Source organism: Tessaracoccus rhinocerotis (genome assembly GCF_007197885.1).
GTDB classification, from domain to species: domain Bacteria; phylum Actinomycetota; class Actinomycetes; order Propionibacteriales; family Propionibacteriaceae; genus Arachnia; species Arachnia rhinocerotis.
Map to the genome: position 1 here is coordinate 345,365 of NZ_VKKG01000004.1, position 57,671 is coordinate 403,035.

Sequence of the window (57,671 nt, forward strand, 5' to 3'; positions counted from 1 at the left end):
GGAGGTGCACGTCGCCGAGTCCGTCGGCCGCTACGCCATCGACGTCGTGCGCGCCACCCGCGAGCACCCCGACACGCTCGTGGGTGCCTCGCCGCGTGGCTCGCTCGCGTTGCTGGTCTGCGCCCGGGCCATGGCGCTGATCGAGGGCCGGGACTTCGTCGTGCCCGAGGACGTCAAGCGCCTCGCCGTCCCCGCGCTGGCGCACCGGATCGTGATCCGACCCGAACTGTGGCTGGGTGACGTCGCACCCAGCGGCGTCGTCGCTTCGGTGCTGGAGTCGGTCCCCGTCCCCGACGCCCCACAGGGGCGGCCCTGATGAAGTTCCACGCCACGGCGGCACTGGTGCGCTCGCAGGTGTGCGCGCTGCTGCTGGGCGTGCTCGCGCTCCTGTTCGGGCGCCTCGACCTGTTGGTGCTGGCGGTGCCGTTCCTGGTGCACGCCTGCTGGGGCCTGCTGTCCCGGCCCCGGCGCGGCGTCGAGGTGACCGCGCGGCCGCGCCACGTCGTCGTGCCCGAGGGGGATGTCGTCAGGGTCACCGTCGCCTCCGCCCCGGGCCACCTGGCAGCGGTGCAGTGGGGCCAGGTGGAGTCCGCGGACTGGGACCCGGCCACCGGCACCCTCCTGGACGCGCCCGACGACGGCACCGTCGCGTTCGGCTTCGAGCCGGAGCGCTGGGGGCGCTACGAGATCGCGCCGGCGCTGTTCCAGGTCACCGACCCCAGCGGCTCCTGGTCCTGCTCCGGCGCCACCGAGGGGATCACGGTGACGGTCCGGCCGGCGGCGGCGACGCTCGACGGCGGCAGCGGCGTCGCCCACCCGATCGGCATGGTGGGCTCACACCGCTCCCGCCACCGCGGGGACGGCAGCGACCTCGCCGAGGTGCGCGAGTTCCGGGTCGGCGACCGGCTGCGCCGCATCAACTGGCGCGTCACGTCCCGCCGCGGCCCGGTGCACGTGAACTCGATGCTGACCGAGCGCGACACCGACGTCCTCATCGTCGTCGACACCCTCTACGACATCACCCCCGCCGACCGGCACGCCACCACCAGCCTGGACGCGACGGTGCGCGCGGTGGCCGCGATCGCCCAGCACTACGTCGGGTTCGGTGACCGGGTGGCGGTGCACGACCTCGGCACCCGGATCGGCCCCATCCGCTCCGGGAGCGGCCCCCGACAAGCCCGGATGGTGCGCGACGTCCTCGCCCGCGCCCGCCGCACCGGCCGCGACTGGACCAGGGTGCAGCAGGTCCCCAGCATCGCCAGCGGCACCTTGGTGTTCCTCTGCTCGCCGCTGCTGGAGCGCGAGGTCCAGGACGAACTGGTGCGGCTGCGGCGACTCGGGGCCGAGGTGATCGGCGTCGACACCCTGCCCGAGGGCGTGGGCGAGTTCGCCGACATCAGGACCTTCGACAAAGGCTCGCACCTTGGTGAGGCCTGGCTGCTGCGCAGGATGCAGCGCGACGACGCCCTCACCCGGCTGCGCGCCCTCGGCATCCCGGTCACGCGGTGGCGCGGCACCAGCAGCCTCGCCAACGTGCTGCTCTCGATGGAGGCGGCCCGCTCGGCCCCGCGCCGGGGGGTGGCGCGGTGAGGGAACTCGTGGAGGGTGCCGTCGCACTGGTGCACGCGGTCCGGATCGCCGACCCCGCGCAGTGGCTGCTGCGGCTGCTCGCCCTCGCCGCGCTGGTGGGGGCCGGCGCGCTTTGCGCGGTGTGGGTCGGGGGACCGCTCGTGTCGGCGCTGCTCGTGGCCATCGTCGCCCTGGGGCTGTGGGCGGTGGCCGCACCCGGATCACCCGCGGCCCTGCTGGCGCTTGGGGTGGTGGCGGTGTGGTGGCTGTTCGGCGGCGAGCCGCCGTGGTGGCAGGGGGTGGTGCTGGCCGGGATGCTGGCGGCGGCCCACCTCGCCTGCGCGTTCGCGGCGGCAGCGCCGTCTTACTCAGCGGTCCGGGGGAGGGCGCTGCGGCGGATGCTGGGCTGGGCACTGGGGTACCTGGCGGCCTGCGCCGTGTGCGTGGCGCTCGTGCTCGGGGTGGCTGCGATCCCGCCCGACGTGCTGCCCCGCGGCCCTGTCTGGGTTGGCCTCGGGGTGGTCGCGCTGGCGGGCCTCGGCGTGCTGGTGCACGGACTCCGTCAGCGGGGTTGAGCGAGCCGACCCCTGGATAATGGCCGAGACGGTCATTGGTGCAAGAATGCGCTGGTCCGAGCCCACTCCCGCCCAGCCGGGAGTTCGCCCAGCAGCAGGAGTCACGATGAACCAAACGCCCACGATCAGCTGGCGAGACGGCCACCTCGTTCGCGACGGCGAGCCCTACCGGATCCTCGCGGGCGGTCTGCACTACTTTCGCGTCCACCCCGACCAGTGGGCCGACCGGCTGCTGAGGCTGCGCGCCATGGGCGCCAACACCGTCGACACCTACGTCGCCTGGAACTTCCACGAGCAGGTCGAGGGCGAGTTCCGCTTCGACGGCTGGCAGGACCTGGAGGCCTTCGTCCGGCTGGCCGGCGACGTCGGACTCGACGTCTACCTGCGGCCCAGCCCCTACATCTGCGCCGAGTGGTCCAATGGCGGCCTGCCCGCCTGGCTGACCGCGCGCACCGCCGCCGTCCGCGCCGCCGACCCGGACTACCTGGCCGCCGTCGACGCCTGGTACGACGCGCTGATCCCGCGGATGGTGCCGCTGCAGGCCGTCAACGGCGGGCCCATCGTCGCGGTGCAGGTGGAGAACGAGTACGGCTCCTTCGGCAGCGACCGCGCCTACATGGAGCACCAGCGCGACGCCCTGCGCTCGCGCGGCATCGTCGAGCTCCTCACCACCGCCGACGGCACCACCTCGGACATGCAGGTCCACGGCAGCGTGCCGGGGGCGCTGCCCACGTTCACCTTCGGCACCGGCGTCGCGCTGGCCGAACAGCTGCGTGACCCCGCCGACGCGCTGATGTGCTCCGAGCTGTGGGGCGGCTGGTTCGACCACTGGGGCGAGAACCACCACGTCCGCTCCGCCGAGAGCATGGTCGGCACCGTCGACGAACTCCTCGCCGCCGGCGGCTCCGTCAGCGTCTACATGGCCCACGGCGGCACCAACTTCGGGTTGTGGGCGGGCGCCAACCACGGCGAGACCATCGAGCCGACCATCACCAGCTACGACTCCGACGCACCCATCGGCGAGGCCGGTGCGCTGGGCGCCAAGTTCGACGCCCTGCGCGCCTCCTTCGCCCCGTTCCACGACGGCGAACTGCCCCAGCCGCCCGCACCCCTGCCGGTGCAGCCGGCGCAGAGCGTGGCGCTGGAGCCCGCCGTCGGCCTGTTCGAGTTCGCCGCGTCCCTGCCCGAGGTGGGCCGCGTGACGCCGCTGCCGCAGACCTTCGAGCAGCTCGGCGCAGGCGAGGGCATCGTCGTCTACCAGGCGCGGATCGACGTCCCCGACGGCGCCACGCTCGACGTCGACGGGCTGCACGACAGGGCCGTGGTGTTCCTCGACGGCGAACGCATCGGCATCCTGCAGCGCGGCGGCGACGTGTCGCTGCAGTTGCCCGGTGGCGCGCGCCGCGGCGAGCTGACGCTCGTCGTCGAGAACCTCGGCCGCATCAACTACGGACCCCTGGTGGGCGAGCACAAGGGCATCATCGGCGGCGTCCGGATCAACAACCGCCGCCTCGTGCACGGTTGGCGCCACCGCGTCCTGCCGCTGGACGCCCCCGCAGCGACCGGTGCGCCCGGCGCCGACGGCGTCGCCCGCGCCACGATCGAGGTCGATACGCCCGCCGACGCCTGGCTCGCGTTCCCCGGCGGTACGAAGGGCATGGTCTGGCTGAACGGCTTCCTGCTCGGCCGCTACTGGGAGATCGGGCCGCAGGAGACCCTCTTCGCCCCGGCGCCACTGTGGCGGGCGGGCGCCAACGACGTCGTCGTGCTGGACACCGACGGCCTCGGCACCACCGTCGAGGTGCGTGACCAGCCCAGCTTCGGGCGCACCGAGGAGTTCATCGGTTCCTGAGCCTGCGGCACATGGTCCCGGGCTGCCGTTCGGACCCGACCCGACCGCCTTTCACCGTAGGGTGAAACCGGTGGAAGGAGCGGACCGTGGACCTGTTGCTGGTCGTACTGGGGCTGCTGGTCGTGGCGGCGGTGCTGGTCGACATGTTCCAGACGCTGCTGTACCCCAGCGGCGACGGCTGGTTGAGTTCCCCGTTGATGGGGCTGCTCTGGAAGCTCTCCCGACGGCTCCGGCACCCGTTGGGGACCGCCACGGGCACCGTCGCGATGGTCACGGTCATCCTGACATGGGTGGCGCTCCAAGTGCTGGGGTGGGCGCTGGTGTACTTCCCCTACGTGCCGGACGGATTCAGCTACAGCCCGGGAATCGTCCCCGCCGGCTACCCCGACTTCGCCGAGGCGCTCTACCTCTCCCTGGTCGCGATCGGGACGCTGGGTCTGGGTGACGTCGTCGGGGTCGGGCCCTGGTTGCGGTTCGCCCTGCCACTGCAGGCCCTCACGGGTTTCGCGCTGCTCACGGCGGCGCTGACCTGGTTCTCACAGATCGAGGGCCCGCTGCTGCGTCGTCGCGGGTTGGCGAGCGAACTGCGGTCCCTCGGTGAGACCAGCGCGCACCTGGTCCGGTGGGACCCGGCCTCGACCACCGGGATCCTGCATGGCCTGGTGCAGCAGGTCGTTGCCGTCCGGATCGACTTCGAGCAGCACTCGGAGCAGTTCTACTTCCCGGAGACCGATCCTGACGTCTCGCTGGGCAGGCAGCTCGGCCATGCGGTGGCCCTGCGCGATGCGGCGCTGGCGTCCGCCGACGTCACGGTCCACGACGCGGGCGCCCGGCTCGGGGTGGCGCTCGGGGAACTGGCCGCGAGCCTCTCTGAGCAGTTCCTCCACACCGACGGTTCGGTGGCCGAGACGCTGGCCGCCTATCGGGCGGAGCATGCGATCTGACGTCGATCCTCAAGACTCTCGCGGTGAGGTGGGTTCCCCACCCCGGCGCGCGTCGCTGCGATAGTCGCGCGGGGTGAGGCCCAGCACCCGGCGGAAGTCCGACGTCAGGTGCGCATGGTCCGCGTAGCCGAGGGTGGCCGCGATCTGGGCCACCGTCGCCCCCGGGTCCTCCCGGAGGTGCTGCGCAGCCTCCTGCAGGCGGTAGCGCCGGATGATGGCGAGGGGTGGCACTCCGATGAACCGGTCCGCGAGCCGCTGGATGCTCCGCACTGACAGGTGGAGTCGTTCGGCGAGTTGTTCGACGCGCACCAGGTCGCGGTCCTCGCGGACGACGTCCTCCAGCCGGTTGGCGGTCAGTGCCGCTTCGGTGGGCTCCGCGGCGGTCGCCAGCAGCCAGTTCGTCCAGGCGGTGACGGCCCGGTCCCGCGCGGCGTCCTCGTCGGGGCCGGCCATCGCATCGGTGACGGACAGCAGGAGGCCAGGCGCCTCCCAGGGAGCCTCGGTGTCGACCAGTTCCGACGGCGTCACACCGAGCGCTGCGACGCCTGCCGGCCGCAGCAGGGCGCCCACCGCCCAGCCCTCGCCGACGAGGTCCCGGTGCGAGATCCGGGTGGTGGGGCCGGAGATGGCCACGCCGTCGGGCTCGACGGTCAGGTTCGAAGCCGGGAACGTGAGGACCCCCTGCCGGGACGTCCGCCCCGGTGCCAGCCGCCAGCGCGGGATCCAGAACCACCGCACCAGGTGCGCCACCGGTTCGGGGGCGGGCAGGCGGTGGAAGCTGGGCAGGCGGGTGGGGTAGAGGATGCCTCCGCCCTGGTCCGTGTCCAATCTGGCCTCCGGTTGTCGCGAATCTCCAAGTCACCAGCAAGGGCGTCGCCGTAGCGTCGCCTGTATGAATGACACCACGAATCCCCGACAGGGAGTCACCGGCGAGCACACGACCAACGGCATCCCGCACGGCTCCACCAGTCTGACGCCGTTCCTGGCCGTCGCCCGGGCGACGGAGGCCATCGAGTTCTACCGCGACGTGTTCGGCGCCCGCGTCGTCGACGTCACAGAGATGGGCGGCAAGGTGGTCCACGCCGTCCTGGACTTCGGCAACGGCCAGCTCCAGCTCGGAGAGCCGAACCCGGACTTCGGGCTGGTCCCTATGCCCGAGGGCGACGACGACTGCTACTCCATGGGCCTCTACCTGGCCGACGTGGACGCAACGCTCGAGCGCGCCGTCGGGGCCGGTGCGACGGTGCGCGAGCCCGTGTCCGACTTCGTCTCCGGCGACCGGTTCGCCTCCATCCGCGACCCGTTCGGCGTGCGCTGGTCGCTGATGTCGCGGGTGGAGGACCTCTCGGAGGCCGAGAGTGCCCGCCGCGTCGCGGAATGGGCCGCGGCGCAGGGCTGAGCTTCGAGCCCTGGTGACCACAGTGAGCGACACGCCGCGTCCAGGTTCTGGAGAGCCCGGGCCCGGCGTGCCGCTCACGCAGGTCACCACGACCCCGGCAGGCCCGGCAGGCGCCCTTGTTGACACGCTCCCGCCCCTACTGGTGCCATGAACGCATGCCCAGCCAGCCCGGACGCCGCGTGCGGGCCGCCGACGTCGCGGCCGCGGCGGGGGTCTCGCCCACTGCCGTCTCGTTCGTGCTCAACGGCCGCGACGGCGGCAACATCGCGCCCGAGACCAGGAACCGGATCCTGAAGGAGGCGGCGCGGCTCGGCTACGAACCGCACCACGTCGCCCGCTCGCTTCGCAGTCGGACCACGCACTCGTTGGGCCTGGTGACCGACGCCGTCGCATCCTCCCCGTTCGGCGGTCGGCTGCTGGCCGCCGCCTCCGAGCGCGCGGAGGCCAACGGCTACATCATGCTCGTCATGGACCTCCACTCCCGCGAGGACAGGGAGGTCTCCGCCATCCACGAACTCGAGCGACGCCAGGTGGACGCGATCATCTACGTCAGCATGGGCTTCCGCGTCCTCGACGTCGCCCCGAAAACGCGTCTCCCGCTGGTGCTCGCCAACTGCACCACCGGCCGCGACGACGAGCTCAGCGTCTACCCCGACGACGCCCTGGGCGCCACCCGTGCCATCGACCACCTCGCCGGCCTGGGCCACCGAAGAATCACCATGCTGTCGGGGATCTGGGAACCGGGCAGCGACCGCGAGGACCCGGGAAACATCTCCGGTCCGATCCGCCGCGACGCGTTCCTCAAGCGGGCGGGGGAGTTGGGGGTCGAGGCCGCGGTGCTGGAGAGCGAGTGGGGCATCGACGACGGCTACCATGCGGCCATGAAGGTGCTGGACGTGCCGGCCGAGGTGCGGCCGACGGCACTGTTCGCCGTCACCGACCGCGCCGCCCTCGGGGCGATGCTGGCCGCCGCCCGCCTCGGCCTCTCCGTCCCGGAGGACCTCTCGCTCGTCGGGTTCGATGACGAGGAGCGGCTCGCGGAACGGGCCGTCCCACCGCTGACCACCATCGCCCTGCCGCACGTCCGGATGGGCGACGAGGCGGTGGCGATGGCACTGGCCGCGCGGGCCGGGGAGCACATCGAGGACCGCCGCCGCTGCCTCCCGTGTGAGCTTCTGGTGCGCGAGTCCACGGCGCCGCCGGCGTCCGTGCCAACCCGAACCAAGTAATTTCCGCAGACCTGTTGACATCCCCTTGGGTCGAGGCGCATGCTGGGATCCTCACCTAAATCGAATTAGGTAACTTCGATCCCGGCCACCAACGGAGGCGGCCGAACTGGAAGGAGCACTGCAATGAAGCAAGGTAGAGCACTCGCGGCCCTGGCGGTCGTGTCCGCCCTCGCCGTGACGGGTTGCGCCCGGGCGGGCGAGGACCCCAACGGCGACGGTGGGGACGGACCCGCCCAGGTCACCCTCTGGACCCACTCCGCCGGCAACCCGGCCGAGCTCGAGGTCTACAACCAGATCATCTCCGACTTCAACGGCTCCCAGGACGACTACGAGGTCGTCTCCGAGTCGTTCCCGCAGGGCGCCTACAACGACGCCATCGTCGCGGCCGCCGCCTCCGGCGACCTGCCGTGCCTGCTGGACATGGACGGCCCGATCGTCCCGAACTGGGCGTGGGCGGGCTACATCCAGCCGCTGGGGATCTCGTCGGAGATCACCGACTCCCTGCTGCCGACCGCCGTCGGCATGTGGGACGACGAGGTCTACTCCGCCGGCTACTGGGACGCCGCGCTGGCGATCTTCGCCCGGCAGTCGGTGCTCGAGGCCAACGACATCCGCATCCCCACCGTCGACGAGCCGTGGACCGGTGAGGAGTTCGACGCCGCTCTGCGCACGCTGCAGGGCGCCGGCTACGAGACCGCGATCGACATCGGCGCCGAGGACGTCGGCGAGTGGTGGCCCTACGCCTACTCGCCGTTCCTGCAGAGCTTCGGTGGCGACCTGATCGACCGCGACACCTACCTCAGCGCCGACGGCGTGCTCAACGGCCCGGAGGCCGTGGCGTTCGGCGAGTGGTTCCAGGGCCTCTTCGCGGACGGGCTGGCCGGCATCGACGGCACCGTCGGCAACGAGGAGTTCAACCGCGACGAGGTGGGCCTCAGCTACACCGGCGTCTGGAACGCGCTGGGATCGATCGAGGCAGTGGGCGACGACCTGCTGATCCTGCCGCCGCCGGACTTCGGCAACGGTCCCAAGATCGGCGGCGGCTCCTGGCAGTGGGGCATCGCGGCCGACTGCTCGGGTCCCGAGCTCGACGGGGCCCGCGCCTACCTCGAGTTCTCCTTCGACGCGGAGTACATCGCGGCGTTCGCGGACAAGCAGATCGTCATCCCCGCCACGGAGGAGGCCACCGAGCTCAGCGAGTATTTCGGCGAGGACGGCCAGCTGCGCCCGTTCACGGAGCTGACCCAGTTCGCGGTGCTCCGCCCCGAGACCCCCGCCTACGCGGTCATCTCCACCACCTTCGAGCGGGCGGCCAAGGACATCATGAACGGCGCTGACGTCCAGGAGAGCCTCGACCAGGCAGTCGCGGACATCGACGCCGACATCGAGAACAACGACGGCTACGGGTTCTGAGCCGCTCCACCCCTTCTGGAGGCATCATGACCACCTCACTCAATGCCGGGCCGCCGTCCGCGGCCAACCCCACGGCGCCGGAACGGGCACCCGCCAAGCGGCGCCATGGCAAGCAACGGGGCCACTCCGTGGCCTACGCCATGGTGGCGCCGGCGGCCCTGCTCCTGGTGATGTTCCTGATCATCCCGGTGCTGCTGGCCTTCGGGCTGTCTTTCACCAACGCCCGCCTGATCTCGCCCAACCCGCCAAGGTTCGTCGGGCTGGACAACTTCATCCGCGCGTTCGTGGGGGACCCGACCTTCATCCGGTCCCTCATCAACACCTTCCTGTTCGCCGTCGTCGTCGTGCCCGTCCAGGCGGGCCTCGGGCTGGTGATGGCCGTCCTCGTGAACCAGAAGCTGCGGGGGACCACGTTCTTCCGGATCGTGTTCTTCATCCCCGTGGTGACGTCCATCGTCGTCGTGTCCATCCTGTGGCGCTTCATGTACCAGCCCGACGGCATCATCAACTCCTTCATCGACACCATCACCTTCGGTTCGTGGGAGGGGATCGCGTGGCTGAGCAACCCGTCGACCGCGCTGCCGGCAATCATCGTCCTTTCCATCTGGCAGGCGGTGGGCTTCCACATGATCATCTGGCTCTCGGGCCTGCAGACCATCCCGGAGGAGCTCTACGAGGCCGCCCGGATGGACGGGGCAGGGCCGTGGCAGCAGTTCAAGAACGTCACGTGGCCGGGCCTGCGTCCGACCATGGTGTTCATCCTCGTGACGATCACCATCGCCGCGCTGGGGCTGTTCGTGCAGATCGACGTCATGACCCAGGGCGGCCCGCGCGACTCGACGACGACGCTGGTCTTCCACGCCGTGCGGCGAGGGTACCGGGAGCAGCAGACCGGCTACGGCGCCGCCATCTCGCTGATCTTCTTCGTGCTGGTGCTGGCGATCGCACTCATCCAGCGCTTCCTGACAAGGGACAAGGACTGACATGACCGACACCACCATCACCATGTCTCGCACCCGCAAGAGCCGCGCCAAGCTGCTCTACATCCCGATGATCGTCCTCGCGCTCGTGTTCATGTTCCCGCTGGTGTTCATGTTCGTCTCGAGCCTCAAGCCTGACGCCCAGATCCTGGCCGACGTCGACTCCTTCCGGGCCTTCCTGCCCGTGGGTGACATCTCGCTGGCCAACTACACCGGCGTCTTCGAACGCGTCCCCTTCGCCCGGTTCCTGCTGAACTCGATCGTGGTGACGGTGCTCATCGTCGCTCTGGGGCTCGTGGTCAACTCGCTCGCCGGCTTCGCCCTCTCGCGGATGGAGTGGCGGGGCCGCAAGATCCTGCTGACCGTCATCATCGCCACCCTGATCGTGCCGTTCGAGACCATCGCGGTGCCGATGGTCTACTGGGTCAGCCTGCTGCCCACGCTCCTCGTCGAGGACGGGATGGTGAAGTACGACATCGGGATGCTCAACACCTACGAGGTGATGATCCTCCCCTTCATCGCGAACGCCTTCTCCATCTTCTTGTTCACGCAGTACTTCTCCACCATCCCCACCTCGCTGGACGAGGCGGCCCGGATCGACGGCGCCGGCTGGTTCTCGATCTACGCGCGCATCATCGCGCCACTGTCCGGACCGGCCTTCGCCACCGTCGCCATCCTCACGTTCCTGCCCGCCTGGAACTCCTACCTGTGGCCGCTGATGGTGGTGCAGCAGGAGTCCCTCCGGCCGGTGATGGTGGGCATGCAGTACTTCTTCCAGCTCAACACCGCCTGGGGTGAGGTCATGGCCTACACCTCACTGATCACACTGCCAGTTCTGCTGATGTTCCTCGTGTTCCAGCGAGCGTTCGTCAGCTCCATCGCCGCCAGCGGCGTGAAGGGATAGACACATGCTGAGACTTCCTGACCACTGGGTGTGGGACAGCTGGCCCGCAAGGGCCGACGACGGGAGCCACCACCTGTTCTTCCTGCGCGCCTCCCGGGCGCTGCTCGACCCCGACAGGCGACACCTGCGCGCCTCCATCGGCCACGCCCGCTCCGCCGACCTGACGCACTGGGAACTCCTGCCCGACGCGCTGGTGGCCGCCGACTCACCGGCCTGGGACGACCGCGCCACCTGGACCGGTTCCGTGGTGCGGGGCGACGACGGCGTGTGGCGCCTGTTCTACACCGGGGTCTCCTGGGCCGACGACGGGCTGGTCCAGCGCGTCGGCGTGGCCCACTCCGAGGACATGGTGTCCTGGCACCGTCGCCCCGAGTCCCAGGTGGTCGAGGCCGATCCCCGCTGGTACGAGAAGCTCGCCAGCGGCGACTGGTTCGACGAGGCGTGGCGCGACCCGTGGGTGTTCCGCGGCGAGGACGGGCAGTGGCACATGCTCCTCACCGCCCGTGCCGCGGTCGGTGATCCGGCCACCCGGTCGGTGATCGGGCACGCCACCAGCCCCGACCTCGAGCACTGGGAGGTGCAGCCGGCGCTGTCCGAGCCCGCGGGCTGGGGGCAGATGGAGGTGCCGCAGACCGTCGTGGTGGACGGCCAACCGTTCCTGCTGTTCTGCTGCTGGGACTCCCACCAGGGCGAGCAGCGGCAGCAGCAGGCCACGGGCGGCATGTGGTTCGCGCCCGGGGACTCGCTGCTGGGGCCGTGGGACTTCTCCGCCGCGGGCACCTTCGACCACCCCAGCCTGTACGCGGCCCGGCTGGTGGAGGCGACGCCTGGCCAGTGGGCGCTGGTCGGGTTCTCCGACAGGGTCGACGGCGAGTTCCGGGGCGAGATCCTGGATCCGCTGCCCGTGGTCCGGGTGGGCCGGCGGCTGCAGTTCGCGCAGGATCCGCCGGGCCGGGCGTGAGACGGAAATGACGCGAGCCCCCGACCTGCGCGCGCAGGTCGGGGGCTCTGTCCTGTCCCTCGCGGGACCGGGTAGGTGGTGGTCAGGCCTTCTCGTCGGCCCCCTCACCGGTGTAGGCCATGGCGGTCTCGAAGTCGTAGGCGGACTCCTGGTGCTCCGCGACGTCGATGCCACCGACCTCGTCGTCCGCCGGGATGCGGAAGCCGATCGTCTTGTGGATGGCGAAGGCGATGACGGCGGTCACGACGACGGTGTAGACCGTGGTGACGAGGACTGCCATCAGTTGCGCGCCCATCAGGGCCGCGCCGCCGCCGAGGAGGAGGCCGCCGCGGCCGTCGTCCTGCGGCAGTGCCAGCAGGCCGATCGCGACGGTGCCCCACAGGCCGGCGACGAAGTGGAGGCCCACGACGTCGAGCGAGTCGTCGATGCCGAGGCGGAACTTCACGGTCACGGCGAAGCAGCAGATCACGCCGGCGACGAGGCCGATTGCGAGCGCGCCGAGCGGGCTGACGAAGGCGCAGGCGGGGGTGATGGCGACCAGGCCCGCGACGATGCCGGAGGCGCCGCCGACGGAGGTCATCCGACCGTCACGGACTTGCTCGGTGATCAGCCAGGCCACCATCGCGGCACCCGGGGCGACGAGGGTGTTGACCCAGATCAGGCCAGCCTCGGCCACGGAACCCGCGGCGCCGCCGTTGAAGCCGAACCAGCCGAACCAGAGGATGGCGGCACCGAGCATCACGAAGGGGATGCTGTGGGGCTTGTGCAGGCTGGGGGAGAAGCCGGAGCGCTTGCCGATGACCAGCGCCAGCACCAGGGCTGCCAGGCCGGCGGCCATGTGGACGACCAGGCCGCCCGCGAAGTCGAGGGCCTCGCCCACGATGGAGCCGATGGCGCCGTCGGCGCCGAGCAGGCCGCCACCCCACACCATGTACGCGAGCGGTGCGTAGACCAGCGTCACCCACAGCGGCACGAAGACCAGCCAGGCCTTGAAGCGTGCGCGGTCGGCGACGGCACCCGAGATCAGCGCCACCGTGATGATCGCGAACGTCGCCGCGAAGCCGACGCCGACGAGGTCCTCACCGTCGAGGCCCACCAGGCCGAACGCGGTGATCGGGTCGGCGAAGATGCCGGCGATGCTGGTGCCCCCACCGCTCATCGAGTAGCCCCACAGCAGCCACACGACGGCGACCACGCCCATGGCGCCGAAGCTCATCATCATCATGTTGATGGCCGATCGTGCTCTTGACAGGCCGCCGTAGAAGAACGCCAGACCCGGCGTCATCAGCAACACCAACGCGGCCGAGACCATCACCCATATCGGTGAGGCCAATTCCCAAACTTCCGTCTCCATGTCGGGACCCTTCTACTTCTGTTTGATCCGCTCTGCGCGGTTGATGGGTCCACTCCATCGGGACGGCGTTACCAGCAGGCTCCCGACCGGTTGCATGGTTGTGACGCGGCGTTACGGTCTTGTTTCCGGGAGCCGGGATGCTGATCCGAGGCGATTGCTCCAGGGGCGGACGAAGGTCCCCGGGAAGTGTTTGACTGGTGTTTTCCAGAGGAGGAGTGACATGTCTTCAGCTGATCGTGTTCGTTCGTCCACCAGCGACGACGTCCAGCACCGTCTCGACGAGGAGCGCCTGCAGCGGGTGACCGAGATGGTGGGCGCCCCCGCCGAGGCCATCACCGCTCGCATCGAGGAACTCGACCGTGCGTGGGACGTCGAGCGCGTCCTCGAGGCCAACGCATCGTCGTTGATGCTGTTCGGCGTACTGATGTCCCGCGTCCATTCCCGCAAGTGGCTGTGGCTGTGCGCGGCCGTGCCGGCGTTCCTGCTGCAGCACGCGATCCAGGGCTGGTGCCCGCCGATCGCGGTGATCAGGCGGCTGGGCGTGCGCACCCGCAACGAGCTCGACGTCGAGCGCACCGCCCTCAAGGCGCTGCGCGGGGACTTCGACGGTCTGGAACTGGACGGGGAGCCGCAGGCCGTCGCCCGGGCAGCGATCGGGGCCGCCGAGCGACGCTCCGGCTGAGGCCCGTCGCGACCGCGCCTCAGTCGCGGATGATCATCGCGAGCCCGCCGTAGGCCGCGAGCTCGACGTTGAAGCCGCCGAGGTCGTCGACCTTGCCCACCTTGCGGCGGGTGCTCAGGTCGAACACGCGCCCGAGCGGCAACAGCTCGGACTGGATCCGGGCGTCGATCTTCTCGGGCCCGAAGTTGAGCGCCGTGATCTGGGTGGCGCCGATCTCGAGCTCGTTCACCAGCACCAGCAGCGACTGGTCGCTGACCTGCGGGACGTCGATCAGCTTGCCGGTGGCCAGGCCGTTGCGCTTGCGGACCTTGAGGATCCCGGCGAGGCGGGACGCGAACGACGTCTCGCGCTTCAGCTGCTCGGGAACGGGGCCGTAGAGGGCGCGGGCGCGCGGCATCCCGGCCGCCGACTTCTTGGCATCGGGGGAGCTGCCCAGCAGGTCGTAGGCGCCGCGGTGGATCCACCGGGTGTCCCCGCTGGCGATCAGGGAGCGCACCTCGGAGCGGTCCAGCGGCAGGGCGCCGACGAGGTCCCAGCCGGACAGCGCGAACACGCCCGGCTGCCACGCGTTGTACATGCACAGCAGCAGGTGGGCGTTGGCGATGCGGCGGGCGTCGGAGTCGGTGATGTCGTCCAGGTCGGTGAAGCCGAGCGTCGCGGCGACGATGGACGCCGTCGTGCTGGCGATGCCGTTCTGGGTGAACACGGAGTTGTACGGTGCGGCGTCGCCGGTGAGCCTGTCGCGCATGGTCTGGCGGATGTGCTCGGCCAGGTCCTGCCCGGTGAACTCCTGGCCCTCGTAGACGTAGATGTCGTCGCGGTGGGCGGCGGCGAAGTGGACGAGTTCGTAGGTGAGCTCGTCGTGGTTCTGGAGGGCGTGGACGAGGGAGGCCTGGTCGACGCCGAGGTCGAGGGCCTCGCGCAGCACCAGGCGCAGGAACTCCGCGTCGCCGGTGGCCATCGCCACCTGGGCGGCGGGGCGGGTGATGAAGTCGTAGGAGAGGTCCGGCCCGACGGCGCTGGTGCGCTGGATGTCGTCGATGGCCAGGTTCAGCTCCTGGAACGTGAAGCCGCCGACCTTGCGCACCAGCGAGCCGATCAGCTGGTTCGCCGCCAGCGAGAGCGGGTGGCCCTCGGACCAGCCGGGGGCGTGGTCGAAGCTGCGCTCGACGCCGAGGAAGCCGTTCGCGTCGAGGCGCAGGCCGCCGGAGCCGAGGTCCAGCAGCGAGTGCAGGGCGTCGCCCATCACCAGGCGCATCCCGGCGCAGGTGGGGTCCAGCCAGTTGATCGTGGGCTGGCCCTCCTTGAAGTAGTGGAGGTAGACCCAGCGGCGCAGCGTCCCCTTGTAGTCGCGCACCGGCGGCGTGACGGACCAGTTGGTCTCCTTCACTCCCGGCTCGTAGAAGATGACGCGCTGCAGCGCACCGATGATGTAGCCCTCCTCGGAGAGCGCCTCCTCCGCCTCGGGGGACAGGTTCACTGAGTCCCTGCCCTCGGGGACGTCGGGGAGCAGGTGCCAGGCTGATTCCGGGATGTCGACCATGTGGTAGATCCCGGGGTAGTCGCGGTAGTTGAGCTCGGCGAGGCGGAAGTCAGCGCCCTTGCCGGTGTGGCCCGGGACGATGTCGTCGATGATGGTGCCGCCCGAGCGCGCCGCCGTCGCGCACATCTCGCGGAACTCCTCCTCGGTCCCGAACATCGGGTCCATGGTCATGGAGATGCGGTCGAAGTGGCCGTCGACGCTGGGTGTGGGGTCCCAGCCGTCCAGCCCGCCCGCGAGCTTCACCGGGCCGGTGTGGACGGCGTCGATGCCGATCTCCTTGAACGCCTCCCACAGCTCCGGGGCGCCCAGCGCGGCCAGGTAGGACTGACCGTTCGCGGTGATGTGCGACAGCGGGTAGGCGGTGTACCAGACCGATGCCTGCGCGAGCGCGGCGCGCGGGTCCGGGTGCGCGTAGGGGTGGGCCCACATCGTGTGCTTGCCCGCCAGCTGCCGCGCCACGGCCGAGGCGTCGTGGAGCATGGACTGCTCCTCGAGCCACTCCACGTAGGCGTGGTTCTGGCCCGACGGCTCGAACGGCGGCATGATCGGGCTGTCGTCCTCGCTGCGACGGCGGGCGCGCGGCCTCAGCTTCGCCGGCCGGGCGGCGAAGCGCTGCTCGTCGAAGCTGATCTCGGGGAGTTCCTCGTCGGGCTCTTGCTCGACGGCGCCCGGCTGGGACTGGGCAGGGACCTTCTCAACTGGCGTGCTCACGAGCCCCACGCTACCGGCTCGGCGTGTCCGGCCGGTCCCAACCGGTGCCCTCCGCCGCGGGACCGGCGCTGTCCTGGTCGGTGTGCCCCGCACCTGGGGCATGCTGGTGGCCCGGCGCTCCGCGGCCGCGGTGGCGACGACGACGGGCGTGCGCGTCCGGGAACCGAGGTTGGCATGTCCGAACAGAGCCTGGTGGCCGAGCTGGTCACCGAGATCATCGAGGACGCGCTGGCCCGGCTGGCGTTGGACCGTCCCTGGGAGTCCTACGGACTCGCGGCGGAGGTCCACGACGACGGCTCCACCGTGCAGGCCGCCTACTACTTCGACGCCGACGGCACCGCCGAGCCGGCGCCGATGCTGAGCCGAACGTTCACCCTGGTCGAACTGCGCGAGGCGGTCCGCGCCAGTGACGGTCCGAGCTGGGACGTGTTCGTGCTGAAGATCCACCGTGCGTCCGGGCAGGCGGCGACGCGGGCGCTCACCGGCGACGAGGCGGCCGAGTGGTCGTTGCTGCCCGAGGACGACGCCCGGCTCGTCGAGCTGCTGCGCAGCCGACCCGACGACTTCCAGGGCCCCATCGGCTAGGGCGGAGGCCTGCAGCTGCGGTGCTGGTCGGGCTGGCTGGAGGCGCGGTGGTGACCAGCTCGGGCGACACCCCCGTCGGAATCGCCCGATACGCACGCGCAAGTGATCAGTTATGATCATTTGGCCTTTCGAGGACCGATCCATTGACGCGTTATCGATCACCTGCGATCATTGCGGGACATGCTCACTCAACGAGGAGGAGAACCCGTGCAACGCGCGCGATCCGCATCCCTGTTAACCGTCGGACTGGCCACGACCGCACTTGTTGCGTCGATGTGGACCGCAACCGGCATCGCATCCGCCGAACTCCCCACCGCCGTCCGGGCCGCCGCCTACCTCGGCGGCGACGAACTGGTGGAGACCTCCCTGCCCGCCACCCTCTCCGACGGTGAGTCGGAGCACCCGGTGACCTGGACCCTCGACGCCGACGCGTTCGACGAGGCCTGGGCCACCGTCGAGGTGCCCGGCACCGTCGACGGCCAGGCCGTCACCGCCCACGTCGAGGTGATCCCGCCCGCTGAGTACCCGCTGGTCTACTTCGTCGACGCGGGCCACGGCGGCGACTCGCAGACCGCGGCCTGGTCCACCCTCGAGACCAACTCGCACGCGTACAACGCCGTGAGCAGCCTCGCCACCGACCTGCACAACACCAAGCCGGACCAGCGGTTCGTCGACGGTTCCACCGACTGGGGTTTCGCCTACGGCACGGGCAGCTACAACTACAAGCTGACGGTCGAGGGCGGCGACCCGAACGCCTCGAACCTGGCCGCACTCGGCGAGTACGACAAGTTCAGCCTCGGCGCACGCACCAACGAGACGTTCATCGGCCACAAGCTCGCGCTCGATCCCGGCACCTACACGCTCAGCTCCGGATTCCGCGAGTTCTACACCGGCAACCAGTCCAGGTCCCGTGGCATCACACCGACGGTCTCCTGGAACCTCGACGGCGTCGAGCAGTCCCAGGCGATGGCCGCGGTCGCGGTGGAGACGCCCGCCAACCAGCCCGGCGCCACGGTCACTGCCCACGACGTCTTCACCATCCCCGAGGGGGCCACCGACGTCGCGCTGACCTACCGCCGCTCCTCGGGCGAGAACCCGATGTTCAGCTGGTTCGCCGTCGCCGCCGGTGATGCCCGCGACGCGCTCGCGGGCGAGCCCGAACCACCGGTGGTGCCAACCACCGAGGTCACGATCGACGCCGCCGACATCGCGGCCGACAACGTCAACGGCCTGACCTTCAAGGGCTTCGGCGTCCTGAGTGCCAACTCCACCAGCTCGGTGCTGATGGATTACAAGGCCCAGCACCCGGAGAAGTACGACGAGCTGCTGCAGACCCTCTTCGGCGGCGAGAACCCGGTCATGAACCACGTCAAGATCGAGATGGGCAACGACCGCAACAACTCCACCGGCTCCGACCCGGCCACCATGCGCCGCGCCGACGAGGAGGCAAACGTCCTGCGCCACCCCGGCTTCCAGCTGGCGGCCGACGCGAGCAAGTACAACCCCGACCTGGTGGTCAGCATCCTGCGCTGGGTCGCACCGGCCTGGGTGACCACCGAGGACGACACCTACCTCTGGTACAAGAACACCATCCTGGCCGCCCACCGCGAGTACGGCTTCATGGTGGACTACCTGAACCCCGGCGTGAACGAGCACAGCGCCGACCTCAACATCACCAAGCAGTGGTACGACCGGATCCAGGGCGACGAGACCGGCTACGTCAGCGACGACCCGAGCCTCGCGGGCTTCCGCGACGGCGAGGCCGAGCTGTTCCGCCAGATCAAGCTCGTCATCTCCGACGAGGTGGGCACCGGCACCTTCGGACCCGCCATGGTCACCGACGCGGACCTCCGCGCCAAGGTCGACGTCGCAGCGTTCCACTACAACACCAACGACGACTCCCAGAACAGCTTCAAGCGGCTCGCCACCGAGTTCGACAAGCAGGTCTGGAACTCCGAGGCGCAGGCCACGTTCAGCAACTCGGCCTTCCGCCCCAACAACAACGTCGCCGACCCGACGGTGCCCGGCACCGGGATCGGCGGCACCGGCAGCTCGCTGGAGATGGCCAACACCATCGTCAAGGGCTTCGTGAACTCCCACCGCACCCACGTCATCTACCAGCCGGCGATCGGCTCGTTCTACGAGGGCGGCCAGTACTCCTTCAAGGAACTGGTCAGCGCCCGTGACCCGTGGTCGGGCTGGCTGCACTACGACGCCGGACTTGCCGTGCTGCAGCACTTCAGCAGCTTCGCGGTCACCGGCTGGGAGAACGCCGACAACACCGCCGGCGTCTGGCGCGCGGTGCCCGAGGCCAGCCGCACCACCGCGACCGGGACCAACCCGATCGTCGGCCGCAACGGCGAGCCCAACTACATGACGCTGGCCGCGCCCGACGCGTCGGACTTCTCCACCGTCATCGTCAACGACTCCGAGAACCCGCGAAGCTACGTCATCACACCCGTCGGATTCGGGTTCGGCGCCGAGCAGCAGCTCTCGGTGTGGGAGACCCGCGCCGCCGACGAGGGCCACGCCTTCGACGCCAACTACAAGCGGTTCGTCGGCGACGTCGCGGCCGAGGCCGGCGCCTACACGGTGCTCGTCCAGCCGTTCTCGATCGTCACCGTCACCTCCCTCGACGCCACGACGGACGACGGCTGGACCACCCCCCTGCCCGTCCCCGGTGAGCGCACAGTCCTCGAGTCCGACGCCGACGCCGGCGTGCTGTGGGCCGACGACTTCAACTACGAGGGCAAGACCGTCCCCGTCCTCGCCGACGGCGGCGGCCTCGGCACCGCGACGGAGTCGTTCATCGACTCCCGTGGCGGCGTCACCGGATTCACCCCGCTGTACAACTGGGACCGGCAGGGCTCGTTCGAGGGCTACGAGGCCTCCGACGGGCAGTTCGTCCTGCGCCAGCAGCTCGACCGGCAGACGACCGGGGTCCCGGGTGCCTGGAACGGCTCGGACCCGATCACCGGCATCGGTGACCGCCGCTGGTCGAACTACGAGGCCAGCATCGACGTGCGGTTCGAGCGCTCCGAGGTGGCCGGCAACTACGGCGCCCTCGGCGTCCGCGGCCGCGGCACCAGCGGGGCGGGCGGCATCGACACCACCCCGTACGCCCTGCGCCTGAACGAGGACGGCTCCTGGCAGTTCCTGCGCCGCAACGCCGTCGTCGGCAGCGGCATCGTCGCCGACGACGACTGGGACTCCTCGACGTGGCACCGCCTCGCGGTCCGCGCGGCCGGCGCCGACGTCAGCGCGTCGATCGACGGCGTCGGGGTGTTCTCCTTCACCGACACCAACCCCTACCTCGCCGGATTCGTCGACGTGGCCAGTGGCTTCCACAACACCCAGTTCGACAACCTGCGGGTGGAGCACGTCGACGGCTACCTGCCGTACTACGGCGAGCACCTCGACAACATGGAGATGCACGACCTCGCCGAGGTCCCGGCCGCCAAGCTGGTCTACGACGGCCAGTGGCGCCACGCCAACGGCGGCGGGATGCACGAGTTCCAGCGCTCCCGCTCCACCAGCCTCGCCACCGGCGCCGGCGTCAGCCACACGTTCACCGGCTCGGGCATCGACCTGATCGCCGGCAGCGGCTACGGCAGCGCAACCTTCGACGTCCACGTCGACGGCGAACTGCTGGTGCAGAACGCGGCCACCCAGCCCACTGACTGGTTCCAGGCGAGCTACTCGCTGCGTGGCCTGGAGTGGGGCGAGCACACTGTCCGGTTCGAGGTCACCTCGGGCGCGCTCGCCATCGACGCCGTGGGCGTGATGAGCGCGCCGGCCATCGAGGCCGCCTCGGCGGACGGCATCGTCGCGCCGCTGGCCGACGCGAAGGCGCTCGAGCGCACCGACGACTTCACCGACGAGAGCTGGGCGCTGCTGCAGCGGCTCATCTCCGACGCGGAGGCCGCCGTGGCGGATCCCGCCGCGTACGGGCTCGACGGTGAGGGCGCGCGGCAGATCGTGGACCGGCTGGTCGCCGCGTCCAACCCGAAGCTGGCCGAGGTGGTCAGCGTCGAGACGCCGCACCTGGCCACCTGGCAGGGCGACGCGCCGACACTGCCCGAGACGCTGACTGCCACCCTGTCCGACGGCTCCACCATGGAGCTGGAGATCGACTGGGACCAGACGGCGGCAAGTGACTTCGGCACGGCCTGGTCGGTGGTCGCCGTCGCGGGTGCCCATGGTCCGGTGGAGGTCTCGGCGAGGGTTGAGGTGGTGCCCGAGGGAACCGTCGCCTTCGCCGACGTGCAGGCCTCCAGCGCCGGTCAGCTGGGGTATGACTCCCCGGCCTGGGTCGCCATCGACGAGCTGGTGGGCGGCCTGGTCAACGACCTGCCCGACCAGCAGCTGACCTCCGGGACCACCTGGGGCCACGCTGCGCGCAACGCGGCCGGGACGTCGGACATCCAGCGCAAGGGCGTCGTCGCCGGTCCGTACGACAAGACGACCACCACCGGCATGTACACGGCCAACCAGGTCGGGGCGCAGCTCGACTACACCCTGGACCTCGAGGCCGGCTCGTACACGATCGTTGGGGCCAGTCACTCCTGGTGGCCGGACTACGCCCGCACCGCGAACGTTTCGGTGCTGCACGACGGCGGGTCGACCCCGGCGGGGACCGTCACGCTGAACACGGCGAACCCGACGGAGCTGCTCAGCCAGGACATCGTGCTGGCCGAGACCGGCCAGGTGACCCTGCGCCTGACGGCGACCACCAACGAGTCGCCGATGCTGTCGTGGGTGGCCGCGGTGCGGACCCCGACCACTGAGCCGACGCCGGATCCGAGCGTGGAGCCGTCGGAGGATCCGAGCGTGGAGCCGTCGGAGGATCCGAGCGTGGAGCCGTCGGAGGATCCGAGCGTGGAGCCATCGGCGACCCCGAGTCAGCCGTCGGCGACCCCGAGTCAGGAGCCTTCGGCGACCCCGAGCCAGGGCCCCTCGCCGACCCCGACGGTCACCGTGACCCGGACGCCGAACCCGCACCCGGGTGACATCTACACCATCCCGGGCTTCCACAACTACAACGGGCGGCTGTGGCACACGCAGTGCGAGCCGTACTCACAGACCATCCGCTGTCGCACGGAGATCTGGGCGACGACGGTGAAGGTCGAGTCGGGACGGTTCGTGCAGTCCAACGGCTGGGTGTTCAACAACCTCACCTACCTGCCGTTCATGACGCGGTCACAGTGGGCGAGCAACCCCCTGGGCCACGCGGGTGAGTGGACTGCCGCTGATGGTCGACGCTGGCGCACCGAGTGCGACACCGCGGCCACCGGGCGCAACGGTTGCCGCAGCTACACCATGACGAGCCTCGTCGTGGGCAGCCAGAACTCCGCCGGGGTCTGGTCGTACCGGGTCACGCAGGACTGGGTGTTCAACAACCTGGTTCGCTTCCGCACCAACTGACGCAGGCCAGCTACTCGACCATCGGACCTCGATGGTCGAGTAGCTCGCGTCGTACCCCCGCTGGTCGAGTAGCTCGCGTCGTACCCCCCGTTGGTCGAGTAGCTCGCTCTGGCGAGCGTGTCGAGACCTCTCCGGGTTGTGGTCTCGACACGGGCGCTGGGCGCCCTACTCGACCATCGGAACCCTCGTTGGTCGAGTAGCTCGCTCTGGCGAGCGTGTCGAGACCGTCCTGGGTTGTGGTCTCGACACGGGCGCTGGGCGCCCTACTCGACCGTCGGGGTGTGGGTGTGTCGGGGCCCTCGTTGGTCGAGTAGCTCGCTCTGGCGAGCGTGTCGAGACCGTCCTGGGTTGTGGTCTCGACACGGGCGCTGGGCGCCCTACTCGACCATCGGGGTGGGCGCGCGGGGCGCCCTACTCGACCATGGTGGGGGTGGGTGGGCTACTCGCCAGAGGGTGGAGTGCCCGGGGCGACTGTGGTGTCGCGGACGTGCAGTTTGGGGCTGACCACGACCCGGTGGGTCGGGCGGCCGGGGTCGCGGAGGCGCTCGGCGATCAGGCCGACGACTGCGCGCCCGATGCTGTTGCGGGGCGGACGCACGGCGGTCAGGGCCGGGCTGAACAGGGCCGCCACCTCGTCGTCGTAGGCCACCACGGACAGGTCCTGGGGAATCCGGACGCCCTGCTTCTGGCAGTGCTGCACGACGGCGATCGCCTCGCGGTCGGCGTGGACCAGCAGGGCGGTGCAGCCGGCGTCGAGGCAGTCGCGCACCACGTCGGCGATGGGCGGGTCGAACCCGAGCGCGCTGTCGCGATCGGTCGTGAGGACGGGCAGGTCCGCGTCGAGGCCGTTCTCGGCGACGGCCTCCTCCCAGCCGCGGCGGATCTCGCCCGAGTGGGGGCTGCCGAGGGAGGTCAACAGGCCGATGCGACGGTGTCCCATGCCGACGAGATGGCGCACGGCGGCCCCGGCGCCGACGACGTGGTCGGTGTTCACCGACTCGACGGGTTCGTTGGTGCCGTGGAGCACTGCCTCGCGCTCGACCAGCACGAAGGGGGTCCCGTGCTCGCCCAGCCACTCGAGGAGTTCGGCCGTCGAGTCGGTGGTCACGTCGGGGGCCAGGATCAGCCCGCCGACGCCGGAGTCCAGCAGGTGCGCCACCTGCGCGCGGTCGTCGGTGGAGTCGTACGAGGTGCCGCGCAGTAGCAGCCGCAGCCCGCGCTCGCGCGCCTCGTCCTGGGCGCCCTGGATGATCTCGGGCCAGTAGTAGTCGAGCGAGGGCACCAGCATGCCGACGGCGAAGCTGGTCTCGGCGTCCCGGTCCCGGTCCCGGACCTCGGTCTCGGCGGGCGCGAGTTCCTCCCTGTCGATCGCCGCGCCGCCGTGGACGCGCCGCAGTGCGCCGTCCTCGGCGAGCTGGTTGATGTCGCGGCGGATCGTGACGGGCGCCACGCCGAGCATCTTGGACAGGTCGGTGACGCGCAGCATCCCGTGCAGCCGCAGCTCCGCCAGGATCTGCGAGCGCCGGCTCTCGGCCAACTGGTTCATCGGTCCTCCTCCATAGCCTCGAACCGCAACGAGGACTGATCAACAATGTCGTTTCCGAGATCAATACTGATCCGATTGACGCACGAACCCCAGACCCGAGTCAACATCCAGTCATCCAGGGGCCGCTGTTCCACCGTCATGGGACGGTCCGCCCGCACGCGCAGGTTCCGGGGGCCGCCCCCGAGGGGGCGGATGACGAGCTGCGTGTCCGACGCCTCGGCGATCGTCCCGGCCACCACGAGGGTCCCGGTGCTGGGCCGCGCGGGCGCCGTCGACCAACCCCAGTCGTCCGTGCACGTGATCGCCGCGCCGTCGCGGTCCAGCACCAAGCGCCGCCGCCACCGGAGGAGGTCGGCGGCGGGGTAGGCCTCGCGCAGGTCGAGCTCCAGCGCCGCCGCGGCGTCGGACAGCTCGACGGCGACGTCGCGGGCGGCGAACTGCGCGCCGGGCGGCTGCTGCAGCCCGCCGACGACGGGGACGTTGTGCCAGAGGCTCTGCATGGTCCAGATGGAGTAGCGCTCGCTGGAGAAGGTGGCGGCGGTGTAGGTGGGCCGGCCCAGGTCCACCACCACGGGCACGCCGTCGAGCGCGACGATGAAGCTTCCGACGTCGTTGTGGTTGTGGTGCTCGCCGTTGTGCCCGCCCTTGGCTGCCAGCGCCAGGCCGGCGCTGTTCCCGGCGCGTTCGCGGGCGACCAGCAGCTGCACCGACGGGTACCAGGCCTCGCGCGGCGGCTCCGGCCCCGTGGCCGGCGCGGCCCACCACTCCTCGTCGGCCAGCTCCAGCACCAAGCGCCCCAGCCGGCGGATCTCCGACGTCGCCGCTCCGGTGCGGCGCGACAGCGCCAGCGCCTGGGCGCGGGCGTCGCCCACGGCGCGGCCCAGCCGGAACAGGGCGGGCCACGCGAGGTCGGTCTCGGGGCGCGCGCTGCCGTCGGCGACGTTGACCCACCAGTCGCCGCCCAAGTGCATGTCGGCGGGGAAGCCGACGGTGGCCCGCAGCGCCGGGTGCTCGCGCCAGTCGCCGTCACCGCCGTCATCGCCCACGGCCCCCAGCAGTTCGAACGCCTCCAAGGTGCGGCAGGCGCCGTTCCACCAGTAGCCGTAGCCCTCGTCGATCGCGCCGTCGGCGGGCAACCGGTCCGCGTAGCGCAGCAGGCAGGTGCGGGCGGCGGCCACCAGTTCGGCCCTGCGCTCGGGAGGGTCGGCAAGGGCGACCGCCGCCGTGAGCACGTTGCCGGCGATCCAGGGCAGCCAGTTGTGGACGTCGCCGTCGAGGCCGAGCCAGTGCCAGTCGTCGCGCTCGAGGAAGGGGCGGAAGATCCTGTGCTCCACCTCGGCGCGGATCCGCGTCCGGATGCCGGGGGAGGCCTCCTCGGCGAGGTGGCCGACGAGGTGGTCGGCCCATGCGAGCTGCGCGGCGACCTCCCCGGCGCCGAGGTCGAGGAAGGGGCGCTCGGGGTCGGGCAGCTGCTCGCCACGCAGGTGGGCGTCGTCGTGCGCGGGCCAACACCAAGAGGGCTGCTCGCAGAACGCCAGCACCCCCTCGACCACGCGTCCGACGGCAACCGGGTCCGCGGTGGCGCCGGCCGCGAGCACGGCCGCGCTCAGCAGCCGGTGGCGCTCGGCGGCGAGGTCCTCGTAGCGGGTGCGGTTGCCGGTGCGGTGGTAGTCCAGCCAGTCCTCGGCGGTGATCGCGGGACAGGGGGAGGAGAGGTCGCGGCCCGCCTCGGGCAGCAGCGCCAGCCACTCGGGCTGCACCGCGCTGACGGGTAGTCCTGCTCGGGCCACGGTGCTCCTCTCCGGACGATTCGGCTTGCCGCTCATACTAGACATGAACGATCACTTCTGGTTAGGCTAGCGGCAGATCAGTTCAAATCCGATCAAAAGTGCTCGAAGGGAAGACGATGACGTCGCAGGCCGCCTCGTGGGACAGGGGTCGATTGGCAGCTTTCGCCGATCAACTGCTCCTCGCGGTGCGCCCCTATGCCACCGAGGGCCGGGCCCGCTTCAACCTGCCGGGGGAGCGCAGCGGCCTGGGCTCGGACATCGACGGGCTCGAGGCGTTCGCCCGCACCTTCCTGATGGCCGGCTTCCGCCTTAGGGGTGAGGGCGGCGCGGATCCCCACGGACTCGCCGAATGGTACGCGGCCGGGCTGGATGCCGGCACCGACCCCAACTCCGCCGAGCGCTGGCTGCGCCTCGACGAGCACCCGCAGGCGAAGGTGGAGGCCGCCTCCATCGCGCTCATCCTCGACGTGACCCGCGAGTGGATCTGGGACCGGCTGCCCTCGACGGTGCAGCGCAACGTCATCGCCTACCTCGCCGCCGCCGTCGGTGACGACACCTACCCGCAGATCAACTGGGTCTGGTTCCGGCTCGTGGTGCAGACGTTCCTGCGCTCGGTCGACGGCCCGCACGAGATCTCCGAGATGGCAGCCGACCTCGCCACGCACGACACCTTCCTGCGCGCCGACGGCTGGCTCGCCGACGGGCCCGAGCGCGCCTACGACCACTACACCGGCTGGGCGCTTCACCTCTACCCGACACTGTGGGCCGGCATGCGCGGCGCCGAGGACCTCGCCGCACCCCGCGTGACCTCCGACCGCGCCCTGCTCGACCGGTTCCTCACCGACGCAGTCCGCCTCGTCGGCGCCGACGGCTCGCCCCTGCTGCAGGGCCGCAGCCTCGTCTACCGCTTCGCCGCGGCCGCCCCATTCTGGGTGGGCGCGATGGCCGAGGTGCCGTCGGTCCCGCTCGGCCAGCTCCGCCGCGCCGGCTCCCGCATCGTCGAGCACTTCGCCACCCGCGGCGTCCCGAACGCCGACGGCCTGCTGGACCTCGGCTGGTTCGGCTCCTGGCCCGATCTGGCGCAGGCCTACAGCGGCACCGGCTCGGCCTACTGGGCATCCAAGGGGATGCTCGGGCTGGCGCTGCCGGCCGACCACCCCGTCTGGACCAGCCCCGAGGTGCCGCTGCCCGCCGAGGCCGCCGACGAGATCACCGTGGTCCGCGCGCCCGGCTGGCTGGTGAGCTCCACCGCCTCCGACGGCATCGTGCGCGTGATCAACCACGGCACCGACCACGCGCTGGTCGGCGCGCAGGTCGCCGACAGCCCCCTCTACGCGCGGCTCGGCTACTCCACCGCCACCGCACCGCTGCTGGACGCCGAGAGCTGGCTGAACCCGCTCGACAACTCCGTGGCAGTGGTCGACGGCGACGGCAACGCCTCGCACCGCTCCGGCATGGACCTCCTCGAGGTGCGCATGGACGAGACCGACGCCGGCCCCGTCGGCGTGGCAGCCTCCGCCACCGACGCCCACTGGGTGGCCGCCGACGAGGTCCAGATCCACCACGGCTCCGGCTTCACCGGCACCGCCACCCCGGCGGGACGGCTCACCGTCGTCTCCATCGTTCGCGGCGCCTCCGAGATCCGGCTGGCCCAGCTGGTCGACGCCCCCGAGCGCGCCCGCCAGCTGCGGATCGGCGGCTGGAGCGTCGCCGACACGGCCGCTGACCGGCTCCAATCCGTCGTGCACTCCGACGCGGCAGCCAGCCGCAGCGAGGACCGCACCGACGCCGGCCCGCTCGGCCGGCACACCACCACGCCCTGGGTGGGCTTCGACCTGCCCCTGGAGTCCTGGGTCTGGGCGCTCGTAGAGCTCTCGGGCAACGCAGGAACCGCCCGACCGGTCGTCGACGTCGTCGAGACCGCGACCGGCATCGAAGTGACGGTGACCTGGCCCGACGGCCGTCGCACCGCCACGAGCGTCAACACCGACCGTCCCCGCGCCATCCCGGCCGGGGGAGGAAACCGAACAGACCCAGAGCCGGGTCTGCAGATGAAGGAGTATGAATGAACCGCCGACTCATCGCCGCCTCGGCAGCCCTGGCGTCACTGGCGCTTCTCGTGACCGGCTGCGGCGCGGACACCGAGGCCCCAACGGACACCGAGACCACCGCCGGTGGCACCACCGCCGCGGAGACCACCCCCGCCGGTGACACCGGCAGCACCGAGCCCAAGGGCGAGCTGACGCTGGCCGGCTGGAGCCTCAACACCACGCCCGAGTTCCAGACCCTGGCCGACGGCTTCAACGCCACCAACCCCGAGTACACGGTCACCGTCAGCGAGTACCAGGCCGGCAACGACTACGACACCCAGATGATCACGGACCTCGCCGCAGGCACGGCACCGGACCTCTACATCATGAAGAACCTCGTCAACTTCTACACCTACGCCGCGGGCGAGCAGCTCGTCGACGTCTCCGACGTGGCCGGGACCCTGGACAACGAGTCGGTCTCGGCCTACGAGCTCGACGGCGCCACCTACGCCATCCCCTACCGCCAGGACGCGTGGTTCCTCTACTACAACATCGACCTGTTCGAGCAGGCCGGCGTCGAGGTCCCCGACGGTTCCTGGACGTGGGACGACTACGCAGCCGCGGCCACCGAACTCTCGGAGAAGCTCGAGGGCGACACCAAGGGTGCCTACACCCACAGCTGGCAGTCCGTCATCCAGGGCTTCGCAAACGCGCAGAGCGAGGGTGCCGACGTCCTGTCCGGCGAGTACGACCACCTGAAGCCGTACTACGAGCGTGCGCTGCAGATGCAGGCCGACGGCGCCATGGAGGCCTACGGCACCGTCACCACCAACAGCCTGAGCTACCAGTCGCAGTTCGGCACCCAGAAGGCGGCCATGCTGCCGATGGGCTCCTGGTACATCGCCACCCTCGTCGCCCAGCAGGCTTCCGGTGAGGCCGAGGACTTCGCGTGGGGCATCGCACCCGCGCCGCAGTTCGACGAGTCCACCGCCGGCACCGACAACACCCCCGTCACGTTCGGTGACCCCACCGGCATCGGCATCAACCCGGCCATCGAGGACGAGAAGCTGGACACGGCCAAGGCGTTCCTGAGCTACGTCGCGTCCGAGGAGGGGGCCAAGGCCCTCGCCGGCATCGGCATCACCCCGTCGGTGATGAGCCCCGAGGTCACCGACCTGTTCTTCCAGCTCGACGGGATCGCCGAGGACGAGCTGTCCCGCTGGACCTTCGAGAACCGCACCGTCATGCCGGAGAACTCGGTCTCGCAGCACACCGCCGAGATCAACACCCTGCTCGGTGAGCTGCACTCGGCCGTCCTCAGCGACAGCGAGGGCATCGACGCGGCCATCGAGAACGCGGAGAACCGCGCGAAGAACGAGATCCTGAACCGCTGATCCCGCCCGGCGCCGGAGGTCCCCCCGGCCTCCGGCGCCCCACTTCCCGCCCACACACGCCCCAGGAGAAAGGCGCATGTTGACCACCGTCGACACGTCGCGCCCACCCACGCGACGACGAGGAGCGCTGAAGCTCCACAACACCCTGCAGGGATGGTCGTTCATCCTGCCGAACTTCATCGGGTTCGGGATCCTGACCCTCGTCCCGGTGATCATGCTGTTCTACTACTCGCTCACGGAGTGGAACGCCTTCGGCAAGGCCACCTTCGTCGGGCTCGAGAACTTCAGCCGGCTGCTCGGCGACTCCAGCTTCTGGACCGCGCTGTACAACACCGGCTACTACAGCGTCTTCCACATCCCCCTGACGCTGGCCGCGGCCCTCGGGTTGGCGCTGCTGCTGAACACGGGAATCAAGGGACGCGGTTTCTTCCGGACCGCGGCGTTCTTCCCCTACATCACCTCCATCGTCGCCATCGCCGTCGTGTGGAACCAGATCTTCAGCCCCGAGTACGGCCCCATCAACCAGGCGCTGCGGTTCTTCGGGATCGCCGACCTGCCCGGCTGGACCGCCTCGGCCCAGTGGTCGATGCCCGCCGTGATCATCGTCGGCGTGTGGCGCGAGATGGGCTACTACATGCTCCTGCTGCTGGCCGGTCTCCAGACCATCCCGGCGCAGCTGTACGAGGCCGCCAAGGTCGACGGCGCCTCCGCCTGGCAGCGCTTCCGCAACGTCACCATCCCCGGACTGCGCCCCACCCTGTTCTTCGTCACCGTGATGCTCACCATCGGCAGCCTCAAGGTGTTCGACCTGATCCTCGTCATGACCAACGGCGGCCCGGGCAACTCGACGCTCGTGCTCAGCCAGTTCATCTACCGCAAGGGCTTCGAGGAGAACCAGTTCGGCTACGCGTCGTCGTCGGCCGTGGTGCTGTTCTTCATCTGTCTTTCCATCACGCTGCTCCAGTACTTCTGGAACCGCAGGCAGGAGAAGTGATGACCGAGAACCTGGTCCTCAAGCGCATCGGCAAGGTGCTCGTCTACATCCTGCTCGTGGCTGCCGCCCTCGGCATCCTGCTGCCGTTCTACTGGATGGTGATGAGCTCCATCAAGACCAACAACGAGGTCTTCACCGTCCCCATCAAGTGGTGGCCGGACATCCCGCAATGGCAGCACTACGTGGAGATCTTCGCCAAGTCGGACATGACCACCTGGCTGAAGAACACGCTGCTGCTGTCGGTGGTGGTGACGTTCATGCAGGTCCTGACCGGCAGCTTCGCCGCCTACGGCTTCTCCAAGGTGCGATTCCCCGGCCGCGACGTGCTGTTCCTCGCCTACATCGGAACCATCGCCGTGCCGTGGCAGTCCTACATGATCCCGCAGTTCCGGCTGCTCTCGGACATGGGCCTGGCCAACACGTTGTGGTCCATCATCGCGCTGCAGGCCTTCGGCGCCTTCGGGGTGTTCCTCATGAAGCAGTTCTTCGAGACCATCCCCGAGGACCTCAGCGAGGCCGCGCGGCTGGACGGGCTGTCCGAGTACGGCATCTACGCGCGCATCATGATGCCGCTGTCGGTGCCCGCCATCGCCAGCCTCACGCTGCTGACGTTCGTCACCACCTGGAACGACTACCTCGGGCCGCTGATCTACCTGCGCAACCCGGACCTTTGGACCATCCAGCTCGGCCTGCGGACGTTCGTCTCCCAGTACGACGCCGACTACGCCCTGATCATGACCGGAGCCGTCCTCTCGACGCTGCCGATCGCGATCATCTTCCTGCTGGGCCAGCGCTACTTCATCGAGGGCATCGCGTCCACGGGACTGAAGGGCTGAGGCAATGGTCGAGAACCACCTGTTCCTGAAGGTGTCCGGGGTGATCTACCTGGCGCTCATGACGAACTTCCTCATGGTCGCCACCAGCCTGCCGCTCGTGGTGCTGCTGCTGGCCACCGACCCCACCGGGACCTGGCCGTTCGTCGCCGTGGCAGCCGTCGCGGCCGCCCCCAGCCTGCCCGCGACGTTCTCGACCTTCGCCCGCTACAGCGACGCCGGCGACGTCGCCGTGGTGCGCAACTACTTCCGCGCCTGGCGGCGCCACGCCGTCAGGGCCTGGCAGATCGGTGCCCTCACCGTCGCGCTGTGCACGGTGCTCGCCGTGGACATCGCCTGGGCGTTCGGCCACGAGGTCGGCGCCGTCGCGATCCCCGTGTTCGCCACGCTGATCGCCCTGGTGGCCGGCGTCGCGCTGGGCGGGCTCGTGGCCGTCACCGAACGGCCCGAGCTGCGCCTGGCCGCGCTGGCCCGGGCGGCCACCTTCCTGATGGCCAAGCGCTGGTACCTGACCCTGATGTCGCTGGCGGCGTTCGTCGTCCTGCTCGCCATCACCGCTGAGCGGCCCGCCATCGGGCTGGGCGTCGTCGCCGCGCCGCTGCTCTACCTCGTGTGGGCCAACACCCGTTTCACGTTGCGCCCCATCCTCACCTGAAACCCCGAAGGGACCCCACCACATGTCGACCATGCCCCGCGCTGCAACCAGCACGGACAAGGCCTTGGACGCGGCCGTCGCGATCGCGCACAGCCACCTGAAGCGCTTCGCCGACGTCTACCCGGAGGACACCACCATCGACGGGGTCTACCCGCTGCGGCGCGCCCAGTACGGGCAGCCCGAGGGCGGCAACACCGAGTGGACCACCGGGTTCCTGCCCGGGATGCTGTGGGCGCTGGGGGAGGCCTCCGGCGACGAGGCGCTGCTCGACGGCGCGCAGGCGCACGTGCCGAGTTTCGTCGAGCGCATCACCGGCCGCATCGACATCGCCACCCATGACCTCGGCTTCCTCTACACCTTGTCCTGCGTGACCGCCTGGCGCGAGCGCGGCGACGAGGTGGCCCGCGACGCCGCCCTCCTGGCCGCCGACCACCTGATGACCCGGTTCCTCGACTCGGCCGGCATCATCCAGGCCTGGGGCGACCTGGCCGATCCCGCGCAGCGGGGCCGCACCATCATCGACAGCCTGATGAACCTGCCGCTGCTGTACTGGGCCACCGAGACCACCGGCGATGCCCGCTACCGCGACGCCGCCGTCCGGCACACCCGCGCGTTGCGCGACAACATCGTTCGCGCCGACGACACCACCCACCACACCTTCCACTGGGACCCCGAGACCGGCGAGCCGCTGCGGGGCAGCACGGCCCAGGGCTACGGCGACGACTCCTGCTGGGCCCGCGGCCAGGCGTGGGGGATCTACGGGTTCACCCTCGGCTACCGGCACACCGGCGACGAGACGCTGCTCGAGCTGGCCGGGCGGCTCGCGGACTACTTCCTCGCGCACCTGCCCGCGGACAGGGTGCCGTACTGGGACCTGATGTTCACCGACGCCGACGGCCAGGAGCGGGACTCCTCGGCGGCCGCGATCTCGGTGTGCGGGCTGCTCGAGCTCGCCGCCGCCACCGGCAGGGCAGACTACGGGCAGGCGGCCGAGGAGATCCTCGAGTCGCTGGCCACCGACTACGCCACCGACGGCACCGGCCCCCGCGACTGCCTGCTGCTGCACAGCGTCTACGACAAGAACGGCGGCAAGGGCGTCGACGAGGGCAACCTGTGGGGCGACTACTTCTACGCCGAGGCGCTGCTGCGCCGGACCCGGCCAGAATGGGTGTCGTACTGGCACCCGCTTGAGGGAAAGGAATCCCGATGATCCTCGACCAATTCTCCCTTGACGGGAACGTGGCGCTCGTGACCGGCGCCACCCGCGGCCTCGGTCGAGCGATGGCCGTGGCCCTCGCCGAGGCCGGCGCCGACGTCGCACTCGTCGGCTCGAGCTCCCGGGCAACCGAGACCGCCGAGCTGGTGGAGGCCGCCGGGCGGCGCGCCCTCACGCTGGTCTGCGACCTCGCGAGCGCCTCCGTCGAGGAGCTCGGCGACCTGGTCGCGCAGACCGTCGCGGGCCTCGGCGGGCTGGACATCCTGGTCAACAACGCCGGCACCATCCGCCGCTCCCCGGCGCTGGAGCACCCCGAGTCCGACTGGGACGACGTGGTGCAGGTGAACCAGAAGGCCGTGTTCTTCCTGGCGCAGGCCGCCGCGAGGGTGATGATCGAGGCCGGCGAGGGTGGCCGGATCATCAACACCGCCTCGCTGCTGAGCCACCAGGGCGGCATCAACGTCGCCTCCTACACCGCCTCCAAGCACGCCGTCGCCGGTCTGACGCGGGCGATGTCCAACGAGTGGGCACCGCTGGGGATCAACGTGAACGCGATCGTCCCGGGCTACTTCGCCACCGACAACACCGCCGCCCTGCGCGCCGACGACGACCGCTCCCGCGCCATCCTGGAGCGCATCCCCGCCGGCCGCTGGGGCGAGGCCTCCGACCTGTCCGGCGCCGCCGTGTTCCTGGCCTCCCGCGCGTCCGCCTACGTCCACGGCACCCTGCTGGCCGTCGACGGCGGCTGGCTCGCCCGCTGACCCGATTCCGAGTAACGAAGTCCCGGCAATCCGGTCGGGCACCCACTGCAAGGAGAAATCATCATGGAGAACCGCTACGCCTGCGCCCCCGAGCACGTCGCCGGGATGCGAACCGCAGAACTGCGCGAGCGCTTCCTGGTCGAGAACCTCTTCACCGACGGCGAGGTGAACTTCACCTACAGCCACCACGACCGCGTCATCCTCGCCGGCGCAGTCCCCGCCGAGGGTGCCCAGCTGGAGCTGCCCACTCCCGAGGCGCTGCACGCCGAGCACCTGTTCGACAACCGCGAGGCCGGCATCATCAACATCGGCGCCGACGCCGAGGTCACCGTCGACGGCCAGACCTACACCGTCGCCCACAAGGGCCTGCTCTACGTCGGCCGCGGCACCAGGAGCGTCACCTTCTCCGCACCGGGCCGGTTCTACCTGTACAGCGCACCCGCGCACACCGAGTACCCGACCACGCTCGTGGGTCCGGACGAGGGCAACGTGCTGGAGCTCGGCGAGCAGGAGACCTCCAACAAGCGCACCCTGCGCCAGCTGCTGTTCAACGGCGACGTGAAGTCGTGCCAGGTGATGATGGGGGTCACCACACTCGCGCCCGGCAGCATGTGGAACACCATGCCCGCCCACACCCACGACCGCCGCATGGAGGCCTACCTCTACTTCGACGTCGCCGACGAAGCCCGCGTCATCCACCTGATGGGCGAGCCGTCCGAGACCCGCCACCTGGTCGTCGCCAACGAGCAGGCGGTCATCTCGCCCAGCTGGTCCGTCCACTCCGGAGTCGGCACCAAGGCCTACTCGTTCATCTGGGCGATGGCCGGGGAGAACCAGAAGTTCGACGACATGGACCCGGCTCCCGTCACGTCGATGGAGTGACCGGGCGCCCGCCTCGGTGCGGGCTTCGTGACCCGTGGTGACCAGCTCCGGCGACACGCCTCGGTCCCTGCTCTGATGGGCAGGCTCCGAGGCGTGTCGCCGGAGCTCGTCACGCCCGGTCGAGGTCAGCTGCCAGCCGCCGCAGCCCATCCGCGAGGGCCGTGGCCGTGAGCCGTGCCTCACCGGCGGATTCCGCCGGTTCGAGAGCCCTGATGGGCCGCACCAGCGGTGGCCGGACCACGTCGATCGGCAGCTTCGGCCGCACCACCGGGCCCGGCTGGTTGGTGTCCACCAGCTTGCGCAGGCATTCGATGACCTCGGCGAGGTCGGTGCCGTACTCGCCCAGGGCGGCGTCGAGCAGTTTCGCCAGTCGCCGGTCGTGCAGCACCTCGATGAGGATCCTGATCCGCTCCTCGCAGCCGGACCCGCTCTCCTTCGGCGGCTCGGGGTCGCCTTCCGGCGGGCGGGGCACGTAGATGGATCCCGAGAGCAGCTGCTCCCGCGTGAACCGCTCTCGGTGGAGGCTGCGGCCCTCCGCCACCAGGCGGAACCGGTAGATGCCGTAGTGCTTGGCCACGTACTCGGCCTCGAACACCCCGCCGCCCGAGGGCATGAGCTTCACCACGTCGTTCCCGGCGGGCCCGACGAGCTCGGCGCGCACGGTGGCGCGGTCGCCGTCGACGGGGAGGTCGTACTCCGCCAGCCGTGCGACCAGGTGCATCGTCGCGCCCGGCTCGATGTCCTTCTGGTGCAGCGAGGCCTTCAGCGTCAGGCTGGAGCGGCTGTGCACCTCCAGGGAGTAGTGGACGCCGTGGGCGACGGCCTGCTCGTAGGTGGACAGGTCCGTGCTTTCGAGGTGGCTGAGCCACTTGTGGAAGCGGTCGCGGTCCACCTCGAGCAGGGCGGTCCACTCGCCGGCCCAGTGCTCGCCGCCGCCTGCGTCGACGTGGGGGAGCGTGAGCCGGTAGTAGGCGACGTTGCTGCCGGTGACGAAGGTGGCGCCGGCCGTGGTGGGGGTGATGGTCTCCCCGGACGGGGTGACGAGTTGGAAGTTGACCACCCACGGGGCTGGGACGAGCAGGATGACGTCGGTGGCGGAGTCGGCCCGCGAGAGCTGGAACGGGACCTTGACGGCGTCGCCCGGTTGGATCCAACCGCTCGGGTCGAGGACGATCTGCTCGTTGTTCACGCCTGCGAGGATCTGCATGTAGTACTTCGCCAGCAGGAACCGCTCGTCGACCGAGAGGACGCCGGTCATGTTGACGTAGCCGCCGGTGCCGTTGGTCAGTTGGGTGAGCTTGGCCGGGTTGATGGCCGACGGCTCGCCGAGGCCGATGGCGAAGACGGTGTCGTCGATGCTGCCGGCGACGTCGGCGATGTAGGCCGGGGCGTTCTCCTGGCCGTCGGTGAGGACGATCATGGCGGTGGTGTCGTAGGTGCCGGCGACGGTGTCGAGCATCGTCCCGGCCGAGGCGACGCCGTCGCCGATGGAGGTGGCGCCCGCTGGGTTGGCGACGTGCCCGGCCACGGCTGCGGCGGCCTGTGCGCGCCCCGCGCCGAAGATTTCCGGGCCGGCGTCGACGACGTTCATCACCACGCCGGCGTCGTGGTCGAAGCGGACCACGCCGATGCCGGTGTCGGGGCGCAGCAGGTCGACCAGGACGTTGGCTGACTCGCGCAGCACCTCGACGCGGCTGCGGCCGTCGCCGGCGTCCCAGTCCATCGAGCCGGACTTGTCCATCACCATCACCAGGCCGGCGGTGGGGCGCTCGACGGTGTTGGCCGAGATCGGGACCGTCCACTCCTGTCCGGTCTGGACGGAGCGGACCACCACCTCGCCGGCCGCGGTGTCGCCCGCGTTGGTGCCGGTGTGGGTGAGCCAGATCCGGGCGTGCTCAGTGGCGCCGATCCCGGGCGCCGGCACCGTCGTCGAGGAGCCCAGCAGCAGGCTGAAGGAGCCGGCCGGGCCGGACGTGGTGGTGGGGCCGGAGACCACCTCGAAGGTCAGGTCCTCCACTCCGGAGACCTCCCAGACGACGGCGCGAGCGGTGGTCTCCGCCTCCGGGACGTCGTTGAACGTGACGTGCGAGGTGAGGAGCTGGATTCGGCGGGCGGCCTGCGCGACGGCGTCGAAGGCGTTGACGCGGCCGAAGCCGTAGTCGTCGTTGTGGCCAGCAGCGTCGTAGACGACACCGCCGATCTGCTCGGCGGTGTCGCGCATCAGCTGGCGGAGCTGGTCGCGGGTCATGCCCGGGTCGGCGGAGAGTGCCAGCGCGGCGCAACCGGCGGCGCAGGGTGCGGCGAAGGACGTGCCGGTGGACGGGCCGTAGTTGTCGCCCGACTGGGTGCTGACCACGTTCACGCCGGGTGCGATCAGTTCCACCTCGGCACCGCGGGCGGCGTTGTCCTCCATGTCGTTGCGGTCGGAGCGGACGACGGCTATCACGTCTGGGTGCGAGACCACCTGGTCCAGCGAGACGTCGACGTTGTTGCCGTTGCTCGCCGCCCAGAAGATGGCGGTGCCCAGTCCGCCGCGCCCGTTGGCGGCCGCGGCCTGGAGGGCGAGGTCGAGGACGGTCATCAGGGCCCAGTTGGCGCCGTTGGGGCCGAGGCTGGAGACGATGATGTCCGCGCCGTCGTCCGCGTTGGCGGTGGCCACCTCGGTGGTGGGGTCGGCGGCGTAGGCGATGGCCCGGGCCAGGGTGGCCTGGCTGCCCACCTGGTCGGTGAGGCAGGCGACGAGCATCAGTTCGGACTCAGGAGCCGCGCCGACGCCGCCCCTCGCGTTGCCCTCCCGGGCGCCGACCATGCCGGCGCAGAACGTGCCGTGGTCCTCGTCCGGCATGCCGGCGGTGCCGGCCGTAAACGTGACGGGGGAGCCCGAGACGAAGAAGCCGGAGCCCGCCCCGACCCCCGCGGCGAGGTCCTCGTGGTCGGCGTCGAAGCCGTTGTCCACGACAGCCACGCGGATGCCCGCGCCGCGAGTGTGGTCCCAGGCGGCCTCGGCGGCGACGTCGGCGCCCGCAGTGCCGCCGCCCGCGCCGGTGTTGTTCCACTGCCACTGGTCGGCGTAGTCCGGGTCGGTGGGTGTGAAGCGCTGCGGCACGTGCTCGACGAAGGAGGGCTCGGCGAAGACGAAGTTCGGGTTCTCGTGGAGCGCCACCGACGCGTCGAGCGCGTCGCCGTTGCCGGTGCGGACCTCGAAGAGGTTGGGTGCGAAGCGGAGCTCGACCAGCACGGTCAGGCCCGCGGCCTCCAGTTCGGCGTCCACCTCGGGGCGGTCGAGCGAGGGGTCCAGCTGGACCGTGAGCACGTCAGTGGCGATGACCACCCGGCCGTCGTCGTGGACCACGAGCCTGCCTGCGGCGTCCGCACCGTCGGGGACGTTGCCCTCACGGACGGACCGGCGGGTAGTGGCGTTCTCCTTGACCACGAGCCAGCCAGCGCGCTCGAACGCGTCGATGGTGTCGTCGTCCAGTTCGGGTGCTGCCTTGCGGATCGCAGCTCTGCCGTCCGTTGCGCGGCGTTGGTACCGGTTCGCGTCGTCGGCGGTCTCATCGGTGTGGACGGCGACGACCGCCTCCATCTCCTCGACCTCAACCGGCTGGTCCTTGCGGTAGTAGTGGCGGTTCATGATGCCCTCCCATCGACGGGACGGCGCTCACCGTCCTTGCCATGGAAGAGCGGTCTCCGGGCGGCGTGATACCGGCAGGGATGCAATGTGTCGGCACACTTCCCAGGTGATCGCAATTGCTATCATGGATCTGTGGATGTCCTTGAGCTTGAGCAGGAGGCGCGTGCCGCGGACGATGCTGCGCGCGAGGCTCGGGCACGCTTGGTGAGTGCCGTCAGGCGCGCCCACGCCAGCGGCCTCTCGCAGAGGGAGATCGCCGCACACAGCGGACGAAGTCAGGCGGAGATCAACCGTCTCCTGCGGTTCCACGGTGCGGGCGAGCGTGCTCGCCAGTTGAGGGCGAATCGCGGCGCGTTGGTCCGTCTACTCCGGGGGGCCGGACTGGTGAACGTGCGAGTGTTCGGCTCCGTCGCGAGAGGGCAGGACCACGAGGGATCCGATGTCGACATCCTGGCCAGCCCTCGACGACCCATCGGCCTGCTGGCGCTGGCCCGGCTGGAGAATGAGGCCTCCAGGGCGGTCGGACTGCCAGTGGACCTCGTACTCGACGATTCGATCCGGCCAGACTTGCGCGCACGAATCCTTGAAGAAGCGGTGCCGCTGTGAGTCGGACTGAACCGGAGTTGTTGAGGACCGCGCTTCTTCATCTGGACTTCATCGACGAGTACGCATCAATGGACCTTGAGCAGAGTGTTGTTGTCGACGCCATAGCTCTCAGGCTTGCCGGGATGATCGACGCCTTGAGTGGGTTACCCGCACCGGTCCTCGACGACCTCTTCGGAGAAGATTGGTCCGCGATGCGGGGCTTGCGCAACCGGATTGCGCACGGGTATCACCTCGTGGCCCCAGAAGTCCTGAGGATCACGGTCATCGAAGAGTTGCCCGACGTGAGGGAGATCATCGAATCGCGTTTACGAACTAGCTGATCAGTCGGTACGCGCCCGCGATTCCATCGATCCTCAGAGTGAAGCGGTGTACGCGCATGCACCGACTCCACGAGAGTGCGGTCCGAGCGCTACAGGGCGGAGGTCGCGGGGCGCCGCATCCTGCCGAGCCGTGCCACCCACCAGATGGCAACGGCCAGGACGACAATCACCCCAACCGCTGCACCCCCGCCGATCAGGCCCCGGGTCAGGACGCTCTCGACGAGGGCCAACGTGCTGCGGTGGATCGTCGGGTCGAAAGTGGCCGCCACCGACACGGCTCCCGCTAGCACCCCGACCCCGAGGAGGCCGGCAACCGCCCAGTAGGTCCTGCGCAGTGGGGGAGCGCCATCGCTGACGAAGACCCGACGACGCCGCCATAGGACGACCGCGATGACCGCCAGCCCGATCACCGAGCTCCCGTGCTGGAGCAGGTCAATCCATGTGAGGCCGGCCAGAGCCGTCGTGTTCAGGGCCGCAGACTGCTGGGCCAGGAATCCGTCGCTACTGGCAAAGGAGTCCCACAGCAGGTGGGTTGCGGCGCCGAGCACCAAGGAGACAGGCACCCAGACCCATCGCGCGCCGGGTCGGTGCGTAGCGGCAGCGGTCTCGTCGTCTCCTGCCCCGACGGGGTGCAGGGTTCCACCGCCCCACCTCCCCCGGGTCAACCAGACAAGCGGTGGAGTCGCTGCCAGCGCCAGCAGGTACAGGACCAGCGCCAATGGGAGTGAGACGGTCAGCAGGCCGGAGACGGAGTGCGAGGCTGTCGCATTGGTGAACGGTTCGTACCAGGACTGCGCCGAGACCGGGAGACGGGTGGCGCGGACGTAGTAGGGGAGGTCAGGGGCCAGGGCGCCGCAGACGAGGGCGAGACCCACGAGCGGCCGACGCATCAATGGCAACACCGCGGCGGGATGGGCGAGCGTGAACGGCACGGCGCCAACCTACCGTGGCGGACACGGCGCCGGTCAGGGGGAGGAACGCCTGAACCCGTGGCGTGGACACTGGGAGGGTGAAGCGACTCCTCCTGCCCCTGACGATCCTTCCTTTCCTGGCGCTGGCCGGCTGCTCCGGCGCATCGGGCACGCCCTGTGAGGGGGAGTTCGCCTTCAGCAACGGCAGCATGCCTCCGCCGTTCAGCCACAGATGGACCGTCACCTTCACCGACGGCGCCGGTAGCATCGTCTGGACCAGCCCGTACGCGTCGCCGCAGCCGGAGTGGAGCGCCGAGTTCGAGCCCACCGACGACGCCGTGGTGGCCCTCTGCGATGCGATCCGGGACGCACCCACGGAGAGCGACAGCGTCGGGGGTCCGGTCGCCAGCTGGGAGACCAATTCCGGCTCCGGCTCCACTGACACCGGCGTAAACGAACTTGCTGCGGCTGCTCGGGAGTTGGTTGGGGCCGAGACCTTCGACCAGTTGCGGAAGCAGTACGAGGGCTGGCAGGCCGAGCAAGATGAAGGCTGAGTGCTTCCAATGGGTCAGAGCTGACCCAGCGGTAGACGAGTTCAGCCGGCCGGACCCCAAGCGGCGGGCCGCGGAGGAGATCAGCGACGTGCTGGTCTACCTGCTCAGGCTCGCGGACGTGCTCGAGATCGATATTGCGAAAGCGGTCACCGAGAAGATGGAGGACTCGCGCCGTCGGTTCGCGACAGACGAGTTCCAGGGCGTGGCCCCGTTCAAGCTGTGACGCACTCTCAGGCAAGTGCTGGACTGACCGGATCCGCCAATGACTGGCCGGCTACCCTTGGGCTGACTGGTGCGGACGGCTCCGTCTGCGGTGCTGAGCGCTCCACGCAGGTGGACCAGTTGGCTGAGGTGCCACGTCGGCTCCGTCTCCGGTGTCAAGCGCTCCACGGACATTGATCTGCCGCAGTTGGCCGCTTGGTCGCTGGGCACTTACGCCAAGAATGTCGGGTTCAGGCTTGGACGCGGAGCGCGGCGGCGAGCGCTTCGGTGTCCGTGCCACCGGGAGGGCCCGCATACCCGAGTTGGGTGACAACTACCAGGCGCTGGTCGCGGTTCAGTGGGAACACAAGGGCCGTACGGCTCGCCGTCGTCCAGTCGACTGGGAGTTGGTACCCGTCACCAAATCCAAGTTTCGTCGCGGCCTTTAGCCAGGGTTTCCCGAAGGCGAAGATAAACGGGGTCTCGAGTTCGCTGATGGGGTCGAGGATGAAGCGACTGAGGAGGTCGGCTGGCGGCGTTATCGCGGCGGTGACGGACTTGGAGTGGAACGGGTAGAGCTCGATGTAGAGCAGTTCCTGAGCCGGGATGCTGTCGTCGCTGTGCAGGCGGCGAGCGAAAGAAAGCCGGCTTTGGTGGTAGCGGTTACGCCCGTGTGTTTCTTCCCACGCCGCATCCGTGTAGGGGCCGCTCTTGGCCCAGTCCCCATAGGACGTTTCGCGGACACGCCGCGTGTAGATGCCCTGCATGCCTTGGAACTTTGGTGCTGGTGCACCGGGGTTGAGCCCGAGCATGACAAGGGCAGGGGTGTTCTTGGCGGCCAGCGGCCCGATGTACGGCTCGGGCATCACGGTCATGTCGACGGTGCCTGCTCCGCGACCGGCGTAGGCGCCACGCCAGCGTTCGAGATCAGGATGCAGGCGATGGTTCCCCCGCACCCATCGGCCGATCTCTCTATCCCAGAACTCGACGGCAGCAAGACGGCTCGACATTCAGCGAATACTGCCACATCATGAGACATGCTTGGTGCCAATGATCAAGGTGGTCCTCTGAATGGTCTATGAGTTCGCAGGGTTGATGAGCAGGCAAGTGGAGTGGGCCCATCGGTACAACGGCTACGCCAGGTTGGCGAGTACTCCAGAGAAGCTTGCCGAAATACTGGAACCTGCTTGGAGGGAGTACCGCCGGACCAAACGGGTCCCGGAATGGTGCGGCGTCGATTTGCTCCGTGGGTGGGTCTTCTACCTGGCCCGTGCTGATCGTCACGGAGGGGGCTACGGGCTCATGGAGAACGGCGACATGATCGATGAATGGCGCGCAGTGTTGGAACGGATCACTTCGCATGAAGAGGCGACGAACTGACGAGATGCCCACAGTGACGTAGAAGTTCCAACGGCAACCGATCTGGAGGTATGCCCTAATCGTCCTGGTCTGTCGCTGGTGGTCAGTGCCAAGATGCGAGGCAGCCCGACACTTCCTGGTACGTCGCGGTCCCGCTGGCGACCGCGATGACCAAGTCGTAGGACTCGTCGTCCGGTGCATCCAAATCGATGCCGTTGAGTCCGTGGAACACCACCAGCGAGAGCCAGCCCCCAAGCGCTTGTTCCCATCGAACAGGGCATGGTTTCCGACCAGCGATTCCAGCAGTACCGCTGCCTTATCGTCGAGGCCGGGATAGGCATCCCGGCCGTAGACGCTCACCCGGGGACGATGAACCGCACTGTCAAGCAGTCCGATATCGCCGATGGGACCAACTCCCAGGTCCTCCACCAGCGACAGAATGTCCTCGAGGGTGAGGTACTCAATCACTGGCCCAACCGGTCCTTCTGCGGGTTCACTCAGCTGATGTGGCCTCTCACACGTCCCCAGGAATCGTCTCCCAGCGGACCTCCCGCGCACTCCGAACCGGTGGTCGGGGAGGTTGTCTGTGAGAGGCGGCGGCTCTTGCAGTTTGGTGGCTCTTCACAATCGAGGGTGTAGTCGGGGTTTGAATCCGCCGGCCTCGAGGAGGCTGCGGGCGATGTAGTGGGTCAGGTTCCGGAAGCCCAGGGCGATACCGCGGAGGTGCTCGAGTCGGCCGTTGATGGCCTCGGTGGGGCCGTTGGAGGTGCCTGGCCGGTCGAAGAAGGCGAGCACGTCAGCGGCGCGACGGTTCAGGGTCCGACCCAGGCGGCGTAACTCCACTAGTGCTGTGGGAACGCCTGTGCTGATGTCATCGATGACCTTGTTGAGCAGGTAGCGGCCGAACTTCTTGTCAGGTTGCCGGTAGGCCACCACGAGACGTTGGTAAATGCCCCAGGTGGCCTCGACCTCGCCATGCTGGTCGTCGGCGAACAGCGCTTCCAGGCGGGCGACCTGCTTGTCGGTGAGCAGATCAACACCGGTCAGCAAGGTGCGCCTGGCCCGGTAGAGCGGATCCCCAGCACGGCCTCGATGTCCGCGGGTGGTTTGCTGAACCCGTTGCCGGCACCGGGTCAGGGCCTCCCCTGCCAGACGCACTACATGGAAGGGGTGGGACTGCCGAAGGTTTGGTTGACTCCAAGACCGCATGACTTCTGGGAGGAGGTTGTGCTGAAAGGATGGCAACCATGCCGAAGATCACTTACTCCGACGAGTTCAAGCGCGACGCGGTCGCGTTGGTCGCCTCAGGCATCCCGCAGAAGCAGGTCGTCAAGGACCTGGGTGTCGCGAAGACCACGCTGCAGGCGTGGGTCCGTGACGCGAGGTTCCAGTCTCACGGGATGACGCCGACCACGGACCCCGAGGCACGCAAGGACATGTCCCAGGCTTTGCGTAGGATCCGTGAGTTGGAGATGGAAAACGAGGTGCTACGCCGCGCAGCAGCGTATCTGTCGCAGGCTCACATCACACCCCCAAAATGATCTATCCGCTCGTCAAGGAGATGGCTGCTGTCGGTGCCCCGGTGAGGGTGCCGGTGGCGGTCGCGTGCCGGATACTGGGATTCTCCAAACAGGGCTACTACAAGTGGCTCAAGCAGCCGATCTCGGTCCGTGAGGCCGAGGAACGTGAGTTGATCGCCGTGCTACGCAAGCTCCATGCCGACGACCCCGAGGGCGGCTACCGGGTGCTGGCCGATGACATCGGCGAGCTGGGTTACACGGTCTCGGAGCGTCGTGTGTGGCGGCTGTGCCGGGTCGCCGGTATCCAATCGGTCATCGTCACACGCACATCGCGCTACAAGAAGGCAGGGGCACCGGTCCACGATGACCTCGTGCAGCGTCAGTTCACCGCTGAGGGGCCCAACCAGTTGTGGCTCACCGACATCACCGAGCGCCGTACCCGTGAGGGAAAGGTGTATCTGTGTGCGATCAAGGATGTGTTCTCCAACCGGATCGTGGGCTACTCGATCGACTCGCGGATGAAGGCCCGGATCGCGGTCAACGCTCTTGAGATGGCCGTGGCTCACCGGGGGCAGCCGGCCGGGGTGATCGTGCACTCGGACCGAGGGTCCCAATTCAGGTCGAGGAAATTCTGCAAGGCCCTCAAACGTCACGGGCTCCGCGGCTCGATGGGCCGGGTCGGAGCCTGTGGCGACAACGCAGCGATGGAGTCATTCTTCGCCCTGCTGCAGAAAAACGTCCTCGACCGCCAACCCTGGACTACCCGCCACGAACTCCGCCTCGAGATCGTCTCGTGGATCGAGGGCAAGTACCACCGGAAACGTCGTCAACGACGCCTCGGGAAACTCACCCCCATCGAGTACGAACTCATCTACAACCCCGCCGCTACACTGGCGGCATAACCCCGGAGGTCAACCAAACCTTCAGCAGACCCGGTCCATCACCGCGGTGGCATGGGCCAGTTCCTCCGCGGCAGCCGTCTTGTAGCCGGTGAACCCATCCATGGCTACGACTTCGATCTGGTCACGCCAGGCTCGGGGGCGCTGAGCGAGCCAGGTCTTGAACACCTGCTTGGAGCGGCCCTCGATCATGTCCAACAGGCGTGCCGGGCCGGCGCCGTCCCTGGTCGGGGTCAGATCGATGACCACGGTGACGTACTTGGCGGGTTCAACTGGTCGTTGCAACACCGGGTTGGTGAAGCGAGCGTAGTTGATCTTCGAAGACTTCGGCTGGGGTTTTCCAGCCTAGGATCTTGCGGGGCCTGTTGTTGAGCGTGTAGGCGACGGCCTCGAGGTCTTCAGCGGACCAGCGTGACAGGTCCGTGCCCTTGGGGAAGTACTGACGCAGTAGCCCGTTCGTGTTCTCGTTCGTCGGTCGCTGCCAAGGGGAATGCGGATCGGCGAAGAACACCTTGGTTCCCGTCTCGAGCGTGAACTGTGCGTGCCCGGCGAGTTCCTTCCCGCGATCCCAGGTGAGCGTCTTGCGGAGCTGCGCAGGAAGCGCCGTCATCGATGCCGTCAGAGCGGCGTTCATCGCGACGGCCCCGTAGCCGCCCAGAGATGGGCCGTTCTTCACAGATGGTTTCTCGCCCCACCCCTCCAGTCGTGGCAAGTGCACCAAGAGCGTTGAACGGCTGCTGCGTTCGACGAGCGTCCCGATCGCAGACCTGCCAGTACCGATGATCAGGTCACCTTCCCAATGGCCAGGCATGGCCCGGTCCTGGGCCTCGGCGGGGCGCTCGCTGAGGACCACGGTGGCGGTGACGTGTCCCTGGGCCTTGTTCCGTGACCGGGCCCTGGGTTCTCGTAGTGCTCGCCCCGTGCGCAGACACGTGACCAGTTCGCGCTTGAGGGCACCACGGCCTTGGATGAACAGCGACTGGTAGATCGCCTCATGACTGATGCGCATGGACTCATCATCGGGGAACTCGAGCCTCAGACGTTGAGCAATCTGCTCCGGGCTCCAGGCCGTTGACCACCGCCGGTCCTGACGGCGGGGCTTGTTCAACCCCTTCCAAGGCGGTGTCCTGGGGCCGGCGACGGGGGTGCCGTCCGGGCGGCGGACGTTCCCGGCGAGCCGGTCTTGAACGTACTCGCGCAACCTAGGGTTCGTCACCAGCTTCGCCTGCTTTGGACGCTTGGCTGCGATCTCGGACTTCCACTGCGCGGTCGTGGCCCGATACCCCGGGTTCGTAGATCGCGTGGCCGCGTTGCGGCGAAGCTCTCGGGAGATCGTCGAGGCATCCCGCCCAATCCGGCGACCGATCTCACGCGGGCCATGACCCAGAGCTCTCAGGATCGCGATCTCTTCGCGCTCGACGAACGACAAATATCGGCCCGTCGGCTCGGCCAGAGTCATAGGAGGCATGCCGCCACCTTCACGGAACCAACGGCCCCCGATGACCTCCGACACGCCAACGGCCTCAGCGGCCTTGGCCGTGGGCAGGCCTTGCCCGATTCGCAGCCAGAACTCACGCTCAACCCGACGCGGGAAACCCCACCTGCCCGGCGAACGCATCTTCGGACGCTGAGCACGATCTGCAGCCTGCTGTCTTCTTGCCATCACACACCTCCGGAAAGAGGTGTTGCGACGACCGATTGAATCCGCCCTTGTCGCCGTGACGGGTGTGCCGCCACACGTGCTCATCGACGCCGAGCACATGGACGCCGTCGAAACGCCGCGGATCGTTGATCAGGACCCGCTTTCCCTCGGCCAGGACGGCGTCGTTGGCGGTGTTCCACGACACTGCCAGCCCTTCGGCGATCCGGGCTACGGTCAGATGCGCGACCACGAGTCCTTCCAACGCCCACCGCAACGCCCGTCGGGACAACTTCGCCCGCGGCTCGGCGGCTCTGCTCATGTCCTGACGCCACACATGCCCGCACTCGCCGCAGCGGTAGCGACGCACGGTGACGAGCAAGATGGTGGGTCGCCAGCCGAACGGCTCGTGCGCCAGACGACGCACCACGGTGCCACGTGGCGTTCCCTCGCAGCCGCACCGCCGGCACCACTGGTCCGGCTCAACGACCCGGCAGGCCAACACGGCCCGCTTCGGCTCGATCTGTTGGCCGACGACCTCCAGGCCGAGCTCGTCGAGGCGGGTGAACGTGGTCAGGTTGGGGCGCGTGAAGGTAGCGTGAGGCACGTCGAGGTCTTCCGGATGGTGAGTGTGAGAACTTCCATCTTCGGGAGGCCTCGACCCTCATCCGCGGACCGACGCGCCGCCGTGATCACCCCGCCTCTACACCCTCAAATGTGATGAGCCAGTTTGGTGATCGGACGTATGCGCGCCGCGGTCCTGCGGAAGGATGAACTCATGAGTGAGTGGATCGACCCCGACCTGGACTTCGCGAGCCACTACGACCGCGAAGGCGACCCCGACCGAGACTGCGAACGGTTGTACTTGTGGCATCAGGCCCTGTGCAGCCGTCCGGTTGACGGGGTCGGGCCGTTCGAGATCGAAGTCAGCCACGACTGGTCTTACGGGTTGATGCTCCGCTCCCCGGACGGGGCCGCGTTCCGGCTGGGCAGCGACGCCATCATCCCCACGTGGTCGACGCCAGGGTGGACCTACAGGTTCCCACCGGACTTGGTCGCGGAGATTCAGCGCGACGTTGATGGCTTCCTTCGCGTTGCGTCGACTTTCGGTGCTTACGTCTTGTTCCCCCGCAACGGGTTGGGTCAGACCGGTCCCACCATCAATCAGGCCCGGGGTGTGCACCCGCAGATCGCGGATCGGTTCGATCTCACGCTGGAGTGCATTCGCCGGCACTACCTAGACCCGCGATGGAAAGCCCGCTGGCGAATCGGCTCAACTACTACAGCGACTTCTTCGAACTGTTCGGAGATTTCGATACGTACCTTCGCTTCTTTCTCCTGGACGATTTGGTGACCGCCGACAGGGCCTCGGTTCGGTCCTTCTTGGATGGGGAAGCTGTGACTTCATTCCCAGCACCCGCCTTCGTGGTCACTCCCTCGGAGTACACGGCCTATCGGGTCAACAGCATGAGGTTCGTTCAAGCACGGAACGATCGCATCCGACGACTCCGCCTCTCAAGCAGGCCGAGTAGCTCCGCGCAGACTCACTGATCTGCCGCGTGGAGGGGTCCGAATGCCGAGTGCGATCCTCGCGCAGCGACTCGCTAGGGGAGATTCGAGGCCTCGACGTCTCCAGAAAGCCAATCCAACACGGCTGCCGAGGCATCACGCCCGAGCGTTCCGCCGCACCCACTGACGTCAGCCCAGATGCGGGCTTGCTCACCGGCGGGGTTCTGAAAGATCAGGACGAACTGCGGCCCCAGGTCCGCAGGACACTCAATATCCCCGGTCGGAGGTAGGTGATCAGGCTGTGACTGGACGAACGCCACGAGATGGTCCACACGTACCTCCAGAGGTGCCCCGTGGTACGCATCCAAAATGTCCCCAACCCGTTCGGCGTCAGGGCAGATGATCACCCGAGCAGAATCGGTTGGGACTTCCGAGGGCTGCTGGTGGTGCTCGAAACGCACTTGCTGGCACCCTTCGGCGGCGGGAGTCGCTGGGGCGGGAGTAGGCCTTCCTGGAACGTTGCCTATCGGACTCTGGGAGTCACCGGGCACGCAGGCGACCAGCGAGACGATTGCCAGCATGCAGCCGCCTAGGCAGGTCACGATTCGTCGACGGCGATAGCTCATGCCGCATCCTCCCACGAGCGGCGAGCCAGCGACCTGGGATCGGATCGCGGTCCACAACGCAGGTGGCGGCCGCCGGGCCGCTAACGCGGGGGGGGGGGGGGGGGGGGGGGGGGGGGGGGGCAGATGGCGGCTACGGCCAGGCCTACGCTTCTTGTGGAGAGGTCGGAGCATGTTCGCAAGAATCACCGGGCGCGACATCCGCCAGCGCTTGGACCGCGACGCAGCGGCACTGACGCCGCCGTCACCCGGTCCCGCCGTGACAGAGGAGTGGGTTGCGTCGCTGCCAGAGGTCGTCCAGCGGTACTTCCGCATCATGGGTGTACTCGGACGCCCCGCCGTCTCGTCGTTCCGTGCGCACCTGACCGGCCGGTTCCGGCTGCGGGAGGGGCAACAGTTCATGCCCGTGCAGGTGTGGCAGTACAGCACGGTGGACCCGATCGCGCGGCTGTTCTGGATGCGGATCTCGATGGCCGGTGGCGTGCTTCCCATGGTGGGGCTCGACAGTTACGTCGAGGGCCGGGGCCGCATGCGCGGCAGACTTCTGGACACGTTCGTCGTGGCAGACGGCGTGGGCGAGGCGTTCGACGTCGGCGAGCTCACCACTTGGCTGAACGACGCCGTGATGCTCTCGCCATCGATGCTGCTGACCGCCGGTGCCGAGTTCGATGAGGTTGACGAGCGCTGCTTCGACGTCAGCCTCTCCGACGCCGGCCGGACGGTGCGTGCCCGTGTCGTCGTCGACGACGCCGGTCTGCCCGTCGACTTCCACACCGAGGACCGCTGGGCCGACCTCCCCGGCGGGCCGGTGCGCTCGCCGTGGTCCACCCCGGTTGAGGGATGGCAGCACTCGGACGGGCGGCCGCTGCCCAAGCGAGCGTCGGCGGTCTGGCACCTCCCCGATGGCGACCTCACCTACGCGATCCTCGACTTCGGGGCGGAGGCGGTCGAGGAGAACCCCGTCCTCATCCCTCCGGCACGCGCCACCCGCCCGTTGGGCGCGACGATGGAAGCCGCCGGGGGAGCGGTGGCCATCGTCGCCACCCTCATCGGCTCGCCGCTGCTGCGCTCCCGGTACAACCGGTGGGGCGCGACGGAGGCCGAGTGCCGCGCGGCCCTGCCGGGCGACGAGCTCGTTCCCGACCCTCGGATGGAGTCCACGCGCGCCATCACCATCGACGCGCCCCCGGACGCGGTGTGGCCGTGGCTGGCGCAGCTGGGTCAGGGCCGCGGTGGCCTCTACAGCTACGACGCCCTCGAGAACCTCCTTGGTCTGCAAATCCACAGCGCCGACCGGATCCTGCCGCAGCACCAGGACGTCGTACCCGGGGACACAGTCCGGCTGGGCAAGCCCGGCTCACCGTGCTTCAGCGTCGCCTCGGTGGAGGCCGAGCGCTCACTGGTGCTCGTCAGCGCCCAGCCCGCATCCGGCGAGCCGGTCCCGACGCCGGTGCGCGACGGCTCCGGCGCCACGTGGCAGTGGGTGCTGCAGCCGACGGAGGGTGGGCGTGCCACCAGGTTGGTGACCCGGCAGCGCAACACGCACCCCGACTCCCAGCGGTTGCTGTGGGGAATCGTCGAGCCCATCGGATTCGTCATGGAGCGCAGAATGCTGCAGGGCATCAAGTCTCGCTCCGAGCGAAGGGCACGAGTCCGATGACCCGGCCCGGGGGTGCACAGGGCCCGGCCCCGTCGTGGAGGAGCCTCTATAGGGTCGGGGCAGTGTCGGCGCTGCTGTTCGTGATCATGGTGCTGGTGCCCGTGACGCTGCTGTTCGTGGCCCCCGTCCCACCGACCGACGGTCGCGCGTTGCTGGAGTACATCGACTCGAACAAGGCGGTCTACCTCACCCAACTGGTGTCGTTCGTCGGGCTGGCGGTTCCTGCGATGCTGGTCTTCGCGGCCCTCGCCGTCGCTGTGAAGGGGGTCGACAAGAGCGTCGCGGCCATCGGGGGACTGCTCGGGGCCGCCTCCGAGATCATCGCCTTGGCCCTGGGAAGCAGCCCGCAGTCGTTGCACGGCGGTCTGGTGGTCCTGAGTTCGGCATACCGGGAAGCGGACTCGGAGGAGCAGCGGGCTGGCCTTGTCTCCGCCGCTGATGCCCTGATCGCGACGACGAATGCCGTGTCCTGGGGCGGTGTCCTGACTGCGGCGGGCATCCTGATCCTGTCGTTGCTCGTGCGCCGTGCGGGTCTGGGGCGCGCCGTCGCCGTCGTTGGAGTTGTGACCGGGCTACTCGGGATCGTGAGCGAGGCGCTGCGTCCCTTCCTCGGCGCCGGCTACATGATCTACGGCCTGCTCCTGCCCACCTGGTTCGCCATGGTGGGTTGGCAGCTGTTCACGATGACGCGCCCGGTGCGCCGTCGAGCCAGTCGGCCATGACTCGCAGGGCCAGGCGAAGATTGCCCATCTGGCAGTGGTTCTCGGCATGCTCGGCAGAGGAGAAGATGCGACCGCTCAACGACTTGGCGTTGACCATCGCCACCCGCTGCAGGTGAAAGAGCTTCAACGGTTGGAACCGATCCTTCTCCCCGCCCATCAGAAGGACGTCCTGGTCGACCAGCTCGGAGCTCAGGTGGCGTTCGTTCATCCCCAACAGCCACTGCACGGCCGCTGACGGCTCCGCGTCCAGTTGGTTGGTCATGAACAACGCTTGCCGCACCGTGTGGCGCAGCACCGGGAACGCCCGCATCCGCAGGCGAATCGACCAGTTCAGCAGGGCTGGTCGGGCCAACATCTCTCGCAGTATCCGACGCAGCACCGGCCCTGCCGCCGCGACGAGGTCGTACAGCGGCGGGTCCACGATCAGCCGGGTGATCCGCTTGTCGAACGCCGCCGCCCGCACGCACCAGTAGCCGCCGAACGAGATCCCCAGTAGGGCCACATCCTCCAGCCCGTAGTGGTCCAGGACCGCACCAGTGGGCTTCTCCCAGTCGTGGTCGTGGGCCAGGCCGTGCACGCGGTGGGCCGCCCCCTGTCCGGGACCCTCGAAGGCGACGACGTCGTATCCCCGGTCGGCCAGCACCCGCCAGAAGCAGAAGAACTCCTCCATGAACGAGTCGAACCCGCCGTGGGCGACCACTGTTCCCCGACGGTGGCCAACTGCGCGCAGACGAAGCGTGGGCAGGTGGCCGGCCCCGTAGGGCACCAGTCCACGCTCGAAGCCCTCGTCGGCGAATCCCCGGTCGAATGCCTCCACGAAGCGCCCGTACAGGACCGACTTGTCGGGGTCGGCGGGATCGGTCAGGAACTCTGCGGCCCTGAACGCGAACGCCGCGTTGCGCCAACGTCCCTCTCGCACGGCGGCTTCGGCCAGCTTGGTGAACACCGGCTTGTTGTCGGCCACTCGGCGGATCTCGCGGCCGGCGGTCTCGAGATCCTGCAGCCGTGAGTACCCGAGCGAGTACCACCGGTTCAACTGGTAGTTCACGAACCCGTTCCTGCTGAAGCGTCTGAACCCCACCGGGAGCTCGACCATCCGACACCTGCTCTCCCGGACCGCCGGCCCGACTCTGTCAATCGTGCTGGACGTCGACGACGATGCGGGCGGGGTCGGACAACGCGAACACCCGGTAGGCGGTCTCCTCGTCGAGCCCGATGACGATCTGCTGCTGGCCCTCGAACAGGCCGCCGAACACCACCTCGGTGACCACCTCCAGGCCCTCGCCCGGGACGGTGTCGCCGGAGTAGCGCTCCGGGGACTCATTGGCCCAGTCGATGCCGTTCACCCCGAGCTGCAGGAAGGCATCCCCCTCGACGTCGAGTGGGTTCCCGGTCGGGTCCTCGATGGCCTCCTCGGTGTAGCCGGCGAACCAGCCGAGGGTGGGGTCGGCGCCTGTGAGTTCCAGAACGATGCGGTCGTACCCGTCGTGGGTGCCGACGCGGACGCCGGTGATTTCCTGCGCGGTGTCCGGGGGCTGCGACGGCGGGCCCTGGCTCGAGGGTGCGGTGAGCCAGGGGTGGACTGATTCGACGTCGTCGGGCTCCGTCGCGGTCGGCGAGGGTGCCTCACCGGTTGCCGTCTGGGCGGGGGTGGTCTCGTCTGGGGTGGTGGGGGTCGCCGTCGTCGGCTCCTCGGATGAGGTCGTGGCTGGCGAGGTCTCCGCGCTCGTAGCCGTCAGCGACGGCGTCGGTTCCTCTGGAGGGGGAGCGGGCGCATCAGTGCAGCCGGCGAGTGCCAACGCCACGCCGATCATCGCCGCCCCCGTGCGCCTCATCACCCAAGAATACGCCCGCAGGAGACGGACCAACAGGCCCGAATCAACCCCACGGGTTGATGCAGGTCAGTCCGAGCGGTTGGAAGTGCTTGGTGTTGCGGGTGACAAGCGTCATCTGGTTCGTTTCGGTGACAGCGGCGATCAACGCGTCATCGTATGGAGCGTGCTCAGGCACTCGGTACGTGCTGAGGCGACGCGCTGCAGGGAGGTCGAATGGGAGCACACGACCTGCGAAAGCAGGTAGGACGCGTTCCTCGAACCACCGTCTCAGAACTTCGCCCTGCCGGGGATCCTCGCGTTCCTTCCTGGCGACACCTACCTCGATCTCCACCATCGTCAAGGCTGTGACGAAGAGCTCTGCAACTGGAACGGAGGCTGCCCAGGCTTCTGCCAGTGGTTCGCGGCCTCGTAGCCTCAGCGCCGAGACGACGTCGGTGTCCAGCACGTAGTTCATAGGTCCGTCGTTCGGGTGCCCAGCCCCAGCCTCTGCGGGGTGAACTCGATGTCGGCCCCTTCGTCGCTGGCGAGCAGATCCACCAAGGATTCTGGCTGGTGTTGGAGCGCGTCGGCGAGGATGCGTCGGACCTCCGCCTCCATCGACCGGTGGTGCTGTTCTGCGTGTCGTCTGAGAGCCGCCTTCGTGCCGGGAGGCAGATTCCTGATGAGTATCTGTTCCATCGTGACCTCCTGATATCACGACAAGGATATCACCAATTCGGCCGTGGCCTGGCGCGTGCGAGGTCAACCACGACGTCGCCACTGAAGCCGCGGGGGAGTTCCACCTCGGCGGTGCCGGCTTCGGTCGTGACCCGGTACCGGCCGGCGAAGGAGTCGACGTGGAGGCAGCCGTCGGAGTCGGTGGTGTGCTCCTGCGAGCCGTACCACCACTCGCCCTTGATGAGCTTGTGCAGAGCGTCGTAGCCGGGCTTGGGGGTGCCGTCCCTGCGCAGCAGGCCGCACGGTGCGCCCAGCCAGGCGCCGTGGTCCGTGATGCCCCAGTAGGTGACCGACTCGACGGACGGGTGGGTGAAGGTGGTGGTGTAGTGCTGCACCAGGTCGTCGGCCTGCCGGGCCTCGCCCTCGGGGGTGGAGGGCCAGTCGTCCACGACGTAGTCGTTGAGGTCGACGATGTGGGGAGGCATCAGGTCACCGGAGACGAGCGTGGTCTCGGTCAGCTGGAGCGGGATGCCGAACTGGGCGAACAGTTCGAGGCGCTCCTGGATCCCGTCCGCGCCGCGGAAGCCCTGGTGCATGTGGGTCTGCAGGCCGATGGCGTCGATCTCGACGCCGGCGTCGAGGCAGTCGCGGATCAGGTCGGCGTAGGCCTGCGTGAGCTCGAAGTCGTTGAGCACCAGGCGGACGTCAGGGTTTGCCTCCCGGGCGGTCTCGAACGCGAGCCGGACCATGCCGACGCGCCCCAGCTTCTGCGCCAGGCGGGTGACGGCGTTCTGCTCGGCAGTGAAGTCGGGGAGGATCACCACCTCGTTGATCGCGTCCCAGTGGTCGACGAGACCGGCGAACTGCGTGACGTCGCGGGTGATGCGCCCGCGGATGGCCGCCTCGACGCCGTCGTCGTCGAGTTCCAGCAGCCACTGCGGTGCGAGGGTGTGCCACAGCAGCGGGTGGCCCTTCAACCGGATGCCACGTTCGCGGAACCAACGTGCGGTGGCCTGCAGCCGTTCGGTCTCGGGGTTGCCGGGGGTCGGCTCGAACTGTCGCCAGTAGAAGGGGAGCGTGGCCTGGTTGAACAGGTCCAGCCACAGCTCGCTGAGGGACTCCATGTCCGTCGTCGGCTGGTGGTTGCTGCGCTCGGCGCCCGTCGGCGGACCCCCGATCCAGTCGACGAACTCGAACCCGATGTTGCCGAAGCCGAACGCGTGGTCGACCTGCTCGACGGTGACCTGCGCGTCACTGAGCGGCTCGCCGGAGGGTGTGGTGACAAGCAGGCGGCTATTGGTCTTGCGGTGGGACAAATCGGTCATGGGGCATGTCTACCGCTGCCAAGACAGGTTTGTCGAGTGCTGGAGGTCCACCCTGCCTGGAGGCCGCGGTCCGGGCGCCCAATGTCTCGCACGGCGGTTCTGGGGATTTCTTGTCGGACATGCCCGATATGTTCGACGCAACTTGAAACCGCTTCACAGGGGGAATCGTCGTGGGCAGTGTTGCCACGTTGGATCAGGTGCACCCTCGCGTCTCGTCGGACGCGCTGGGCCTGCGTCCTTGGCAGGAGGAGGCGATGGAGTCCTGGCGTCGCGCAGGATCTCATGGGGTCGTCCAGGCGGTGACGGGAGCTGGCAAGACCAGGGTGGGCGTGGCGGCAATCGCCGAAGCGTTGGAGATCGGGCGGCGTGCCGTCGTCATCGTCCCCACCCGGGTCCTCGTCAAGCAGTGGGAACAGACGCTCACGGAGTTGCTGCCGGCCGCTCGAATGTCCACTGGTAAGGCTGGGGACTGGCAGGTTCTCGTCACCACCGTCCACTCAGCGATGCGTGGGCCCGTGCTGCCCTTTGGTGAGAAGGGTCTGCTGGTTGCTGACGAGTGCCACCGCTACGGGGCGGACTCCTTCTCCCACGCGCTGAGGATGGGGTACCGCTGGCGGCTTGGCCTCACAGCCACCCTCGAGCGCGGGGATGACGGTGACGAGATCCTCGAGCAGTACTTCGGCGGCATCGTCTACGACCTCGGTTACGAGAGGGCGCTGGCCGACGGGCTGATCTCCCCGTTCAAGTTCGCGTACGTGAGCGTTCCGCTGTCGGCGGAGGAGCGGCGGGAGTACGACGCGCTGACCGAGGAGCTCAGCGAGGCAAGGCGCGCCCTGGTCATGCGATACGACATACCAACGGAGCCGGTCAGTGCATTCCTGCAGTCCGTGAGCGTCCTGGCGGAGGACCGCACCGTCGGTGGCGGAGGAGGGCTGGCCAGACGCTACATGGCGCGCTTCTCAGCCCGTAAGCGGGTTCTGGCCGAGACGAAGATGAAGCAGCTGGCGCTGGCCGGGCTCGCACCGGCCGTCGCGGCATCCAAGGGCAGCGTCGTGTTCACGCAGACCCAGGAGTCCAGCCTCGCCGCCGCCGAGGTCCTGCGGAGCACGGGATGCACGGCGGCCGCGGTCCATGGCCAGATGGATTCTGACGAGCGCGAGGAACGGATCGAACTGTTCCGGGACGGAGCGGTGACGGCTCTGACAGCGCCCCGCATCCTGGACGAGGGCGTCGACATCCCGGAAGCGGACCTCGGCGTCGTGCTGGCCGCCAACCGCAGCAGGCGGCAGATGATCCAGCGGCTTGGCCGCGTGCTGCGCAAGCGACCGGGCAAGACCGCCAGATTCGTCGTGCTGTATGCCGCCGGCAGCGTCGAGGACCCGTTCTCGGCCGACCACCTGCCCGACTTCTACGAGCAGTGCATACCGCACGCCCAGGAGTACGGGCAGTTCCGGCTGGAGGCAGGCCAGTTCGAGGAACTCCTCGAGTTCCTGGGCATCGAACACGGACAGGCCAGCGAGGCGCAGGCCCAGATCACGGACGCCGCCAGGCCGACGGTTGATTCCTCCCGCCGCCTCGCACCGGATTCGGGCCAGCAGCCGAGCGCACCGCCCAGCCATGCGCGGCAGGACCCGGAGGAGGTGGAATCCGGACGCTACGTCCCGACGACGCGGACGGGGACTGGACTCAGTACGGGCAAGGCCGGGGTCCGCGTTCCGGGGACGATTAGTGATGATTCCCTCGGCGTGTACCTCGGGCAGCTTCGCCGGTACCCGCTCCTTGCGGCCGAGGAGGAGACGGAACTGGCCAAGGCCATCGAGGCAGGCCTCTACGCGGAACACCTCTTGGAGAGCGGTGATGTTCGCAGGAACAGGGACTGCCTGCATCGCCTCGTGTCTCTCGGGGCCGAAGCCAAGCACACGATGATCGTCAGCAACCTCCGCCTCGTCGTGTCGATAGCCAAGCGCTACAGCGGACGGGGCCTCGAGTTCCTGGACCTCATCCAGGAGGGCAACATCGGTTTGATCCGAGCGGTTGAGAAGTTCGACTACCGGCAGGGGACCAAGTTCTCGACCTACGCGACCTGGTGGATCAAGCAGGCGACCACGCGCGGGCTGGCCGATCAGGGCAGGACCATTCGCATCCCCGTCCACATGGATGAGCGAATGCGGCAGGTGGACGGGATTCGACGTGAGAAGGGCCTGACGTGGAGGCAGTTCCTTAGCGCCCACCCGAAAGGCCTCGTGGACCCGGAGGTCCCGCGGGATGAGCTGGAGCGGATCGTCAGGCTGTGGCAGCCCCTGATGAGCGTTGACCAGCTTGCGGATGAGGTCGAGGATGCCCTGGTCTGCAGACCCATCGTCGGCGATCCGCCTGAGAACCAGGAAGCGGTGGTCGACGCCATGGCCAGGCAGGAAACCCTGAGGCGGATCATGGGCCCCCTCGAACATGAGGACCCGCGAGGTGCTTTCGTGCTGCGTGCGCGCCACGGATTGGTCACCGGGGAGCCGGAGACACTCGATGCCATCGGCGCCAGGCTGGGGGTCACCCGCGAGCGGGTCCGACAGATCGAGAAGCTGATGATGACCCGTGCCCGGCAGTTGGCTGGTCTGGAGGATCAGGAGCCGGCATCGGACAGCAGCGCCCACCCCATACCCAGACGGGCCGCCTATGGCGCACCAGCCCCAGCGGCCGAATCCCGTCCACGACGGGCCAGGCCCGAGCCAGGAGCGACGAAGCCTTCCAAGAAATCGGCCACGAAGAAGCGCGGGCGCAAGGCACGCTCGCTGGGAGCGGTCGCCCATCGAACCATCGCCGCGTGGGATGCGCTCGAGGCGAACAGTCAGGCTTCGTCCTCACTATCCGACGGGCACCGGCCCCGGGCTGATTGGAATGGATATGCTGCAGTCAAATGATCGACACTGACACCTTCGCACCCGGCAACGTCGTCGTGGTGCGCGACGAGGACTGGCTTGTGACGTCAGTTGACGAGTCTTCCGACGGACCCGTCCTCAACGCGCAAGGCCTCTCTGACCTGGTCCGCGGCCAGGACGCTGTCTTCTACCCCTCGCTGGACCGGATCAAGCTCAACGACCCCCGTGACACCACCGTCCGCGCCGACGACTCGCCCAAGTACCGCCGCTCCCGGCTCTGGGTCGAATCGACCCTCCGCAAGACCGCCGTCCCCCTCAGCGACGACTCGCTCACCGTCTCGCCGCGCATGCTCGCCCGCCAGCTGGGCTACCAGCACAAGGCCGTCGCCAAGGCCCTCGACCCCGCGACTCTGCGGCCCCGCATCCTGCTGGCCGACGCCGTCGGCCTCGGCAAGACGCTCGAGATCGGCATGATCCTCTCTGAGCTCATCCGCCGCGGCCGCGGCGAGCGGATCCTCGTCGTCACCCCGCGACACGTGCTGGAGCAGATGCAGCACGAGATGTGGAGCCGCTTCGCCATCCCGTTCGTGCGCCTCGA

The 57,671-nt window shown here is 69.0% G+C and carries 48 protein-coding genes and 4 pseudogenes (2 of these 52 running past the window's edge); 34 read left to right on the plus strand and 18 right to left on the minus strand.

What is annotated here, in order from left to right:
• The 5 genes from FOJ82_RS11430 to FOJ82_RS11450 all read left to right on the plus strand — a co-directional run.
• A protein-coding gene (locus FOJ82_RS11430) for an AAA family ATPase (protein WP_246099852.1) crosses the window boundary here: on the plus strand, positions 1-316 show its 3' end. It extends 662 nt beyond the left edge of the window; only the last 316 of its 978 coding nucleotides appear in the window; its start codon lies off the left edge, out of view; its stop codon occupies positions 314-316.
• The gene (locus FOJ82_RS11435) at positions 316-1,590 is read left to right on the plus strand and encodes a DUF58 domain-containing protein (RefSeq protein ID WP_143938609.1); all 1,275 of its coding nucleotides are present in this window, start codon (positions 316-318) and stop codon (positions 1,588-1,590) included. The genes FOJ82_RS11430 and FOJ82_RS11435 overlap by 1 nt, the downstream gene beginning before the upstream one ends.
• On the plus strand, positions 1,587-2,144 hold the full coding sequence (locus FOJ82_RS11440) for a hypothetical protein (protein WP_143938610.1): 558 nt from the start codon (positions 1,587-1,589) through the stop codon (positions 2,142-2,144). The genes FOJ82_RS11435 and FOJ82_RS11440 overlap by 4 nt, the downstream gene beginning before the upstream one ends.
• A gap of 106 nt (positions 2,145-2,250) precedes the next feature.
• Positions 2,251-3,996, plus strand: coding sequence for a glycoside hydrolase family 35 protein (locus FOJ82_RS11445; RefSeq protein WP_185975749.1), 1,746 nt, complete (start codon positions 2,251-2,253; stop codon positions 3,994-3,996).
• Between the two features lie 86 nt (positions 3,997-4,082).
• Positions 4,083-4,940, plus strand: a complete 858-nt coding sequence (locus FOJ82_RS11450; protein ID WP_143938612.1) for a potassium channel family protein — start codon at positions 4,083-4,085, stop codon at positions 4,938-4,940.
• Positions 4,941-4,949: 9 nt separating this feature from the next.
• On the opposite strand, the gene FOJ82_RS11455 is transcribed toward FOJ82_RS11450, so the two are convergent.
• On the minus strand, positions 4,950-5,768 hold the full coding sequence (locus FOJ82_RS11455) for an AraC family transcriptional regulator (protein WP_143938613.1): 819 nt from the start codon (positions 5,766-5,768) through the stop codon (positions 4,950-4,952).
• Positions 5,769-5,832: 64 nt separating this feature from the next.
• Here FOJ82_RS11455 and FOJ82_RS11460 point away from each other — a divergent pair, with 64 nt between their 5' ends.
• The 6 genes from FOJ82_RS11460 to FOJ82_RS11485 all read left to right on the plus strand — a co-directional run bounded on the left by FOJ82_RS11460 (position 5,833) and on the right by FOJ82_RS11485 (position 11,826).
• The gene (locus FOJ82_RS11460) at positions 5,833-6,339 is read left to right on the plus strand and encodes a VOC family protein (RefSeq protein WP_143938614.1); all 507 of its coding nucleotides are present in this window, start codon (positions 5,833-5,835) and stop codon (positions 6,337-6,339) included.
• Between the two features lie 155 nt (positions 6,340-6,494).
• Positions 6,495-7,568: a LacI family DNA-binding transcriptional regulator gene (locus tag FOJ82_RS11465; RefSeq protein ID WP_143938615.1), complete on the plus strand. Its 1,074-nt coding sequence runs from the start codon at positions 6,495-6,497 to the stop codon at positions 7,566-7,568.
• A gap of 123 nt (positions 7,569-7,691) precedes the next feature.
• Positions 7,692-8,981: a sugar ABC transporter substrate-binding protein gene (locus FOJ82_RS11470; RefSeq protein ID WP_143938616.1), complete on the plus strand. Its 1,290-nt coding sequence runs from the start codon at positions 7,692-7,694 to the stop codon at positions 8,979-8,981.
• A 26-nt stretch (positions 8,982-9,007) separates the two neighbouring features.
• Positions 9,008-9,964: a carbohydrate ABC transporter permease gene (locus tag FOJ82_RS11475; RefSeq protein ID WP_143938617.1), complete on the plus strand. Its 957-nt coding sequence runs from the start codon at positions 9,008-9,010 to the stop codon at positions 9,962-9,964.
• 1 nt (position 9,965) lies between these two features.
• Positions 9,966-10,865 (plus strand): carbohydrate ABC transporter permease, encoded by a 900-nt coding sequence (locus FOJ82_RS11480; protein WP_143938618.1) that lies wholly within the window; start codon positions 9,966-9,968, stop codon positions 10,863-10,865.
• A 4-nt stretch (positions 10,866-10,869) separates the two neighbouring features.
• Positions 10,870-11,826 carry a glycoside hydrolase family 68 protein gene (locus FOJ82_RS11485; protein WP_143938619.1) on the plus strand — a complete coding sequence of 319 codons (957 nt, stop codon included), beginning with the start codon at positions 10,870-10,872 and terminating at the stop codon, positions 11,824-11,826.
• Between the two features lie 82 nt (positions 11,827-11,908).
• Here the strand turns inward: FOJ82_RS11485 and FOJ82_RS11490 are convergent, their stop codons facing one another.
• On the minus strand, positions 11,909-13,180 hold the full coding sequence (locus FOJ82_RS11490; RefSeq protein WP_221933134.1) for an ammonium transporter: 1,272 nt from the start codon (positions 13,178-13,180) through the stop codon (positions 11,909-11,911).
• A gap of 220 nt (positions 13,181-13,400) precedes the next feature.
• Here FOJ82_RS11490 and FOJ82_RS11495 point away from each other — a divergent pair, with 220 nt between their 5' ends.
• Positions 13,401-13,862, plus strand: a complete 462-nt coding sequence (locus FOJ82_RS11495) for a YgaP family membrane protein (protein WP_143938620.1) — start codon at positions 13,401-13,403, stop codon at positions 13,860-13,862.
• Positions 13,863-13,881: 19 nt separating this feature from the next.
• On the opposite strand, the gene treS is transcribed toward FOJ82_RS11495, so the two are convergent.
• On the minus strand, positions 13,882-16,116 hold the full coding sequence (gene treS / locus FOJ82_RS11500) for a maltose alpha-D-glucosyltransferase (protein WP_246099853.1): 2,235 nt from the start codon (positions 16,114-16,116) through the stop codon (positions 13,882-13,884).
• Positions 16,117-16,290: 174 nt separating this feature from the next.
• Here treS and FOJ82_RS11505 point away from each other — a divergent pair, with 174 nt between their 5' ends.
• A complete protein-coding gene (locus FOJ82_RS11505; RefSeq protein WP_143938622.1) occupies positions 16,291-16,701 on the plus strand; it encodes a hypothetical protein in 411 nt (136 codons plus the stop codon).
• Positions 16,702-16,974: 273 nt separating this feature from the next.
• Positions 16,975-22,125, plus strand: a complete 5,151-nt coding sequence (locus FOJ82_RS11510) for an Ig-like domain-containing protein (protein WP_143938623.1) — start codon at positions 16,975-16,977, stop codon at positions 22,123-22,125.
• Between the two features lie 439 nt (positions 22,126-22,564).
• Here the strand turns inward: FOJ82_RS11510 and FOJ82_RS11515 are convergent, their stop codons facing one another.
• On the minus strand, positions 22,565-23,671 hold the full coding sequence (locus tag FOJ82_RS11515) for a substrate-binding domain-containing protein (RefSeq protein ID WP_143938624.1): 1,107 nt from the start codon (positions 23,669-23,671) through the stop codon (positions 22,565-22,567).
• Positions 23,668-25,461 (minus strand): heparinase II/III domain-containing protein, encoded by a 1,794-nt coding sequence (locus tag FOJ82_RS11520; protein ID WP_143938625.1) that lies wholly within the window; start codon positions 25,459-25,461, stop codon positions 23,668-23,670. The genes FOJ82_RS11515 and FOJ82_RS11520 overlap by 4 nt, the downstream gene beginning before the upstream one ends.
• A 116-nt stretch (positions 25,462-25,577) precedes the next feature.
• Between FOJ82_RS11520 and FOJ82_RS11525 the strand changes: the two genes are divergently transcribed.
• The 8 genes from FOJ82_RS11525 (at position 25,578) to kduI (ending at position 34,226) form a co-directional block, all read left to right on the plus strand.
• Entirely contained in the window at positions 25,578-27,530 is a 1,953-nt protein-coding gene (locus tag FOJ82_RS11525; RefSeq protein WP_143938626.1) for a DUF2264 domain-containing protein, read from the plus strand.
• Complete coding sequence (locus FOJ82_RS11530; RefSeq protein WP_143938627.1) at positions 27,527-28,885, plus strand: ABC transporter substrate-binding protein; 1,359 nt, start codon at positions 27,527-27,529, stop codon at positions 28,883-28,885. The genes FOJ82_RS11525 and FOJ82_RS11530 overlap by 4 nt, the downstream gene beginning before the upstream one ends.
• Before the next feature lie 76 nt (positions 28,886-28,961).
• The gene (locus tag FOJ82_RS11535; RefSeq protein WP_143938628.1) at positions 28,962-29,879 is read left to right on the plus strand and encodes a carbohydrate ABC transporter permease; all 918 of its coding nucleotides are present in this window, start codon (positions 28,962-28,964) and stop codon (positions 29,877-29,879) included.
• Positions 29,879-30,715: a carbohydrate ABC transporter permease gene (locus FOJ82_RS11540; protein ID WP_143938629.1), complete on the plus strand. Its 837-nt coding sequence runs from the start codon at positions 29,879-29,881 to the stop codon at positions 30,713-30,715. Before FOJ82_RS11535 ends, FOJ82_RS11540 begins: the two co-directional genes overlap by 1 nt.
• 4 nt (positions 30,716-30,719) lie before the next feature.
• Positions 30,720-31,367 carry a DUF624 domain-containing protein gene (locus tag FOJ82_RS11545; RefSeq protein WP_143938630.1) on the plus strand — a complete coding sequence of 216 codons (648 nt, stop codon included), beginning with the start codon at positions 30,720-30,722 and terminating at the stop codon, positions 31,365-31,367.
• Between the two features lie 22 nt (positions 31,368-31,389).
• Positions 31,390-32,577 carry a glycoside hydrolase family 88 protein gene (locus tag FOJ82_RS11550; protein ID WP_143938631.1) on the plus strand — a complete coding sequence of 396 codons (1,188 nt, stop codon included), beginning with the start codon at positions 31,390-31,392 and terminating at the stop codon, positions 32,575-32,577.
• Positions 32,574-33,344 (plus strand): 2-dehydro-3-deoxy-D-gluconate 5-dehydrogenase KduD, encoded by a 771-nt coding sequence (gene kduD / locus FOJ82_RS11555; RefSeq protein ID WP_143938632.1) that lies wholly within the window; start codon positions 32,574-32,576, stop codon positions 33,342-33,344. The genes FOJ82_RS11550 and kduD overlap by 4 nt, the downstream gene beginning before the upstream one ends.
• A gap of 63 nt (positions 33,345-33,407) precedes the next feature.
• Positions 33,408-34,226 (plus strand): 5-dehydro-4-deoxy-D-glucuronate isomerase, encoded by an 819-nt coding sequence (gene kduI / locus FOJ82_RS11560; protein WP_143938633.1) that lies wholly within the window; start codon positions 33,408-33,410, stop codon positions 34,224-34,226.
• 109 nt (positions 34,227-34,335) lie between these two features.
• Here kduI and FOJ82_RS11565 read toward each other — a convergent pair whose 3' ends face one another.
• Positions 34,336-37,860, minus strand: a complete 3,525-nt coding sequence (locus tag FOJ82_RS11565) for a S8 family serine peptidase (RefSeq protein ID WP_143938634.1) — start codon at positions 37,858-37,860, stop codon at positions 34,336-34,338.
• A 132-nt stretch (positions 37,861-37,992) separates the two neighbouring features.
• Between FOJ82_RS11565 and FOJ82_RS11570 the strand changes: the two genes are divergently transcribed.
• Positions 37,993-38,466, plus strand: coding sequence for a nucleotidyltransferase family protein (locus FOJ82_RS11570; protein ID WP_143938635.1), 474 nt, complete (start codon positions 37,993-37,995; stop codon positions 38,464-38,466).
• Positions 38,463-38,786, plus strand: coding sequence for a HepT-like ribonuclease domain-containing protein (locus FOJ82_RS11575; protein WP_143938636.1), 324 nt, complete (start codon positions 38,463-38,465; stop codon positions 38,784-38,786). Before FOJ82_RS11570 ends, FOJ82_RS11575 begins: the two co-directional genes overlap by 4 nt.
• An 89-nt stretch (positions 38,787-38,875) precedes the next feature.
• On the opposite strand, the gene FOJ82_RS11580 is transcribed toward FOJ82_RS11575, so the two are convergent.
• On the minus strand, positions 38,876-39,718 hold the full coding sequence (locus FOJ82_RS11580) for a DUF4184 family protein (protein WP_143938637.1): 843 nt from the start codon (positions 39,716-39,718) through the stop codon (positions 38,876-38,878).
• A gap of 77 nt (positions 39,719-39,795) precedes the next feature.
• Here FOJ82_RS11580 and FOJ82_RS11585 point away from each other — a divergent pair, with 77 nt between their 5' ends.
• Both FOJ82_RS11585 and FOJ82_RS11590 read left to right on the plus strand, forming a co-directional pair.
• Positions 39,796-40,251 (plus strand): hypothetical protein, encoded by a 456-nt coding sequence (locus tag FOJ82_RS11585; protein ID WP_143938638.1) that lies wholly within the window; start codon positions 39,796-39,798, stop codon positions 40,249-40,251.
• Positions 40,241-40,474, plus strand: coding sequence for a MazG-like family protein (locus FOJ82_RS11590; protein ID WP_143938639.1), 234 nt, complete (start codon positions 40,241-40,243; stop codon positions 40,472-40,474). Before FOJ82_RS11585 ends, FOJ82_RS11590 begins: the two co-directional genes overlap by 11 nt.
• Before the next feature lie 229 nt (positions 40,475-40,703).
• Here FOJ82_RS11590 and brig1 read toward each other — a convergent pair whose 3' ends face one another.
• Positions 40,704-41,462, minus strand: coding sequence for an anti-phage DNA glycosylase Brig1 (brig1, locus tag FOJ82_RS11595; protein WP_143938640.1), 759 nt, complete (start codon positions 41,460-41,462; stop codon positions 40,704-40,706).
• A 61-nt stretch (positions 41,463-41,523) separates the two neighbouring features.
• Here brig1 and FOJ82_RS11600 point away from each other — a divergent pair, with 61 nt between their 5' ends.
• The gene (locus FOJ82_RS11600; RefSeq protein ID WP_143938641.1) at positions 41,524-41,832 is read left to right on the plus strand and encodes a hypothetical protein; all 309 of its coding nucleotides are present in this window, start codon (positions 41,524-41,526) and stop codon (positions 41,830-41,832) included.
• 288 nt (positions 41,833-42,120) lie between these two features.
• Here the strand turns inward: FOJ82_RS11600 and FOJ82_RS16955 are convergent.
• Positions 42,121-42,369, minus strand: a pseudogene (locus tag FOJ82_RS16955) (hypothetical protein); the annotation flags it as partial.
• A gap of 63 nt (positions 42,370-42,432) precedes the next feature.
• Positions 42,433-42,981: pseudogene (locus tag FOJ82_RS11610) on the minus strand (ISL3 family transposase); the annotation flags it as partial.
• Positions 42,982-43,058: 77 nt separating this feature from the next.
• Between FOJ82_RS11610 and FOJ82_RS11615 the strand changes: the two are divergent.
• A protein-coding gene (locus tag FOJ82_RS11615) for an IS3 family transposase (protein WP_246099854.1) occupies positions 43,059-44,233 on the plus strand; the annotation gives its coding sequence in 2 pieces (ribosomal slippage) (positions 43,059-43,338 and positions 43,338-44,233; 1,176 coding nt in all).
• A gap of 33 nt (positions 44,234-44,266) precedes the next feature.
• Here the strand turns inward: FOJ82_RS11615 and FOJ82_RS11620 are convergent.
• From FOJ82_RS11620 to FOJ82_RS11630, 3 genes and pseudogenes are all read right to left on the minus strand, one after another.
• A pseudogene (locus FOJ82_RS11620) lies at positions 44,267-44,491 on the minus strand (transposase); the annotation flags it as partial.
• Positions 44,492-44,498: 7 nt separating this feature from the next.
• Positions 44,499-45,893, minus strand: coding sequence for an IS30 family transposase (locus FOJ82_RS11625; protein WP_221933135.1), 1,395 nt, complete (start codon positions 45,891-45,893; stop codon positions 44,499-44,501).
• 46 nt (positions 45,894-45,939) lie between these two features.
• Positions 45,940-46,476: pseudogene (locus tag FOJ82_RS11630) on the minus strand (transposase); the annotation flags it as partial.
• 171 nt (positions 46,477-46,647) lie between these two features.
• On the opposite strand from FOJ82_RS11630, the gene FOJ82_RS11635 reads away from it, so the two are divergent.
• The 4 genes from FOJ82_RS11635 (at position 46,648) to FOJ82_RS11645 (ending at position 50,383) form a co-directional block, all read left to right on the plus strand.
• Complete coding sequence (locus FOJ82_RS11635; protein WP_143938642.1) at positions 46,648-47,223, plus strand: DUF6994 family protein; 576 nt, start codon at positions 46,648-46,650, stop codon at positions 47,221-47,223.
• A complete protein-coding gene (locus tag FOJ82_RS17040; protein WP_425472499.1) occupies positions 47,118-47,420 on the plus strand; it encodes a DUF6994 family protein in 303 nt (100 codons plus the stop codon). Before FOJ82_RS11635 ends, FOJ82_RS17040 begins: the two co-directional genes overlap by 106 nt.
• A gap of 753 nt (positions 47,421-48,173) precedes the next feature.
• Positions 48,174-49,661, plus strand: a complete 1,488-nt coding sequence (locus tag FOJ82_RS16500) for a DUF6544 family protein (protein WP_221933136.1) — start codon at positions 48,174-48,176, stop codon at positions 49,659-49,661.
• A 62-nt stretch (positions 49,662-49,723) separates the two neighbouring features.
• Positions 49,724-50,383, plus strand: coding sequence for a hypothetical protein (locus FOJ82_RS11645; RefSeq protein WP_143938643.1), 660 nt, complete (start codon positions 49,724-49,726; stop codon positions 50,381-50,383).
• On the opposite strand, the gene FOJ82_RS11650 is transcribed toward FOJ82_RS11645, so the two are convergent.
• From FOJ82_RS11650 to FOJ82_RS11665, 5 genes are all read right to left on the minus strand, one after another.
• Positions 50,340-51,431, minus strand: coding sequence for an alpha/beta hydrolase family protein (locus FOJ82_RS11650; protein WP_185975750.1), 1,092 nt, complete (start codon positions 51,429-51,431; stop codon positions 50,340-50,342). The genes FOJ82_RS11645 and FOJ82_RS11650 overlap by 44 nt on opposite strands.
• 85 nt (positions 51,432-51,516) lie before the next feature.
• Positions 51,517-52,218: an AMIN-like domain-containing (lipo)protein gene (locus tag FOJ82_RS16240; RefSeq protein WP_185975751.1), complete on the minus strand. Its 702-nt coding sequence runs from the start codon at positions 52,216-52,218 to the stop codon at positions 51,517-51,519.
• A 43-nt stretch (positions 52,219-52,261) separates the two neighbouring features.
• Complete coding sequence (locus FOJ82_RS11655) at positions 52,262-52,672, minus strand: type II toxin-antitoxin system VapC family toxin (RefSeq protein WP_143938645.1); 411 nt, start codon at positions 52,670-52,672, stop codon at positions 52,262-52,264.
• Complete coding sequence (locus FOJ82_RS11660; RefSeq protein WP_143938646.1) at positions 52,669-52,896, minus strand: FitA-like ribbon-helix-helix domain-containing protein; 228 nt, start codon at positions 52,894-52,896, stop codon at positions 52,669-52,671. Before FOJ82_RS11660 ends, FOJ82_RS11655 begins: the two co-directional genes overlap by 4 nt.
• 29 nt (positions 52,897-52,925) lie before the next feature.
• Positions 52,926-54,200 carry an endo-1,4-beta-xylanase gene (locus FOJ82_RS11665; protein ID WP_143938647.1) on the minus strand — a complete coding sequence of 425 codons (1,275 nt, stop codon included), beginning with the start codon at positions 54,198-54,200 and terminating at the stop codon, positions 52,926-52,928.
• Positions 54,201-54,397: 197 nt separating this feature from the next.
• On the opposite strand from FOJ82_RS11665, the gene FOJ82_RS11670 reads away from it, so the two are divergent.
• Positions 54,398-57,115 carry a sigma-70 family RNA polymerase sigma factor gene (locus FOJ82_RS11670; protein WP_143938648.1) on the plus strand — a complete coding sequence of 906 codons (2,718 nt, stop codon included), beginning with the start codon at positions 54,398-54,400 and terminating at the stop codon, positions 57,113-57,115.
• Positions 57,112-57,671, plus strand: the 5' end (the start) of a protein-coding gene (locus FOJ82_RS16960) for a helicase-related protein (RefSeq protein WP_143938649.1). It continues 2,275 nt past the right edge of the window; the window shows 560 of its 2,835 coding nt (coding positions 1-560); the start codon lies at positions 57,112-57,114; its stop codon lies off the right edge, out of view. The genes FOJ82_RS11670 and FOJ82_RS16960 overlap by 4 nt, the downstream gene beginning before the upstream one ends.

Coding starts and splice junctions, on each gene's coding strand:
- FOJ82_RS11505 (WP_143938622.1), top strand. CDS start 16,291: ATGTCCGAACAGAGCCTGGTGGCCGAGCTGGTCACCGAGATCATCGAG.
- FOJ82_RS11485 (WP_143938619.1), top strand. CDS start 10,870: ATGCTGAGACTTCCTGACCACTGGGTGTGGGACAGCTGGCCCGCAAGG.
- FOJ82_RS11590 (WP_143938639.1), top strand. CDS start 40,241: ATGAAGGCTGAGTGCTTCCAATGGGTCAGAGCTGACCCAGCGGTAGAC.
- FOJ82_RS16500 (WP_221933136.1), top strand. CDS start 48,174: ATGTTCGCAAGAATCACCGGGCGCGACATCCGCCAGCGCTTGGACCGC.
- brig1 (WP_143938640.1), bottom strand. CDS start 41,462: ATGTCGAGCCGTCTTGCTGCCGTCGAGTTCTGGGATAGAGAGATCGGC.
- FOJ82_RS11475 (WP_143938617.1), top strand. CDS start 9,008: ATGACCACCTCACTCAATGCCGGGCCGCCGTCCGCGGCCAACCCCACG.
- FOJ82_RS11625 (WP_221933135.1), bottom strand. CDS start 45,893: ATGGCAAGAAGACAGCAGGCTGCAGATCGTGCTCAGCGTCCGAAGATG.
- FOJ82_RS11490 (WP_221933134.1), bottom strand. CDS start 13,180: ATGGAGACGGAAGTTTGGGAATTGGCCTCACCGATATGGGTGATGGTC.
- FOJ82_RS11525 (WP_143938626.1), top strand. CDS start 25,578: ATGACGTCGCAGGCCGCCTCGTGGGACAGGGGTCGATTGGCAGCTTTC.
- FOJ82_RS11435 (WP_143938609.1), top strand. CDS start 316: ATGAAGTTCCACGCCACGGCGGCACTGGTGCGCTCGCAGGTGTGCGCG.
- FOJ82_RS11445 (WP_185975749.1), top strand. CDS start 2,251: ATGAACCAAACGCCCACGATCAGCTGGCGAGACGGCCACCTCGTTCGC.
- FOJ82_RS11480 (WP_143938618.1), top strand. CDS start 9,966: ATGACCGACACCACCATCACCATGTCTCGCACCCGCAAGAGCCGCGCC.
- FOJ82_RS11535 (WP_143938628.1), top strand. CDS start 28,962: ATGTTGACCACCGTCGACACGTCGCGCCCACCCACGCGACGACGAGGA.
- FOJ82_RS11655 (WP_143938645.1), bottom strand. CDS start 52,672: ATGAACTACGTGCTGGACACCGACGTCGTCTCGGCGCTGAGGCTACGA.
- FOJ82_RS11550 (WP_143938631.1), top strand. CDS start 31,390: ATGTCGACCATGCCCCGCGCTGCAACCAGCACGGACAAGGCCTTGGAC.
- FOJ82_RS11600 (WP_143938641.1), top strand. CDS start 41,524: ATGGTCTATGAGTTCGCAGGGTTGATGAGCAGGCAAGTGGAGTGGGCC.
- FOJ82_RS11495 (WP_143938620.1), top strand. CDS start 13,401: ATGTCTTCAGCTGATCGTGTTCGTTCGTCCACCAGCGACGACGTCCAG.
- FOJ82_RS11665 (WP_143938647.1), bottom strand. CDS start 54,200: ATGACCGATTTGTCCCACCGCAAGACCAATAGCCGCCTGCTTGTCACC.
- FOJ82_RS11470 (WP_143938616.1), top strand. CDS start 7,692: ATGAAGCAAGGTAGAGCACTCGCGGCCCTGGCGGTCGTGTCCGCCCTC.
- FOJ82_RS11465 (WP_143938615.1), top strand. CDS start 6,495: ATGCCCAGCCAGCCCGGACGCCGCGTGCGGGCCGCCGACGTCGCGGCC.
- kduI (WP_143938633.1), top strand. CDS start 33,408: ATGGAGAACCGCTACGCCTGCGCCCCCGAGCACGTCGCCGGGATGCGA.
- FOJ82_RS11635 (WP_143938642.1), top strand. CDS start 46,648: ATGAGTGAGTGGATCGACCCCGACCTGGACTTCGCGAGCCACTACGAC.
- FOJ82_RS11510 (WP_143938623.1), top strand. CDS start 16,975: ATGTGGACCGCAACCGGCATCGCATCCGCCGAACTCCCCACCGCCGTC.
- FOJ82_RS11460 (WP_143938614.1), top strand. CDS start 5,833: ATGAATGACACCACGAATCCCCGACAGGGAGTCACCGGCGAGCACACG.
- kduD (WP_143938632.1), top strand. CDS start 32,574: ATGATCCTCGACCAATTCTCCCTTGACGGGAACGTGGCGCTCGTGACC.
- FOJ82_RS11540 (WP_143938629.1), top strand. CDS start 29,879: ATGACCGAGAACCTGGTCCTCAAGCGCATCGGCAAGGTGCTCGTCTAC.
- FOJ82_RS16240 (WP_185975751.1), bottom strand. CDS start 52,218: ATGAGGCGCACGGGGGCGGCGATGATCGGCGTGGCGTTGGCACTCGCC.
- FOJ82_RS11545 (WP_143938630.1), top strand. CDS start 30,720: ATGGTCGAGAACCACCTGTTCCTGAAGGTGTCCGGGGTGATCTACCTG.
- FOJ82_RS11565 (WP_143938634.1), bottom strand. CDS start 37,860: ATGAACCGCCACTACTACCGCAAGGACCAGCCGGTTGAGGTCGAGGAG.
- FOJ82_RS17040 (WP_425472499.1), top strand. CDS start 47,118: ATGGAAAGCCCGCTGGCGAATCGGCTCAACTACTACAGCGACTTCTTC.
- FOJ82_RS11515 (WP_143938624.1), bottom strand. CDS start 23,671: ATGAACCAGTTGGCCGAGAGCCGGCGCTCGCAGATCCTGGCGGAGCTG.
- FOJ82_RS11530 (WP_143938627.1), top strand. CDS start 27,527: ATGAACCGCCGACTCATCGCCGCCTCGGCAGCCCTGGCGTCACTGGCG.
- FOJ82_RS11660 (WP_143938646.1), bottom strand. CDS start 52,896: ATGGAACAGATACTCATCAGGAATCTGCCTCCCGGCACGAAGGCGGCT.